Annotated in this window: 56 protein-coding genes (1 of these 56 cut by a window edge); 25 read left to right on the top strand and 31 right to left on the bottom strand. The window is 72.9% G+C overall.

All coding sequences use genetic code 11. From position 1 onward, the window contains the following. Nucleotides 1–652: the beginning of an alkaline phosphatase D family protein gene (locus ACIA8F_RS26850; protein ID WP_399382478.1), read on the bottom strand. Its footprint begins 947 nt before the window's first position; 652 of the gene's 1,599 nt are visible here — the first part of the coding sequence; it begins with the start codon at nt 650–652; its stop codon lies beyond the left edge, outside the window. A gap of 137 nt (nt 653–789) precedes the next feature. After that, the gene (locus tag ACIA8F_RS26845) at nt 790–1,695 is read right to left on the bottom strand and encodes an alpha/beta fold hydrolase (protein ID WP_399382477.1); all 906 of its coding nucleotides are present in this window, start codon (nt 1,693–1,695) and stop codon (nt 790–792) included. A gap of 399 nt (nt 1,696–2,094) precedes the next feature. Here ACIA8F_RS26845 and ACIA8F_RS26840 point away from each other — a divergent pair, with 399 nt between their 5' ends. Further along, nucleotides 2,095–2,856 (top strand): GntR family transcriptional regulator, encoded by a 762-nt coding sequence (locus ACIA8F_RS26840; protein ID WP_399382476.1) that lies wholly within the window; start codon nt 2,095–2,097, stop codon nt 2,854–2,856. A 539-nt stretch (nt 2,857–3,395) separates the two neighbouring features. Here ACIA8F_RS26840 and ACIA8F_RS26835 read toward each other — a convergent pair. The 3 genes from ACIA8F_RS26835 to ACIA8F_RS26825 all read right to left on the bottom strand — a co-directional run bounded on the left by ACIA8F_RS26835 (nt 3,396) and on the right by ACIA8F_RS26825 (nt 6,517). Then, nucleotides 3,396–4,553, bottom strand: a complete 1,158-nt coding sequence (locus tag ACIA8F_RS26835; protein WP_399382474.1) for an ROK family transcriptional regulator — start codon at nt 4,551–4,553, stop codon at nt 3,396–3,398. A 115-nt stretch (nt 4,554–4,668) separates the two neighbouring features. Beyond that, entirely contained in the window at nt 4,669–5,319 is a 651-nt protein-coding gene (locus ACIA8F_RS26830) for a response regulator (RefSeq protein ID WP_399382473.1), read from the bottom strand. Nucleotides 5,320–5,323: 4 nt separating this feature from the next. Further along, entirely contained in the window at nt 5,324–6,517 is a 1,194-nt protein-coding gene (locus ACIA8F_RS26825) for a sensor histidine kinase (protein ID WP_399382471.1), read from the bottom strand. Nucleotides 6,518–6,625: 108 nt separating this feature from the next. On the opposite strand from ACIA8F_RS26825, the gene ACIA8F_RS26820 reads away from it, so the two are divergent. After that, nucleotides 6,626–7,537, top strand: coding sequence for an ABC transporter ATP-binding protein (locus tag ACIA8F_RS26820; RefSeq protein WP_399382469.1), 912 nt, complete (start codon nt 6,626–6,628; stop codon nt 7,535–7,537). 26 nt (nt 7,538–7,563) lie between these two features. Further along, nucleotides 7,564–8,313 (top strand): ABC transporter permease, encoded by a 750-nt coding sequence (locus tag ACIA8F_RS26815; protein ID WP_399382468.1) that lies wholly within the window; start codon nt 7,564–7,566, stop codon nt 8,311–8,313. Between the two features lie 152 nt (nt 8,314–8,465). Here the strand turns inward: ACIA8F_RS26815 and ACIA8F_RS26810 are convergent, their stop codons facing one another. Next, a complete protein-coding gene (locus ACIA8F_RS26810; protein WP_399382466.1) occupies nt 8,466–9,119 on the bottom strand; it encodes an HAD family hydrolase in 654 nt (217 codons plus the stop codon). A 160-nt stretch (nt 9,120–9,279) separates the two neighbouring features. After that, nucleotides 9,280–9,792: a MarR family winged helix-turn-helix transcriptional regulator gene (locus ACIA8F_RS26805; RefSeq protein ID WP_399382585.1), complete on the bottom strand. Its 513-nt coding sequence runs from the start codon at nt 9,790–9,792 to the stop codon at nt 9,280–9,282. 108 nt (nt 9,793–9,900) lie between these two features. Here ACIA8F_RS26805 and ACIA8F_RS26800 point away from each other — a divergent pair, with 108 nt between their 5' ends. Continuing rightward, entirely contained in the window at nt 9,901–11,418 is a 1,518-nt protein-coding gene (locus tag ACIA8F_RS26800) for an MFS transporter (protein ID WP_399382465.1), read from the top strand. Nucleotides 11,419–11,454: 36 nt separating this feature from the next. Here ACIA8F_RS26800 and mug read toward each other — a convergent pair whose 3' ends face one another. From mug to ACIA8F_RS26775, 5 genes are all read right to left on the bottom strand, one after another. Beyond that, on the bottom strand, nt 11,455–12,015 hold the full coding sequence (gene mug, locus ACIA8F_RS26795; RefSeq protein WP_399382583.1) for a G/U mismatch-specific DNA glycosylase: 561 nt from the start codon (nt 12,013–12,015) through the stop codon (nt 11,455–11,457). After that, nucleotides 12,012–13,445, bottom strand: coding sequence for an adenylosuccinate lyase (gene purB, locus ACIA8F_RS26790; RefSeq protein WP_399382464.1), 1,434 nt, complete (start codon nt 13,443–13,445; stop codon nt 12,012–12,014). Before purB ends, mug begins: the two co-directional genes overlap by 4 nt. 173 nt (nt 13,446–13,618) lie before the next feature. Further along, the gene (locus ACIA8F_RS26785) at nt 13,619–14,410 is read right to left on the bottom strand and encodes an SGNH/GDSL hydrolase family protein (RefSeq protein WP_399382462.1); all 792 of its coding nucleotides are present in this window, start codon (nt 14,408–14,410) and stop codon (nt 13,619–13,621) included. 83 nt (nt 14,411–14,493) lie between these two features. Beyond that, complete coding sequence (locus tag ACIA8F_RS26780) at nt 14,494–15,513, bottom strand: hemolysin family protein (RefSeq protein WP_399382461.1); 1,020 nt, start codon at nt 15,511–15,513, stop codon at nt 14,494–14,496. After that, entirely contained in the window at nt 15,510–16,850 is a 1,341-nt protein-coding gene (locus tag ACIA8F_RS26775) for a hemolysin family protein (protein ID WP_399382459.1), read from the bottom strand. The genes ACIA8F_RS26780 and ACIA8F_RS26775 overlap by 4 nt, the downstream gene beginning before the upstream one ends. Before the next feature lie 346 nt (nt 16,851–17,196). Between ACIA8F_RS26775 and ACIA8F_RS26770 the strand changes: the two genes are divergently transcribed. Continuing rightward, a complete protein-coding gene (locus ACIA8F_RS26770; RefSeq protein ID WP_399382457.1) occupies nt 17,197–17,628 on the top strand; it encodes a GNAT family N-acetyltransferase in 432 nt (143 codons plus the stop codon). Further along, nucleotides 17,625–18,269: a hypothetical protein gene (locus ACIA8F_RS26765; RefSeq protein ID WP_399382456.1), complete on the top strand. Its 645-nt coding sequence runs from the start codon at nt 17,625–17,627 to the stop codon at nt 18,267–18,269. Before ACIA8F_RS26770 ends, ACIA8F_RS26765 begins: the two co-directional genes overlap by 4 nt. 34 nt (nt 18,270–18,303) lie before the next feature. On the opposite strand, the gene ACIA8F_RS26760 is transcribed toward ACIA8F_RS26765, so the two are convergent. From ACIA8F_RS26760 to bioB, 4 genes are all read right to left on the bottom strand, one after another. Next, entirely contained in the window at nt 18,304–19,170 is an 867-nt protein-coding gene (locus ACIA8F_RS26760; protein ID WP_399382454.1) for a DMT family transporter, read from the bottom strand. A 152-nt stretch (nt 19,171–19,322) separates the two neighbouring features. Beyond that, complete coding sequence (bioD, locus tag ACIA8F_RS26755; RefSeq protein ID WP_399382453.1) at nt 19,323–20,024, bottom strand: dethiobiotin synthase; 702 nt, start codon at nt 20,022–20,024, stop codon at nt 19,323–19,325. Between the two features lies 1 nt (nt 20,025). Beyond that, nucleotides 20,026–21,348 carry an adenosylmethionine--8-amino-7-oxononanoate transaminase gene (locus ACIA8F_RS26750; protein WP_399382451.1) on the bottom strand — a complete coding sequence of 441 codons (1,323 nt, stop codon included), beginning with the start codon at nt 21,346–21,348 and terminating at the stop codon, nt 20,026–20,028. Continuing rightward, entirely contained in the window at nt 21,341–22,630 is a 1,290-nt protein-coding gene (gene bioB, locus ACIA8F_RS26745; RefSeq protein ID WP_399382450.1) for a biotin synthase BioB, read from the bottom strand. The genes ACIA8F_RS26750 and bioB overlap by 8 nt, the downstream gene beginning before the upstream one ends. 157 nt (nt 22,631–22,787) lie before the next feature. Here bioB and ACIA8F_RS26740 point away from each other — a divergent pair, with 157 nt between their 5' ends. Further along, a complete protein-coding gene (locus tag ACIA8F_RS26740; protein WP_399382449.1) occupies nt 22,788–23,963 on the top strand; it encodes an 8-amino-7-oxononanoate synthase in 1,176 nt (391 codons plus the stop codon). Nucleotides 23,964–24,007: 44 nt separating this feature from the next. Here ACIA8F_RS26740 and ACIA8F_RS26735 read toward each other — a convergent pair whose 3' ends face one another. Together ACIA8F_RS26735 and ACIA8F_RS26730 are read right to left on the bottom strand one after the other, a co-directional pair. Further along, on the bottom strand, nt 24,008–24,229 hold the full coding sequence (locus ACIA8F_RS26735) for a DUF397 domain-containing protein (RefSeq protein ID WP_399382447.1): 222 nt from the start codon (nt 24,227–24,229) through the stop codon (nt 24,008–24,010). A gap of 12 nt (nt 24,230–24,241) precedes the next feature. Continuing rightward, complete coding sequence (locus ACIA8F_RS26730) at nt 24,242–25,129, bottom strand: helix-turn-helix domain-containing protein (RefSeq protein WP_399382445.1); 888 nt, start codon at nt 25,127–25,129, stop codon at nt 24,242–24,244. A 197-nt stretch (nt 25,130–25,326) separates the two neighbouring features. Between ACIA8F_RS26730 and ACIA8F_RS26725 the strand changes: the two genes are divergently transcribed. Beyond that, the gene (locus tag ACIA8F_RS26725; protein ID WP_399382444.1) at nt 25,327–25,779 is read left to right on the top strand and encodes an ATP-binding protein; all 453 of its coding nucleotides are present in this window, start codon (nt 25,327–25,329) and stop codon (nt 25,777–25,779) included. Between the two features lie 42 nt (nt 25,780–25,821). On the opposite strand, the gene ACIA8F_RS26720 is transcribed toward ACIA8F_RS26725, so the two are convergent. After that, on the bottom strand, nt 25,822–26,205 hold the full coding sequence (locus ACIA8F_RS26720) for a VOC family protein (RefSeq protein WP_399382443.1): 384 nt from the start codon (nt 26,203–26,205) through the stop codon (nt 25,822–25,824). Between the two features lie 304 nt (nt 26,206–26,509). Between ACIA8F_RS26720 and ACIA8F_RS26715 the strand changes: the two genes are divergently transcribed. The 7 genes from ACIA8F_RS26715 to ACIA8F_RS26685 all read left to right on the top strand — a co-directional run bounded on the left by ACIA8F_RS26715 (nt 26,510) and on the right by ACIA8F_RS26685 (nt 33,075). Then, nucleotides 26,510–26,812 carry an urease subunit gamma gene (locus ACIA8F_RS26715; RefSeq protein ID WP_383942231.1) on the top strand — a complete coding sequence of 101 codons (303 nt, stop codon included), beginning with the start codon at nt 26,510–26,512 and terminating at the stop codon, nt 26,810–26,812. Nucleotides 26,813–26,826: 14 nt separating this feature from the next. Then, nucleotides 26,827–27,138 carry an urease subunit beta gene (locus ACIA8F_RS26710; protein WP_399382442.1) on the top strand — a complete coding sequence of 104 codons (312 nt, stop codon included), beginning with the start codon at nt 26,827–26,829 and terminating at the stop codon, nt 27,136–27,138. Then, on the top strand, nt 27,131–28,852 hold the full coding sequence (locus ACIA8F_RS26705) for an urease subunit alpha (protein WP_399382441.1): 1,722 nt from the start codon (nt 27,131–27,133) through the stop codon (nt 28,850–28,852). Before ACIA8F_RS26710 ends, ACIA8F_RS26705 begins: the two co-directional genes overlap by 8 nt. A gap of 15 nt (nt 28,853–28,867) precedes the next feature. After that, nucleotides 28,868–29,542, top strand: coding sequence for an urease accessory protein UreF (locus ACIA8F_RS26700; protein ID WP_399382439.1), 675 nt, complete (start codon nt 28,868–28,870; stop codon nt 29,540–29,542). 115 nt (nt 29,543–29,657) lie between these two features. Beyond that, complete coding sequence (gene ureG / locus ACIA8F_RS26695) at nt 29,658–30,353, top strand: urease accessory protein UreG (RefSeq protein ID WP_399382437.1); 696 nt, start codon at nt 29,658–29,660, stop codon at nt 30,351–30,353. Beyond that, a complete protein-coding gene (locus tag ACIA8F_RS26690) occupies nt 30,350–31,165 on the top strand; it encodes an urease accessory protein UreD (RefSeq protein ID WP_399382435.1) in 816 nt (271 codons plus the stop codon). Before ureG ends, ACIA8F_RS26690 begins: the two co-directional genes overlap by 4 nt. A 221-nt stretch (nt 31,166–31,386) precedes the next feature. Next, nucleotides 31,387–33,075, top strand: a complete 1,689-nt coding sequence (locus ACIA8F_RS26685; protein WP_399382434.1) for an alpha/beta hydrolase — start codon at nt 31,387–31,389, stop codon at nt 33,073–33,075. 45 nt (nt 33,076–33,120) lie between these two features. Here the strand turns inward: ACIA8F_RS26685 and ACIA8F_RS26680 are convergent, their stop codons facing one another. The 6 genes from ACIA8F_RS26680 to ACIA8F_RS26655 all read right to left on the bottom strand — a co-directional run bounded on the left by ACIA8F_RS26680 (nt 33,121) and on the right by ACIA8F_RS26655 (nt 38,393). Continuing rightward, nucleotides 33,121–33,831: a lysophospholipid acyltransferase family protein gene (locus ACIA8F_RS26680; RefSeq protein ID WP_399382432.1), complete on the bottom strand. Its 711-nt coding sequence runs from the start codon at nt 33,829–33,831 to the stop codon at nt 33,121–33,123. A gap of 88 nt (nt 33,832–33,919) precedes the next feature. Beyond that, nucleotides 33,920–34,078: a hypothetical protein gene (locus ACIA8F_RS26675; RefSeq protein WP_250740168.1), complete on the bottom strand. Its 159-nt coding sequence runs from the start codon at nt 34,076–34,078 to the stop codon at nt 33,920–33,922. A gap of 32 nt (nt 34,079–34,110) precedes the next feature. Further along, complete coding sequence (locus tag ACIA8F_RS26670; RefSeq protein WP_399382581.1) at nt 34,111–35,055, bottom strand: cytochrome c oxidase assembly protein; 945 nt, start codon at nt 35,053–35,055, stop codon at nt 34,111–34,113. 132 nt (nt 35,056–35,187) lie between these two features. Beyond that, complete coding sequence (locus tag ACIA8F_RS26665; protein ID WP_399382430.1) at nt 35,188–36,216, bottom strand: 6-phosphofructokinase; 1,029 nt, start codon at nt 36,214–36,216, stop codon at nt 35,188–35,190. A 190-nt stretch (nt 36,217–36,406) separates the two neighbouring features. After that, nucleotides 36,407–37,135: a type 1 glutamine amidotransferase gene (locus ACIA8F_RS26660; protein ID WP_399382429.1), complete on the bottom strand. Its 729-nt coding sequence runs from the start codon at nt 37,133–37,135 to the stop codon at nt 36,407–36,409. 19 nt (nt 37,136–37,154) lie between these two features. Further along, nucleotides 37,155–38,393 (bottom strand): MurT ligase domain-containing protein, encoded by a 1,239-nt coding sequence (locus tag ACIA8F_RS26655; protein WP_266876101.1) that lies wholly within the window; start codon nt 38,391–38,393, stop codon nt 37,155–37,157. 123 nt (nt 38,394–38,516) lie between these two features. Between ACIA8F_RS26655 and def the strand changes: the two genes are divergently transcribed. Beyond that, the gene (def, locus tag ACIA8F_RS26650) at nt 38,517–39,080 is read left to right on the top strand and encodes a peptide deformylase (RefSeq protein WP_399382428.1); all 564 of its coding nucleotides are present in this window, start codon (nt 38,517–38,519) and stop codon (nt 39,078–39,080) included. Between the two features lie 111 nt (nt 39,081–39,191). Here the strand turns inward: def and ACIA8F_RS26645 are convergent, their stop codons facing one another. Continuing rightward, complete coding sequence (locus ACIA8F_RS26645) at nt 39,192–39,836, bottom strand: TetR family transcriptional regulator (RefSeq protein WP_399382427.1); 645 nt, start codon at nt 39,834–39,836, stop codon at nt 39,192–39,194. 209 nt (nt 39,837–40,045) lie between these two features. Between ACIA8F_RS26645 and ACIA8F_RS26640 the strand changes: the two genes are divergently transcribed. Continuing rightward, nucleotides 40,046–41,275, top strand: a complete 1,230-nt coding sequence (locus tag ACIA8F_RS26640; RefSeq protein WP_399382426.1) for an acyl-CoA dehydrogenase family protein — start codon at nt 40,046–40,048, stop codon at nt 41,273–41,275. Between the two features lie 91 nt (nt 41,276–41,366). On the opposite strand, the gene ACIA8F_RS26635 is transcribed toward ACIA8F_RS26640, so the two are convergent. Next, a complete protein-coding gene (locus tag ACIA8F_RS26635) occupies nt 41,367–42,191 on the bottom strand; it encodes a hypothetical protein (RefSeq protein ID WP_399382424.1) in 825 nt (274 codons plus the stop codon). A 65-nt stretch (nt 42,192–42,256) separates the two neighbouring features. After that, complete coding sequence (locus ACIA8F_RS26630) at nt 42,257–42,694, bottom strand: SRPBCC family protein (protein WP_399382423.1); 438 nt, start codon at nt 42,692–42,694, stop codon at nt 42,257–42,259. A 155-nt stretch (nt 42,695–42,849) separates the two neighbouring features. Between ACIA8F_RS26630 and ACIA8F_RS26625 the strand changes: the two genes are divergently transcribed. Then, the gene (locus tag ACIA8F_RS26625) at nt 42,850–43,035 is read left to right on the top strand and encodes a DUF5999 family protein (protein ID WP_250740159.1); all 186 of its coding nucleotides are present in this window, start codon (nt 42,850–42,852) and stop codon (nt 43,033–43,035) included. A 158-nt stretch (nt 43,036–43,193) separates the two neighbouring features. Here the strand turns inward: ACIA8F_RS26625 and ACIA8F_RS26620 are convergent, their stop codons facing one another. Continuing rightward, nucleotides 43,194–45,218 (bottom strand): ATP-binding protein, encoded by a 2,025-nt coding sequence (locus ACIA8F_RS26620; protein WP_399382422.1) that lies wholly within the window; start codon nt 45,216–45,218, stop codon nt 43,194–43,196. Nucleotides 45,219–45,405: 187 nt separating this feature from the next. After that, the gene (locus ACIA8F_RS26615; protein ID WP_399382420.1) at nt 45,406–46,422 is read right to left on the bottom strand and encodes a fibronectin type III domain-containing protein; all 1,017 of its coding nucleotides are present in this window, start codon (nt 46,420–46,422) and stop codon (nt 45,406–45,408) included. Nucleotides 46,423–46,598: 176 nt separating this feature from the next. Here ACIA8F_RS26615 and ACIA8F_RS26610 point away from each other — a divergent pair, with 176 nt between their 5' ends. The 7 genes from ACIA8F_RS26610 (at nt 46,599) to ACIA8F_RS26580 (ending at nt 53,909) form a co-directional block, all read left to right on the top strand. Further along, the gene (locus ACIA8F_RS26610; RefSeq protein ID WP_399382419.1) at nt 46,599–48,230 is read left to right on the top strand and encodes an ABC transporter substrate-binding protein; all 1,632 of its coding nucleotides are present in this window, start codon (nt 46,599–46,601) and stop codon (nt 48,228–48,230) included. A gap of 56 nt (nt 48,231–48,286) precedes the next feature. Continuing rightward, nucleotides 48,287–49,252, top strand: coding sequence for an ABC transporter permease (locus ACIA8F_RS26605; protein ID WP_399382417.1), 966 nt, complete (start codon nt 48,287–48,289; stop codon nt 49,250–49,252). Continuing rightward, on the top strand, nt 49,245–50,174 hold the full coding sequence (locus tag ACIA8F_RS26600) for an ABC transporter permease (RefSeq protein ID WP_399382416.1): 930 nt from the start codon (nt 49,245–49,247) through the stop codon (nt 50,172–50,174). The genes ACIA8F_RS26605 and ACIA8F_RS26600 overlap by 8 nt, the downstream gene beginning before the upstream one ends. A gap of 188 nt (nt 50,175–50,362) precedes the next feature. Beyond that, a complete protein-coding gene (locus ACIA8F_RS26595; RefSeq protein ID WP_399382579.1) occupies nt 50,363–51,253 on the top strand; it encodes an ABC transporter ATP-binding protein in 891 nt (296 codons plus the stop codon). Continuing rightward, nucleotides 51,246–51,905, top strand: coding sequence for an ABC transporter ATP-binding protein (locus tag ACIA8F_RS26590; RefSeq protein ID WP_399382414.1), 660 nt, complete (start codon nt 51,246–51,248; stop codon nt 51,903–51,905). Before ACIA8F_RS26595 ends, ACIA8F_RS26590 begins: the two co-directional genes overlap by 8 nt. Before the next feature lie 100 nt (nt 51,906–52,005). Then, a complete protein-coding gene (locus ACIA8F_RS26585) occupies nt 52,006–52,200 on the top strand; it encodes a hypothetical protein (RefSeq protein WP_383954243.1) in 195 nt (64 codons plus the stop codon). Nucleotides 52,201–52,340: 140 nt separating this feature from the next. Next, on the top strand, nt 52,341–53,909 hold the full coding sequence (locus tag ACIA8F_RS26580; RefSeq protein ID WP_399382413.1) for a hypothetical protein: 1,569 nt from the start codon (nt 52,341–52,343) through the stop codon (nt 53,907–53,909). Nucleotides 53,910–53,967: 58 nt separating this feature from the next. On the opposite strand, the gene ACIA8F_RS26575 is transcribed toward ACIA8F_RS26580, so the two are convergent. Further along, nucleotides 53,968–55,107: a PP2C family protein-serine/threonine phosphatase gene (locus ACIA8F_RS26575; RefSeq protein ID WP_399382412.1), complete on the bottom strand. Its 1,140-nt coding sequence runs from the start codon at nt 55,105–55,107 to the stop codon at nt 53,968–53,970. Between the last annotated feature and the right edge of the window lie 133 nt (nt 55,108–55,240).

Below are 55,240 nucleotides of genomic sequence, written 5' to 3'. Positions count from 1 at the left end.
CGTTGTGCCACAGGGTTCCGTCGCGCAGGGGCACGGAGGCCTGGATCGGCCCGTCGGCGTAGATGGTGTCCCCGCTGAAGAGGAAGAAGTCGGGGTCCCGCAGCCGCATTTCGTCGAAGACGCGGTAGCCGCCGAGCTCCGGGTTGATGCCCCAGCCCTGACCGGCGAGGTCCCCGGACCACAGGAAGCGCACGTCCCGGCGGCGGGAGGCGGGGGTGGTCCGGAAGGTGCCGTGGACCGGCTCGCCGGTGCGGCGCGGATCCTCCGGGTCGCTGAGGAGCACCCGGTAGTGGATCTGCTGTCCGGGCGGGAGCTCGCGCAGGGTGGTGGTGCCGGTGAAGTCGGTGTCCGGGCCGAGCAGCGGACCGCGGTGGCGGCGGACGGCGTAGCGGAACGACTCGCTCGGGGAGGTCTCGACGTACATCCGCGCGGGGCGGTCGGAACGCGTCCAGACGGTGGCCGAGTGGGCGGTGATCTCGCCGGACTGGACCCCCCAGAAGGCGTTCGGGCGGCCCGAGCGGGCGAAGGCGGGGGCCGCCGCGTGGGCGGGAGTGCTCAGGGCGCCCGTGAGGGTGCTGGACAGGGCGAGCCCCACCGGAACGGCGAGGGAACCGCCGAGCAGGGAGCGTCGGGTGTGCGGCAGAGGTGCCATCGGTGCGTCTCCAGAGGCCGGCGGGGACGGGCCGGACCAGTGTGCCGCCGTACACCGGCGGCGCACCGGACCGCCCACGTCGTGCACGCGAACCATGAGTGAACAGTGGTGCGCGCGGCTGACGCCCCGTCAACGCCTCATCGCGAGGGCGTGGTTGTGTTCCGCTTGGCGTGCTCGACGTGCTCGACGTGCTCGGCGGTGTCCGGTGTGGCGAGCGCGGCCGTGTCCAGGATGACGCGGGCCACCAGGGCCGGGTCGTCGTTCATGGGGACGTGACCGCAGCCGGGGAGCCGTACGAGGCGTGCGCCGGGGATGGTGTGCTTGGCGCGGACCCCCTGGCGGCGCAGGAGCAGCCGGTCGTGGCTGCCCCAGGCGATGGTGACGGGCAGACCGGGCACGTCCGCGGTGAACCGCACGGAGCCGCCCGCGGCCAGGGTCTGCTCAAAACCGGCCGCCTCGCGCAGGGCCACCGTCTCCGCGACGACGGAGCCGGGCGAACGCCGCCCCGGCCGCGCGTAGATGCTGCCGGTGAGCGCCGCGCGTCCGGCGGCGCTGCGGGAGAGCCGTTCCACGGCGGAGCGGGGCAGCGCGCCGGCGCCGGCCCGCATCGCGCGCAGGGCGGTGAAGGCGTAGCGCCGCTCCGCCTCCGACCAGAACCCGGCGGGGGACAGGGCGGTGACCGAGCGCGCCAGGCCGGTGCGCCCCATCTCCAGGGCGAGCAGCCCGCCGAGCGAATTGCCCGCCACGTGCGGCCGCTCCACACCGAGCGCCGCGCAGAGCGCGCCCAGCGCCGGGGCGATGGTGCCCAGGTCGTACGGAACCCCGTGCGGCAGCGGCTCCGAGACGCCGAAGCCGGGCAGGTCGACGGCGATCACGTCGTACTCGGCGGCCAGGACGCCGGTCACCGGGCGCCAGGCCTGGAAGTGGTGACCGATGCCGTGGAGCAGCAGCAGCGGCTCGCCCGCGCCCTCGCGCTCGTAGGCGGCGGTGGTGGTGCGGGGGCCCAGCGGCGAATCGATCGTGAAGGAGACCGTGGCGGTCATGCTGCTCCTCGTCGGGGTCGGGCGGCTTCGGCGGCCGTGTGAGACGGCTTGTCAGTAGTGTCTCGCGGCCGGTTACCGCCCGGTAGCCCCTGGGGGCGATAGATCGGCGGGCGCGGGCGCTTCCGGGGGCGCCGCTGAGTGACTTTCGGAGTGACTCCCGGGGTGACTTTCGGGGTGACTTCCGTGACGTCTTCCGCCCGCGAGGCGCGGTGCTCGCGAACATCCCGTGAACAGCTTGATGCATATGCCCGATGTGCCCGGTAAAGAGCCGAGCATTGGTCTTGACCAAGGGGGTGCGCCGTCCTATCGTCGCAGGCATAGTGCAGGAACCTTTAATAAACAAAGGCGCGGAACTCACGCTGGAACACGGCGAGTGCGGCGATTGCAGGAGGAGTCAGGGTGGGGACCATGCAGCTCGAATCGGTGCCGGAGCCGAAGTACTTGCACCTCAAGACCGTCCTCAGTGAGGCGCTCGACCAGGACTTCGCCGTGGGCGAGATCCTGCCGAACGAGCGCGAGCTCGCCGCCCGCTTCGGCGTCGCCCGGGCCACCCTGCGCCAGGCACTGGAGCAGCTCGAGCTCGAAGGCCGCCTCCAGCGCCGCCGCGGCGTCGGCACCACCGTCGCCCCGCCGCGCGTGGGCGTCGACGTCGGCGGTGCGCAGCACAGCTGGCCCGGCGAGAGCGTCGACGGGTGGGAGCCCGTGGACGCCGCGGAGGAGGCCGTGCTGCCGCCCGCCCTCCTGAAGCTCCTCGGTGCCGCCCCCGGCGAGATGGTGCTCGCGGTGCGCCGCAGCCGCGTCGAGCAGGGCCAGGTCCTCGCCGCCGAGCTGCTCTACGTACCGGCCTCCTCGGTACCGGGACTCTCCGCGATCGACGCCCCGGCCGGTCCGGCGCGAGCCCGCGCCGTCATGCGCGAGCTGCAGAAGCTGGCCCTCGACGGACAGGACCGCTCGGTGGAGCTCGGCTCCGCCCGCGCCGAGGACGCGAAGGAACTGGACCGACTGCCCGGCGCCCCGGTCCTCCTGGTCACCACCCGCTACTTCACGGCGGCAGGCACGGCAGCCGTCTCGGTGGCCACCTACCGCGCGGACACCTGCCGACTCACCTTCGGCGACTCGGGCGACGTCCAGATCACCCACGACACGCGGGTCGCATCCTGATCCGACACTGCCCCCTCACTCGCCGCCGGGCGGCCTCCTGCTTCCAGCGGCCCGGCGTTCCGATACCTGGGGGCCGGGCGCAGCACATCCAGCGGCCCGGTGTTCTCGGCCCGGGGCCCGGGCGCAGCAACTCCAGCCGTCTAGTGTTCGAGGCACTGGGTCTGGGCGCAGCAATTCCAGCCGTCCGGCGTTTGAGGACCTGGGTCTGGGGCGGAGCCCCAGGAGGGGACCGGGCACAGCCCGGCGCACCCCTCTCCCTCAGCCCGCCCGGCGTTTGAGGACCGGGGTCCGGGCAGTGCGCCCGGGGACCCTCCCAGCCCCGCCGGCGCTTGAGGCGCGGGTCCGGGCAGCGCCCGGGGAACGGTGGAAGGGCGGGTAGGGGACTTCGTCCCGCAGGGCCGACCACCCGCGCCCCGGAGCGTGACCGGCCCCGATCCCTGAACTGGGGCACGCACGTCGATCCGCAGCCGGCCCCCCAGGCCCCGGCGGGCGACACGCACCCGCACCCCACCTCACAACCACCCGCCGCCCCGAGCGAATCACAGACGCCGGGCGGTGACCGTCTTCTCCACCGCGAAGAGCTCTTCCTCCACATGGTCCAGCGCCAGCCGCAGCGCTCCCGTGGCCACCGCCGCCTCACCCAGCAGGGACAGCGCCACGCGCGGCGGACGCAGGCAGTAGCGCTCGAGTTCCCGGCGGAGGGGATCCAGTACCCCGTCCAGTCCGGCCGCCCAGCCGCCGACCACGACCAGCTCCGGATCCATCGCCAGGACCAGCGCGGCCACGTCGTGGACCAGCCGCTGGATGAACCGCTCGACGGCGGCCACCGCCCCCACGTCCCCGCGCTTGGCCATCGCGAAGACCTCCGCCACGGCCCGCTCGTCCAGCGGGTGCAGCGGTTCGCCGGTCGTCGACAGCAGCTTCTCGGGCGTGACCTCACGTCCCAGCAGGTGCAGCGCGCCGATCTCCCCGGCCGCCCCGCCGAACCCGCGGTGCAGCCGGCCCCCGATCAGGGAGCCCGCTCCGGGGCTGAGCCCGGCCATCACGAAGACCATGTCGTCCGTATCGGTCGCGGCGCCCTTCCAGTGCTCGGCGACCGCGGCGGCGTTGGCGTCGTTCTCGACCTGCACCGGGCAGCGGAAGGAGCGCCGGAGCCGTTCCCCGAGCGGCAGCCCGGTCCAGCCCGGCAGGGCGGTGCCGAGCCGGACGGTGCCGTCGGCCTCCACGATGCCGGGGCTGCCGACGCCGACCGCCCGCAGGGAGTCCCGGGGGACCCCGGCCCGGCGCAGCAGATCGGCCACCGCACCGCGGACCCGTTCCAGCCGCTCGTCGGCGGAGGCCGTCTCGGTGATCTCTTTGGTGCCGGCGCCGATCACCCGGCCGTCCAGCCCGGACAGCAGCACCGCGATCCGGTGCGCCCCGATCTCCACGCCGAGCAGGTGCCCCGCTTCCGCACGGAAGCGGAACCGTCTGGCCGGGCGCCCCTGGCGCCGCGCACCCTCCTCCGCGCCCGCCTCGACGACGAGGCCCGTCCCGATGAGCCCTTCGACGACCCCCTCGACGGTGGGACGCGAGAGCCCGGTGACCCGGGTGAGGTCAGTGAGCGTCGGCGAATCGGCCGCACGCAGGGCCCGCAGCACCACGGCGGAGTTGATCCTCCGCAGCAGAGAGGGGTCCCCGCCGGTCAGCTGCCCCAACGTGTGTCCTCCCAGCTAGCGAGCTTGTCAGCCGGATCGTACTGCGCACGGGGCGCGGCGGCGAGAAGCGGCCCCCCACCAGCCGGAATCCGGCCTTCCCCTTGGCGCGGGCCGGTCACGCGGGAGCGACGAATCCGGACTCGTACGCGGTGATCACGGCCTGGGTGCGGTCCCGCGCCCCGAGCTTCCCCAGGATCGCGCTGACGTGGGACTTCACCGTCTCCGTGCCCACGATCAGCTCGCGTGCGATCTCGATGTTGGTCAGCCCCTTCGCCATCAGCCGCAGTACGGCCTCCTCGCGCTCGGTCAGCGCCGCCCGCTCCAGTACCGTCCGCGCCTGCCGGTTCCCGTACTCGGCGGCCAGGGAGCGTACCGCCGCGGGGAAGAGCAGCGTCTCGCCCTCCGCCACCAGCCGGACGGCGTGCACGATCTCCGAGGGGCGGGCCCGCTTCAGCAGGAACCCGTCCGCGCCGGCCCGCAGCGCCTGGTAGACGTACTCGTCGTTCTCGAAGGTGGTGACCACGAGGATCTTCGGCGGCGAGTCCACGCTCCGCAGGACCGCGCGGGTCGCCTCGATCCCGTCGAGCAGCGGCATCCGCACGTCCATCGCCACGACATCGGGGCGCAGTTGCCGCACGAGCGGGACCACCGCGGCTCCGTCGGCGGCCTCGCCGATCACCTCGATGTCGGGCTGGGCGTCCAGGACGGCGCGCAGACCCGCGCGCACCAGGGGTTCGTCGTCGACGAGCAGTACGGTAACCGGCATCCGGTCAGCGTATTCGCTCCAGCGGCAGCCGCGTGCGCACCCTCCAACCCCCCTTGTACGGACCGGTCTCGGTCCTCCCGCCGAGCAGCGCGGCGCGCTCCCGCATCCCGCGCAGTCCGGTGCCGCCGCCGGTGATGACGGAGGGCCGGTCCGGCAGTGGATTGGTCACCTCGAGGTCGAGGCGGTCGGCGACCATGCCGATCCGCACCCGTACCGGCACGGGACCGCAGTGCCGCAGCACATTGGTCAGTGCCTCCTGCAGGATCCGGTACCCCTCCTGGCTCACCGGGCCGGGCAACTGATCCAGCGGGCCCAGGAGCTGAGCATCGACAACGGCGCCGGAAGCGCGCGCCGACTCGAAGAGCCGGTCGGCCTCCGCCAGGGTCGGCCGCTGCGACGGACGCTGACCGGACTCGCGCAGCACGCGCAGCACCCGGTCCAAATCCTCCAGCGCGGCCCGGCCCGTCTCCTCGATCGCGCTCAGCGCGCGGTCCGTGAACTCCGGATCGCCCGCCGCCCGGGCGGCCCCCGCCTGGACGACGGCCACGGTCAGCGCGTGACCGATGGAGTCGTGCAGCTCCCGCGCGATGCGGGTGCGCTCCAGCAGCTGCTCGGTGCGCACCTCCAGGGCGGTGAGCCGTTCCGCGGCCGAAGGCCCCAGCAGGCGGCGGGCGATGGCCGTGATCATGTCGCCGAGCAGGACCACGAGGAGGATCAGGAGGACCGGCGGCAGCGGAGCGAGTGCCCAAGCTGCCCAGACCGGGAACCCGGCGGGGATCAGATCGTCGACGGTGACCTTGCTGCCGAGTCCCGTCATGACCAGCTGGACCGTCAGCACCGGCAGCCACACCGTGGCCGTCATCGTGCCGAGCGATACGACGAGCCGTATCTCCAGCCACAGCAAGGTCCGCCAGCGGTCGCTCCACGTCTGGGACGCGACGGTGCTGAAGCTGTTCTCCCCGGCCTCGCCCGCACCCCGGTCGTGGCGCTCGGACGGAGTGAGGAGGAACTGGGCCTGGAGTGCTTCGGCCACCCGCATCCAGGGCAGCAGGCCCAGCGGTATGACGAGGACGAGCGGTACCCACGGAGCTGCGGGCTCTATGAACATCCAGACGGCCAACATCAGGATGGGCACGCACAGATGCACCCAGCGCGAGTAGGTCACGGGGCGCAGCGCGGCGCGGAACAGTCGGTGCATCCCATCATCGTCGCAGTTCGGAGCGGTGCGGCTCCTCCCCCGCGTGGGGGAGAAGGAACCCTCGCTTGGGGGAGGAAGAGGGGTGGGGGCGGAGGTGAACCTTGAGACATGAACAGCATCGAGATCCGAGAACTGACCAAGGAATTCGGCCGGACCCGGGCCGTCGACCACCTCACCTTCGATGTCATGCCCGGCCGTGTCACCGGTTTCCTCGGACCCAACGGGGCCGGGAAATCCACGACGATGAGGCTGCTGCTGGGCCTGGACCGGATCACCTCCGGGACGGCCACCATAGGCGGCCGGCGGTTCACCGAACTGAGCGCTCCCCTCCACCAGGTGGGGGCCCTGCTGGACGCGCAGTCGGCGCACGGCGGCCGCACGGCCCGGGACCACCTGCGCTTCCTCGCCGCGTCCAACCGCATCCCGATGAACCGGGTGGAGGCCGTCCTCGAGCAGTCCGGGATCGCCTCGGCGGCCAAGCGGAGGATCAAGACCTTCTCACTGGGCATGCGCCAGCGCCTCGGCATAGCCGCCGCATTGCTCGGAGACCCGGACGTGCTGCTCCTGGACGAGCCCACCAACGGCCTCGACCCCGAGGGCATCATCTGGATCCGCGAACTCATGCGCGGTCTGGCCGCCGAGGGGCGTACGGTCCTCGTTTCCAGCCACCTGATGACCGAGACCGCGGCCCTCGCAGACCACCTGATCGTGCTCGGCCAGGGCAGGCTGCTGGCCGACACCTCCATCGAGGACTTCATCGACTCCCGCAGCACCCCGAGGGTGCGGCTGCGGACCACGGACCCCGTCCGGCTCCGGGCGGCACTGGCCCGCGACGACTTCGAGCTGGTCACCGCCGAGGACGGGCGCTGGACCGTGGACGGCATACAGGCCGAGCAGCTCGGTGTCATCGCCGCCCGCGAAGCCATCCCCGTGCTGGAACTGATCGACGAGCGGGCCTCCCTGGAGCAGGCCTACCTCGATCTCACCGCGGACAGCGCCCAGTTCGCCGCCACCCGCTGACCCACCCCTTACAAGGAGGCTTCCCCATGAGCACCGCTCTGCCCACCGTCCCCGTCCTGCACTCGGAATGGATCAAGATACGGTCCCTGCGCGGCACTTTCGGAGCGCTGATAGCCCTCTTCGCCGCCACGGTGGGCATCCAGGTACTGGCCGCCTCCCTCATCGGTGACGCAGAGGCCGGCAGCATGGGGGACGACCCGCTCCTCGCAGCCTTCTACAGCCTCAACTTCGGCCAGGTCGCCGCCTTCGCCTTCGGTGCGACCGCGCTGTCGTCCGAGTTCCACAACGGAGCCCTGCGCACATCACTCGCGGCGGTACCGAACCGGGCGCGGCTCTATTTCTCGAAGATGGCCATGGTGGGCGGGCTCGCCTTCGTCGTGGGTCAGGCCGCCGCCCTGGCGACCTTCCTCGGCGGTCAGAAGTTCATGGGCCCCTACACCCTGGAACTGGGGAGCGAGGGCACCTACCGTGCCATCTTCGGCTGCGGCGCGTACCTCGCGCTGATGGCGCTGCTGTCGGCCGGCCTGACGGCGGTGCTGCGCAGTGCCACGGCCGTCCTGAGCCTGCTCATACCCTTCACGCTGATCGTGTCGTTCGTCCTCGCCGCGCAGGCCGGGGGCCTCGCCCAGTACCTTCCGGACCGTGCGGGCCAGATGATGATGCGGCTGGACACCTCTGTGGGCCTCGCCCCCTGGGCGGGGCTCGGGGTCATGGCCCTGTGGGCGCTGGCGGCGGTGGGCGGCGGCTGGCTGGCGATGCGGCGCCGGGACGCCTGACCCCGGACCGACCGGGATCCCTGCCTGACCGGGCCGACCGGCCGGTCAGGCTGCCGGCCGGCCCGCCGGACCGGCCGGCTCCGGCGGCGGGGCGAGCTCCCCTCCGGCCCGGTTCGGGCGGGCGGTCGCGGACGCTCCGCCGCTGGGCGGAGTCAGTGGCCGGCGAGGAGGGCGGGGAGTTGGCGCATGTCGTCGAAGACGACGGTCCCCGGACCTTCGAGCTGCTCGGCGGGGGTGAGGCCGCCGGCGTAGCCGAAGGCACGCATCCCGGCGGCGCGGGCCGCCTGGATACCGGGCCTGCTGTCCTCGACGACCGCGCAGGCGGCGGGGTCCACACCCATCCGCCGTGCGGCGTACAGGAACAGGTCGGGGGCGGGCTTGCCGCGGGAGACCTCGGTGGCGCTGTGGATACGGCCTGCGAACCGTTCGTAGAGACCGGTGTGGCCGAGGGTGTGCCGCATCTTCTCGTGGGAGCCGCTGGACGCGACACAGGTCGGGAGCGTGATCGCGTCGAGCGCCTCGGGCAGTCCCTCGACGGGGGAGAGCCCGAGGTCCACCGCCTCCCGGTGGCGTTCCTCGAACAGTCCCCACCACAGGTCGGCGGTCTGCGGACCGAGCCGTTCGGTGATCTGCTCGCGGATGGAGGCGGAGGAGCGCCCGATGAACCGCTGGACGACCTCGGTCTCGGTGAGGGGCCAGCCGAGCTCCGATCCGAGGGAGACCTGCACACGGGCGGCTATCCGTTCGCTGTCGACGAGAACTCCGTCGCAGTCGAATATCACTAGCTCTATCGGCCTGATGATCATGCTCGGAGAATAGACGTCCCGATGTGTGAGGCGGGCCTGGTGATCATCCGTCCCCGGGGTGGGCACGGTGGGGTGGGGCGACGTGGGTGACGGAGTCCGAGGACGCGTGGGCCCCGCACCGCTGACGGCGAGCCGTGCGGGACACCCGGGGTGATCGTCTCTAGCTCCTGTGGTCCCCGACGGTGTCGGGGGGGAGCGGGGGCGCCGGGTTCGGCTCGGCGAGGTGGGTGTCCATGGTGGCGTTCAGATCGGTCACGAACCGCTCGAACTGTTCCAGGAGCTGCGGCGGGTAGGGGGACATCGCGGCGTCCAGACGGTCGGCGAGCGGGCCGAAGAACTCGTCCGCCCGCTCCTGGATGTGCGGGCCACCGCGCAGGGTGACGATGCGCCGGTCGGAGTGCTCACGAGTGCGGGTGATGTGCCCGGCCGCTTCGAGGCGGTTCAGGAGCGCGGTGGTGGCGCCCGTGGACAGGGAGATGCGCTCGCTCAGCCGGGCCGGTGACAGCGGGGTCCCGCGTTCCTCGGCGGCGGCGATCTCCAGCACGGCGGTCGCGTCGGTGGAGTGCAGGCCCAGCCAGGCCGCGAAGCGCCGGCTGAGCTCGGCGTAGTGGCCGCCGTAGATCCGCAAGCCTTCCATCAGCCGCTCGCGCCGCGCCGCGACCTCGTCGCCCATCGCTTCCTCCACCGGGCCTGCCACCTCTTCTCTCCTGCGGGGCGTCCAGGTGGGGGCCCACGTTGACAACCTACCTCCACCATTTTACCTTCATCATGGAATTACTTCATGATGGAGGTACCTAGCGTGCGTGACCCGTCCCCCACCCCTGACGAGACGACCGAGCCCTACCGGTGGCGGTGGCTGATCCTGGTGGTGATGATCGTCGCGGAGATCATGGATCTCCTGGACGCATCGATCGTCAACGTCGCCGGGCCGGCCCTGGAGGAGTCCCTCGGCGCCGGTTCCGTTGGACTGCAGTGGGTGATCGGCGGCTACGCCCTCACCCTGGGCGCCGGGCTCGTGCTCGGCGGGCGGCTCGGCGACCGCTACGGCCGGCGCCGGATGTTCCTGATCGGCCTGGCGGGCTTCACCGCGAGTTCGCTGCTGTGCGCGCTCGCGCCGAGCATCGAGTCGCTGATCGCCTTCCGCCTGCTCCAGGGGACCGCCGGAGCGATGCTGCTGCCCCAGGGGCTGGGCCTGCTGCGGGAGAACTTCTCCGGCCCCGAACTCACCAAGGTGTTCGCGATCTTCGGCCCCGTCCTCGGCCTGGGCGGCATCATCGGCCCGGTGCTGGGAGGCTTCCTCATCGAAGGCGACTTCTTCGGCCTGGGCTGGCGGTCGGTCTTCCTGGTCAACCTGCCGATCGGCATCGCGGCGCTGGTCGTCGCCGCGAAGTTCGTGCCCAGGAAGGCGGGTGACCGTACGGTACGGGTCGACATGACCGGCGCCGCCCTGGTCATGGCGTCCTGCGCCCTGTTGGTGCTGCCGCTCAACCAGGGGCAGGAGAACGGCTGGCCGCTGTGGACGTGGCTCTCCATGGCCGCCTCGGCGATCGGGTTCGCCCTCTTCGCCCTCCAGCAGCGCCGCACGGCCGCCGCGGGCCGTGAGCCGCTGGTGACCCCGGGCCTGCTCCGCAAGCCGGCCTTCACCGTCGGCCTCGGTGGCATCGCCCTGTTCTTCGGCGGACTGATCGGAAGCCAGCTCGTCCTGACCCTGTTTCTCCAGATCGGCCGGCACTTCACCGCCGGTGAGGCGGGACTGGGCAACCTGCCCCTCGCCGTGGGAACCGCGATCGGCGGCGCCGTCAGCGGAGCCTTCCTCGCCGACAGGATCGGCCGCAGGGTGCTGCAGATCGGACCGCTGGTCCAGCTGGCCGGCGCGGCCGTGCTCTGGTTCGAACTCGACGGCCTCGACGCCGCCTCGTTCTCGATCTGGGACATCGTTCCGGGAGTCGCGGTGGCGGGCATCGGCGCCGGCATGGTGATCGCCGCGCTGTTCAGCTTCCTCCTCGCCGCGGTCGACGACGACGAGATTGGTTCCGCCTCGGGCGTCCTGTCGGCCGTGCAGGCCGTCGGCGGCTCCATCGGAGTCGCCGTCTTCGGCTCGGTGTTCTTCGCCGCGGCCGAGACCGGTGACTTCACCGGCGGATTCCACCGTGCGCTGATCGTCCAGGCCTGCCTGCTGGTGGTGTTCCTCGCGATCACCTTCCTGCTGCCGGAGAAGGGCCGCCCCGACGAGGAGCAGCACGGCACGGCCGCCGAGCCCGCCACCGGCTCCGACACGAAGCAGCACCTCGCCGTGTGAAACACGGCCGGAGTGCGGGACGGCCCTTGAGGCGCCTCAGGGCCCGGCGTCGGCCTGGCCGGGGTCCTCGGCGGCCGTGCGCAGGCGGGCGTATTCCTCGGTCATCGCGGCGGTGGTCCAGCCGGCGTTGAGGCCGCTGGGGTTGGGCAGGGCCCAGATGCGGGTGGCGCCGATGGTCCGGTCCTGCGGACCGATGCGGGCCTTCCGGTCGCCGAATGCGGTGCGGTAAGCGGTGACTCCGACCACGGCAAGCCACTGGGGGCGCAGGAGTTCCACCTTGGCCGTCAGGATGCGGCCTCCCTCGCGGAACTCCTCGGCGCTCAGCTCGTCGGCGCGGGCCGTGGCGCGGGCCACGACGTTCGTGATGCCGAGGCCGTAGGCCGGCAACTCCTCCTGTTCCGCGGGGGAGAGGAGGCGCGGGGTGAAGCCCGACCGGTGGAGGACCGGCCAGAAGCGGTTGCCCGGGCGGGCGAAGTGGTGACCCGTCGCGGCGGAGAGGAGGCCCGGGTTGATGCCGCAGAAGAGGACACGAAGACCGCCCGCGACCACGTCCGGGAGGACGCGGTCGCGGGCGGCGTTCAGCTCTTCGGGGGTCAGAGGATCGACCCGGGGGTGTAGCCCGCGGCCGCGGGGTGCTCCTTGGTGATCTCCTCGATGCGCGAGACCACCGCGGCGACCTGGTCGCCCGCCGCGCCGGTGAAGGAGAGCTTGTCGGCCATCAGGGCGTCCAGCTGGGCCCGGTCCAGCGGCATGCGCTCGTCGGCGGCCAGCTTCTCCAGCAGCTCGTTGCGCTCGGCGCCCTGCTCGCGCATGGCGAGCGCGGAGGCCACCGCGTGCTCCTTGATGACCTCGTGGGCGGACTCGCGGCCCACCCCGGCCCGCACGGCGCCCATCAGGACCTTGGTGGTGGCGAGGAAGGGGAGGTAGCGGTCCAGCTCGCGGGCCACGACGGCGGGGAAGGCGCCGAACTCGTCGAGGACCGTCAGGAAGGTCTCCATCAGGCCGTCGAGAGCGAAGAACGCGTCGGGCAGCGCGACCCGGCGGACCACGGAGCAGGAGACGTCGCCCTCGTTCCACTGGTCGCCGGCCAGCTCGCCCGTCATCGACGCGTAGCCGCGCAGGATGACCATCAGGCCGTTCACGCGCTCGCAGGAGCGGGTGTTCATCTTGTGCGGCATCGCCGAGGAGCCGACCTGGCCGGGCTTGAAGCCCTCGGTCACCAGTTCGTGGCCGGCCATCAGGCGGATCGTCTTGGCGATCGAGGAGGGGGCGGCGGCCAGCTGCACCAGGGCGGTGACCACGTCGTAGTCGAGCGAGCGCGGGTAGACCTGGCCGACCGAGGTGAAGGCCTGGCCGAAGCCGAGGTGGGCCGCGATCCGCTGCTCCAGGTCGGCCAGCTTCGCGGCGTCGCCGCCGAGGAGGTCCAGCATGTCCTGGGAGGTGCCGACCGGGCCCTTGATGCCGCGCAGCGGGTAGCGGGTCAGCAGGTCCTCGAGGCGGCCGTACGCGACCAGCAGCTCGTCGGCCGCGGTGGCGAAGCGCTTGCCCAGGGTGGTCGCCTGCGCGGCGACGTTGTGGGAGCGGCCGGCCATGACCAGCTCGGCGTGCTCGCCGGCCAGCTTGCCGAGGCGGGCGAGGACGGCGACCGTGCGGTCCCGGACCAGTTCCAGCGAGAGCCGGATCTGGAGCTGCTCGACGTTCTCGGTGAGGTCGCGGGAGGTCATGCCCTTGTGGACGTGCTCGTGGCCGGCGAGGGCGTTGAACTCCTCGATGCGGGCCTTCACGTCGTGCCGGGTGACCTTCTCGCGCTCGGCGATGGAGGCGAGGTCGACGGTCTCCAGGACGCGCTCGTAGTCGGCGAGGGCCTCGTCGGGGACCTCGATGCCGAGATCCTTCTGGGCGCGGAGCACGGCGAGCCACAGCCGCCGCTCCAGCGTCACCTTGTACTCGGGGGACCACAGGACGGCGAGCTCCGCGGAGGCGTAGCGGCCGGCCAGGACATTGGGGATGCGGGGCTTGGCAGTCACGTGGATGGATTCTACTTGGGCCCCGGCTGTGCGTTTACGCAGGTAGGGGACCCGGCCGGGATTGTGCCTTGCTACGAGAGCGAGCGGGGGCGGGCGAAAGCTGGTGCGGGCGGGCCGGGGTGGCCGCAACCCGCCCCCGTGAGGCCCGCCCCCGGTGGCGGGCAAGACGCCCCCTAGATGAGCCGGTCGCCCGCCGGAGCCTCGTACGGCAGCAGTTCCGGGCGCTTGGCCGGCCGTCCGTCCCCGCTGGAGCGGCCCGTCAGGCGCCGGCCGACCCAGGGGAGCAGGTGCTGCCGGGCGAAGCTGAGGTCCTGGGAGCGGCGCGCGGTCCAGCCGGGGGGCACGGCGGGCGGCAGGTCGGCGTTCCAGTCGGCCTCGGACGGCAGGCCCAGGGTCTGCCAGACGGCCTCGGCGACCCTGCGGTGGCCTTCGGCCGTCAGGTGCAGCCGGTCCACGTCCCACATCCGCTGATCCCCGAGCGCGGGGGACCCGTACAGGTCGACCACGAGGGCGCCGTGCCGCGCGGCGAGCTCCTCGATGATGACGAAGAGCTCCTCCATGCGCGGGCGGAAACGTTCCATCACGGGGCCGTTGCGGCCCGGCGAGCGCATCAGGACCAGCGTCCCGCAGGAGGGCGCCAGCAGGCCGACGGCCTCTTCCAGGTGCCCGCGCACCCGGCCCATGTCCACCTTGGGGCGCAGGGTGTCGTTGAGTCCGCCGACCAGGGTCACCAGATCGGCGCCCATCTCGGCGGCCGCGGGCGCCTGCTCCCCGGCGATCTGGCCGATCAGCTTGCCGCGGACCGCGAGGTTCGCGTAGCGGAAGCCCGGCTCGCGGGCGGCGAGGCGGTCGGCGAGCAGATCGGCCCAGCCCCGGTAGGAGCCGTCGGGGAGCAGGTCCGACATGCCCTCGGTGAAGGAGTCGCCGACCGCGACGAAACTGGTGTACCGCGCATTCATCTCCATGGCGGGAGCGATGCTACCGCGCGGTACCCCCGTCCCGCCCGCGGGCCCGGGGGTACCGCGCGCACCGCGGCGCGCTCAGCCGGTCACGCCGAAGCGGGCCGGCCGAACAGCTCCCGCAGCACGTCCTCCATCGTGACCAGGCCCGTCATGACCCCGTCCGGACCGAGCACCGCCGCCAGGTGCGTACGGCTGCGCCGCATCGCGGTCAGCACGTCGTCCAGCGGGGTCTCCGCACGGACCTGCGCGATCGGCCGCAGCGCGGTGACCGGGAAGGGCTCGTCCCGCTCGATCGCGTCCAGCGTGTCCTTGACGTGCAGGTATCCCAGGATCCGGCCCTGGACGTCGATCATCGGGAACCGGGAGTACCCCGACTCGGCCGACAAGCGCTCCAGCCCGGCCGGCGTGATGCCCTCGCGGGCCGGAACCACCCGGTCCGCCGGCAGCACCACATCGGTCACCGGCCGCCGCCCCAGTTCCAGGGCGTCGTGCAGCCGCTCGCTGGCGCGGTCGTCGATGAGTCCCGCGTCGCTGGAGTCCTTCACGATCCGGGCCAGCTCGTCGTCCGAGAAGGTCGCCGCGACCTCGTCCTTGACCTCCACCCGCAGCAGCCGCAGCAGGGTGTTGGCGAAGGCGTTGATCGCGAAGATCACCGGCTTCAGCCCCCGGGTGAGGGCCACCAGCGGCGGGCCCAGCAGCAGGGCGGTCCGCACCGGCTCGGCCAGCGCGACGTTCTTCGGCAGCATCTCGCCGAAGAGCATGTGCAGGTACGTGGCCAGGGCCAGTGCCACCACGAAGGAGATCGCGTGGGTCAGCCCGGACGGCACCCCGAAGAAATCGAACGCCGGGGTCAGCAGGTGGGCGATGGCCGGCTCGGCCACCACGCCCAGCACCAGGGTGCACAGCGTGATGCCCAGCTGGGCCGCCGCCATGAGCGCCGACACGTGCTCCAGGCCCCACAGCACGGCGCGCGCCCTGCGGTCGCCCTGCTCGGCGTACGGTTCGATCTGGCTGCGCCGCACGGAGATCATGGCGAATTCCGCGCCGACGAAGAAGGCGTTGACGACCAGGGTCGCCAGGCCGATCAGCAACTGGACGGCGGTCATCGTGCCTCCTCCACACCATCGGCGGGGGTCGGTTCGGCCGGCGCGTGCAACAGCACCCGCGCGGCCCGCCGCCCGCTCGCGTCCACCACGTCCAGCCGCCATCCGGCCAGCTCGAGGCTGTCGCCGGCCAGCGGGATCCGCCCCAGTTCGGTCGCTATCAGACCGGCCAGGGTCTCGTACGGGCCGTCCGGCACGCGCAGTCCGATCCGCTGGAGCTGGTCGGTGCGCGCGGCGCCGTCGGCCTCGAACAGGGCGCGCCCGGAGCCGTCCTCCCCGGCCGGGGCCAGGTCGGGGGTCTCGTGCGGATCGTGCTCGTCGCGCACCTCGCCGACGACCTCCTCGACGATGTCCTCCAGCGTGGCGACACCGGCCGTGCCGCCGTACTCGTCGATGACCACGGCCATCGTCTGCTTCCCGGACAGCCGGTCCAGCAGCCGGTCCACGGTGAGCGACTCCGGTACGAGGAGGGGTTCGCGCAGCAGCTGCGAGACCGGGGTGCGGTGCCGGTCCTCGGCCGGTAGGGCCAGTACGTCCTTGATGTGGACGGTGCCGACGACGCTGTCGAGGCTGCCCCGGTAGACCGGGAACCGGGAGAGGCCGGTGGCGAGCGTCGCGTTCGCCACGTCCTCGGCGGTGGTCTGCAGGTCGAGGGCGGTGACCTGGACCCGCGGGGTCATGACGTTCTCCGCGGTCAGGTCGGCGAGGTTCAAGGTCCGCATGAAGAGTTCGGCGGTGTCCTTCTCCAGGGCGCCGGCCCGCGCGGAGTGCCGGGCCAGGGCCGCCAGCTCCTGCGGGGTGCGCGCCGAGGCGAGTTCCTCGGCGGGCTCCATGCCGAACCGGCGGACCATGTGGTTCGCCGTGGTGTTCAGATGGCTGATCAGGGGCCTGAAGGCACGGCTGAAGATCCGCTGGAAGGTGGCCACCCGCCGGGCGACGGCCAGCGGGGAGGAGATCGCCCAGTTCTTGGGGACGAGCTCGCCCACGACCATCAGGACGACGGTCGACAGCACGGTGCCGAGGATCAGGGCGGTGGAGGACGCGGCGCCCGCGGACAGTCCCATGGCCTCGAAGGGGCCCTTGAGGAGGGCGGCGATCGAGGGCTTGGAGATCATGCCGATGACCAGACCGGTCACGGTGATGCCGAGCTGGGCGCCGGAGAGCTGGAACGTCAGGCTGCGGACGGCGGCCAGGGCGCTGTCGGCGCCGCGCTCGCCGCGCTCGACGGCCCGCTCCAGTTCGCTGCGCTCGATGGTGGTCAGCGAGAACTCGGCCGCGACGAAGACTCCGCAGGCAAGGCAGAGCAGCAGCGCCACGACGAGCAGGAGCACTTCGGTCATCGGTCCTTCACCTCCGTCCCATGATCAGCCAGGAGGAGGGGTGTCGCGCGCTGTCGCGGACGGGAAGGGAGGGGACTGGGAGGCTCGCCCATGGACGGACGCTCACACCTTTCATCAGGGGGAGGGGAGGAACAGCTGTCCCCATGGTAAAGGAAGGGCAAAGCGTGCGGATCATTCCTTCGGTGGACCCCGGACCCCGAGGGGCCGGACGTGATCGATCCTCGCATCCCCTCCGCTTCGGCGTACGCGAGACGGGCGGGCGTGCACCGGCTGGTGCGCGCCGAGGACGTCTCGGCAGGCGGAAGTCGCTGGCGGGCCACCGGCCGGTCGTGCTTGGCTCCGGGACATGACCGATCTGCAGATACGGGCCGCCGTGGCGGCCGACGCCGGGACCGTGCTCGCCTTCTGGAAGGAAGCGGCGGAGGGCACGTCGATCACGGACGACGCGGACGGTGTGATCCGGCTCGTCACCCGTGATCCGGACGCGCTGCTCCTCGCGGAGAGCGACGGGGTCCTCGTCGGGTCCGTGATCGCCGGCTGGGACGGCTGGCGGGCGTCGCTGTACCGGCTGGCCGTACTGCCGTCCCGGCGCCGTCAGGGGATCGCGACGGCGCTCCTGGACGCGGCCGAGCAGCGCTTCGTCGCCCTCGGGGGCCGCCGCGGCGACGCGATGGTCCTCGAAGCGAACGAGAGCGCGCAGCGGGCCTGGGCCGCGGCCGGATACCACCGGGAGGATCACTGGCGGCGCTGGGTCAAGCCGCTGGCGGAGACGGCGTGACCACCCGCACCCGCACGCGCCCCGGCATCCGGACCCGGGCCGGCGCCCTGCTGCTCGCCGCCGGAGCGGTCGCGCTGACCGGCTGCGGCACGCGGACCGCGGGGGCCGGGGACTCGCCGGAGCCCGCTGCGCCGTCCGTGGCCCCGTCCGTGGACCACGCGGCCCGGGCGGCCGAGGCGGTCGCGCGCCACGACGCGCTGTTCCCCGCGATCGCGGCGCGGTGCGCGGACGCCGCCACGGCCGCCGCGAGCCCCGGGGCCGCGGCGGGAGGGTCGCCCGCGGATCCCGAGGCGGGCAAGTACGCGGAGAACCACGCCTACAAGCAGCAGGCCCGGCTCACTCCCGGGGCCCGCTGCCGGGGCGACGCGCACGCCGCACGGATCAGGGCGGCGATGGCCGGCGGCTCCGGCGGGAAGGGTGCGCCGCACACCGTGGACGAGGTCCGCGCGCTGCTGACCGGGCTGGGCTACGGGTTCGACGCCGGCGGCGTGTACGGAACCGGGGCCGTGAACGTCTCCTTCGTCCTGTCGGTCCCCGAGAGCGGCCCGTGCGTGACGGGCCGGCTGGGCCCGCCGCTGACCGTGGAGGCGCACGGGGTGTACGCCGAGGGCGGCTGCCCGGAGCCCCGCGGAGGCCACTGAGGCGGGCGGGGTCCCGGGTGCCGGAGGGCTCGGCTCAGGTCGCGCCGGCATCGGCCCCCGAGCCGTCCCTGGCCAGGGCGAGCACTCCGGCGCAGATCAGGGACAGGCCCAGCAGCTGCGGAAGCAGCCACCAGTGGGTCCGGAGGTGTTCCTCGTACAGGAGCACGCCCAGTGCCACGCTGACCCCCGCGTCCCCGAGCGTCAGCGCGGGCTGCGAGGCGACCAGCGGGCCGCCCTGCATGGCGTGTTCGAGGAGCAGGAGGGCGCAGATGCCGGTCGCGCCGAAGGCGTAGGTCTCCCAGGAGCGCAGGAAGGCGCCGATGCCGTCCCGGTCAAGCACGTGCATCGCCGATTTCATCAGTGCGGCGGTCAGGGCGTAGCAGACGGCGGTGGCCGCGCCGAGGCATCCGGCCCGGATCCGGCCGGGCCGCCGCCGCAGGCCGATCGCGGACAGCACCGCCACCGCCACCGCGCACGCGGCCAGGGCCAGCACCCACCGGTCGGCGGGAACGTCCGTACGGTTCCCCGCCGGTGAGGCGGCCACCAGGACGATCCCGAGTCCGGCGACCACTCCTCCCACGGCGAGCCACAGCGGCCACGGCATCCGGGTCCGGGTCACCAGCGAGGCGATCAGCAGGGCGAGCGGCAGCTCCAGGACGAACAGCGGCTGTACGAGGGACAGCGCGCCCGTGGCCAGCGCGACGGCCTGCCCGGCGCCGGCCGCGATCACGGCCAGGATCCCGCCGATCCACAGCGGCTGGCGCAGCAGGTCGAGGACCAGGCCGAAGCGGAACCCGTCGCTCTGCGGCACGATGAGCGCCGCCCGCCGCTGGAGCACGGTCGCGAGGGCGTTGCTGAGCGCCGCGAACAGCGCGAAGAGGACCGGTACGAGGAAGCCCACGCCCCGATCCTCATCCGCCCCGCCGCGACTCCCCACCGCGACACCGCCGGGGGAGCGTGCGGCGGGGCCCGTTCCCCCGTCCGGCCCCAACGGGCCGGGCGGCGGGTCGCCGTACGGAGTCCCGTCGCCCGGGGCCCGCGCGTGGAGGCGGGTCAGCCGGAGGGCGCCGACCAGGTGCCGTGGAGGGGCGCGGCGAGCCAGCCGGGCGCCGAGGCGCGGAAGTCGGCCGGGGGGAGAGTGCCCGCGCCGGCCGGGACCATGCCCAGCAGGGGGAGCGCGGAGACCGAGGGCAGGTCGGCCAGATTGCAGCGGGACGCCAGGTCCGGTTCGGCCGGCCAGCTGCCGATCACCACGCCCGGGGAGGTCAGGCCGCGGGCCCGGAGGGCTTCGGCCGTCAGGGCGGTGGAGTTGAGGGTGCCGAGGCCGGCCGGAGCCACGATCAGCACCGGGGCGCCGAGCAGGCGGGCCGCGTCCGCCAGGGTGTGCCCCTCCTTGTCGAAGCGGACCAGGAGGCCGCCCGCGCCCTCGACCAGGACCAGGTCGTGGGAGAGGGCGAGCCCGCGGGCCGCCTCGGCGATCCGCTCCGGGGAGACCGTCGGGAGGCCCGAGCGCCGGGCCGCCGTGTCCGGGGCCAGGGGCTCCGGATAGCGGGCCAGCTCGGCCGTGGTGACGCCGGAGCCCGCCAGCCGGCGGACCTCCGCGGCGTCTCCGGGCTCGTCCGGGGCGACGCCCGTCTGGGCCGGCTTCAGTACGGCCACCGAGAGGCCCGCCGCGAGCGCGGCCGCGGCGACGGCCGAGGTGACGACCGTCTTGCCGATCTCGGTCCCGGTCCCGGAGACCACGAGTACCGCCATGTCAGGCCTCCTTCGCGGCCGCGACCACGGCCCGGCAGATGCGGGCCACGTCGGTGTCGGCCGTCACGTACGGCGGCATGGTGTAGATCAGGTCCCGGAACGGGCGCAGCCAGACGCCCTCCCTGACGGCCGCCGCGGTGGCGCGGGCCATGTCGACCGGGTGGTCGAGCTGGACGACGCCGATGGCGCCCAGGACCCGTACCTCCTGGACGCCCGGCAGCTCCGCGGCCGGGGCCAGGCCCTCCAGCAGGCCCGCCTCGATGCGCTTGACCTCGCCCTGCCAGTCCTGGCCGAGCAGCAGGTCGATGGAGGCCAGGGCCACCGCGCTGGCCAGCGGGTTGCCCATGAAGGTCGGCCCGTGGGCCAGGACCGGCACCTCGCCCCGCGAGATGCCGTCCGCGACCCGTTCCGTGCACAGGGTGGCCGCGAGGGTGAGGTAGCCGCCGGTCAGTGCCTTGCCCAGGCACATCACGTCCGGGGTGATCCCGGCGTGGCCGGCCGCGAACAGCGCGCCCGTGCGGCCGAAGCCCGTGGCGATCTCGTCGAGGATCAGCAGCACGTCGAACTCGTCGCACAGCTCCCGCAGCACCCGCAGGTAGCCCGGGTTGTGGAAGCGCATGCCGCCCGCGCCCTGGACCACGGGCTCCACGATCACGGCTGCCAGCTCCTGCGCGTGCGCGGAGAACAGGGAGCGCAGGTGGGCGACGTAGGCCTCGTCCACGGGAGCGGAGAAACCGCTCGGCGGGACGTCCGCGAACAGCTGGCGCGGGAGGATGCCCGACCACAGCTCGTGCATGCCGCCCTCGGGATCGCAGACGGCCATCGGCTGCCAGGTGTCCCCGTGGTAGCCGCCCCGCCAGGTGAGCAGGCGGGTCTTCCCGGGGCGCCCCACCGAACGCCAGTACTGCAGGCACATCTTGACCGCGACCTCGACCGAGACCGAGCCGGAGTCGGCGAGGAAGACGTGCTCCAGGCCGGCCGGGGTGAGCTCGACGAGCTTGGCGGCCAGCCGGACGGCGGGCTCGTGGGTGAGCCCGCCGAACATCACGTGCGACATCCGGCCGAGCTGGCCGGTGACGGCCTCGTTCAGCACCGGGTGGTTGTACCCGTGGATCGCCGACCACCAGGAGGCCATGCCGTCGACCAGCTCGTCCTGCCCCTGCGAGGGCTCGGCCAGCCGCAGCCGGACCCCCGAGGCGGAGGCGACGACGAGCGGCTCCTGCCGCCCGGGCATCGGGCCGTACGGGTGCCAGACGTGCTGCCGGTCCAGCGCGAGCAGTTCGGCGGCCGGCAGCGCGTCGGGCGAGTGGCGCTGATCAGGCATTGGGAGCGAGATCCGTTCCCGCGCCGCGGCGGCGCACCGCCACCAGGTCGGAGCGGACCTCGCCCGCCTCCGCCTGAGCCGGTACGGGTGCTTCGGCCGGAGCGGCCACGGACGCCGCCACGGAAGCCGCCACGGGGGCCTCGTGCTCGGCGTGCCCCGAGCAGCCGCCGCACGCCGAACCGCAGCCGGCCTCGTCCGCCGTGGCGGAGGAGCCGCAGACCGGGGCGCCCGCGCCCTTCGAACCGCAGCCGCCGGTGGTGGCCGCCGCCGCGACGTCGGAGCGGTGCGCGGGAAGGGTCGTCGTACCGGCGCCCTCCACCTCGAAACCGGCGTCCGCGATCATGTCGAGGTCGGCCTGTCCGGCCTGGCCCTCACTGGTCAGGTAGTCGCCCAGGAAGATCGAGTTCGCGATGTGCAGCGCCAGCGGCTGCAGGGTGCGCAGGTGCACCTCGCGGCCGCCCGCGATGCGCACCTCGACGTCGGGGCAGACGAAGCGGACCATCGCGAGGATGCGCAGGGCGCGCTGCGGGGTGAGGTTCCACTCCTTGGCCAGCGGGGTGCCCTCGAAGGGGATCAGGAAGTTGACCGGGACCGAGTCGCTGTCGAGCTCGCGCAGCGCGTAGACGACGTCGACGAGGTCCTCGTCGCTCTCGCCCATGCCCGCGATCAGGCCCGAGCAGGCCGACAGGCCGGCGGCGTGCGCCTTCTGCACCGTGTCGACCCGGTCCGCGTAGGTGTGGGTCTTGGTGATCTGGCCGTACGTGGCCTCGGAGGTGTTGAGGTTGTGGTTGTAGGCGTCCGCGCCCGCATCCTTCAGGCGTTCGGCCTGGCCGTCGGAGAGCAGACCGAGGCAGGCGCACACCTCGACGCCCTCGTTCTGCTCCTTGATGGCCGCGATCGTCTTGCCGACACGGTCCACGTCACGGTCCGTCGGACCCCGGCCGCTCGCCACCAGGCACACCCGCTTGGCCCCGCCGGCGACGCCGGCGGCCGCGGCCTGGGAGGCCTCGTCGGGCTTCAGCCACGTGTACTTGAGGATCTCGGCCTTCGATCCCAGCCGCTGGGAACAGTACGAGCAGTCCTCGGGGCAGAGCCCCGACTTCAGGTTGACCAGGTAGTTCAGCTTGACCCGGCGCCCGAACCACTGCCGGCGCACCTTGCCGGCCGCGGCCACCACGTCGAGCAGTTCGTCGTCAGAGGTCGCCAGCACGGCGAGTGCCTCTTCGCGGGTCGGCAGCTCACGCCGCAGCCCCTTGTCCACGAGGGTGTTCAGCAGGTCCATGATGCCGATCCTGTCCCACCCGGGCACTCCCGGCCAAGGAGAGATCGAACAACATGGCCGGAAGAGAGTGTGTGTATCGCCACACCTGACGCAGGGGTCACGGGCGGTTAGGGTCGGGCAGGTCTGTGGACTGCCGACAAAAACCCGAGGACCGTCGATGCCGCACCAGCACACCCCCGCCCCCGTGGACGTCTTCTCCTGGATCGACGACGCGGAGCGGGCCAGGGAGCAGGCCGGACTCGTCCGGACGCTGCGTCCGCGGCCGGCGGACTCCCCGCTCCTCGACCTCGCCAGCAACGACTACCTCGGGCTGTCCCGGCACCCGGAGACCGTACGGGGCGCGCGCGAGGCCGCCGGGCGCTGGGGCGCGGGGGCCACCGGATCGCGGCTCGTCACCGGCACCACCGAACTGCACGACGAGCTGGAACGGGAGCTGGCGGCCTTCTGCGGTTTCGAGGCGGCCCTCGTGCTCTCCTCCGGGTACGCGGCCAACCTGGCCGCCGTCACCGCGCTCAGCGACCGGGGCACCCTGGTGGCCTCGGACGCGGGCAACCACGCCTCGATCGTGGACGGTTGCCGGCTGTCGCGCGCCGAGACCGCCGTCGTGCCGCACTGCGACCCGGACGCCGCCCGCAAGACGCTCGCCGCCCACCGGGGGCGGGCGCTGCTGGTCACCGACTCGGTGTTCTCGGTCGACGGGGACGCCGCCCCGCTCGCGGCCCACGCCGAGGCCTGCCGGGCCGAGGGCGCGGCCCTGCTGGTGGACGATGCGCACGGCCTCGGGGTGCTGGGCGAGGGGGGCCGCGGTGCGCTGCACGCGGCCGGGCTCGCGGGGGCTCCCGGGGTGGTCGCGACGCTCACCCTCTCGAAGTCCCTGGGCAGCCAGGGCGGTGCGGTGCTCGGCCCGGCCAAGGTGATCCGGCACCTGGTCAACACGGCGCGGACCTTCATCTTCGACACCGGGCTGGCCCCGGCCGCGACGGGCGCCGCACTGGCCGCCCTGCGCCTGCTGGAGCGGGAACCGGAGCGCGCGGACCGCGCCCGCGCGGTGGCCGCCGAACTGTACGGGCGGCTCACCGCGTCCGGCCTGACCGCGGCCCGGCCGGACGCGGCCGTGGTGTCGGTACGGGCCCCGTCGGCTTCGGCGGCACTGCGCTGGGCCGCCGACTGCCGCGAGGCAGGTCTGTCCGTGGGGTGCTTCCGGCCGCCGTCGGTACCGGACGGCATCTCCCGGCTGCGACTGACCGCGCGGGCGGATCTCACGGGGGAGGAGATCAGCCGTGCGGTGGGGACGATCCTGAGGACCGCTCCGGCCGGAGCCACGGACCGCTGAACGGAGCCGCTACGGGCGCTCCGGTGTTCCGGGGGCCCGCGTTCCTACGTCCCGAGATCCGCACGGACGGTGACGAGGAAGCCGTGCCAGGCCGGCCCGGTGAAGAGCACGGCCGGGCCGTCCGTCCGCTTGGAGTCGCGGACGGCGAGCAGGCCGCCGCCGAGGGCGGCCGTTTCCACACAGTTGTTCATCCCGGTGCTGCGGCTGCTTCGCCGCCACCGCGCGCTGTTCAGAAGTCCGCCTGTGGATAAGGGGGTTGCGGACACGGAGGTGCCTCCTTACGCGTCGTCAGCGAGGGCGCTGATGAGATCCGACGAATCGCGGGGCGGGAGGGCGTGCGCCTGGATGGTGCGGAACGCGGCGCTGTACGCCTCAAGGTCTTCCTTCCGCTCCAGATAGAGGCTACTCGTCAAATGGTCGAGTACCACCACATCCAGATCGGCGATGTTCGGAAATGAGAAGATGACGAACGGTCCGGTGAGGCCGAGATGTCCCCCTACGCTGAACGGCAGTACCTGGAGCCGCACTTGGGGCAAACGCGACACCTCCACCAGGTGCCTCAGCTGTTCCTCCATCACCCCCGCCCCGCCGATCGCCCGCCGCAGCACCGCCTCGTCCAGGACGGCGCTCAGCTCCAGCGGCGGATCCGCCCGCAGGACCGACTGGCGCGCCAGGCGCACGTCGACCAGCGCCTCCACCTTCGGCTCCGGCAGCCCGCCCAGCGCGGCCCGGGTCACGGCCCGCGCGTACTGCGGGGTCTGCAGCAGACCCGGCACCACCGACAGTTCGACGGTGCGGGCCGACCGCGCGCCCGCCTCCAGGCTGATGAAGTCCCGGTACTCCTGCGGCAGCAGCCCCCGGTAGTCGTGCCACCACTGGCGCCCGCGGCCGGTGTCCTCGTCCGGGGCGGGGCCCGCCGCCGAGGCCGAGAGGGCCTCCAGCAGGGCGCGCTGCTGCGCGCTCACGACGTCCTCCCCGTAGACGTCGAGCAGGATCCGGATGTCCTCCACCTTGACGCCGCTGCGCCCCGTCTCGATGCGGCTGATCTTCGACTGGTGCCATCCCGCGAGCCGGGCCGCCTCACCGCTGGTGAGTCCGGACCGGTCGCGTAGGGCACGCAGCTCCTCGCCGAGCTTGCGCCGGCGCACCGCGGGACCGTGCTGCACATCCGCCTCCTTCCACCGGCACAGGTCGCACCAGTCTGCCGTCCAAATACGCTCTTCCGTAGCAGAGTTCACCGCATTGAGCGACAGATATATGCATATCTTGAGGGATCGGCGGAAACGGCGGGACGATGGGTGGCACTCTGGCGTCCAGCACAGATCCGGGGCGGCTTCGCCCCGGTGGGAAAGGGACCGTCGCCATGGCAGATCACCAGGAAGCATCCGTCACTCTGCCGAGCGATCCCGCCTCGGTCGCGGCCGCCCGCCGCTACGTGGCGGAGGTGCTGGGCGAGTGGGGACTGTCCGAGGGGACCGAAGCCGCCGACAGCATCCGGCTCATCGTCTCGGAACTGGCCACCAACTCCGTGCAGCACACCTTCGGCCAGTCGCCGACCTTCACCGTGGACATCCGCCTGGAGCGCGAGGAGTGGCTCCGCATCGGGGTCACCGACAGCCACCCGCGCTGGCCCAAGCGGCTCCCGGCCGCCGTCCAGCAGGACAACGGCCGGGGAATGGTCATCATCCGCTGGCTCGCCGCGGAGGCGGGCGGGCGCCTCTCGGTCAGCCCGACGGAGGACGGCGGCAAGACCGTCTGGATCGCCCTGCCCTGGACGGCCGCCGGCGCACCGGCGGGAACGCGCACCGGCTGCTGAGGCCGGTCACCCCTAAGGGTGATCCGATCGGCGGGACACTCCCTAAGCGCGCTCGGACACGCTGCGCTCGATGCACAGTTCGTTGCCCTCGGGGTCGGTCAGGGTGACCCAGCCCGTCCCGTCCTCGCGGCGGTGGTCGGCCCGCACCTTCGCGCCGAGCCCGATGAGCCGCTCGACGTTCTCGTCGCGGGTCCCGGTCACGGGCTGGATGTCCAGGTGGACCCGGTTCTTCGCGGACTTCCCCTCGGGCACCCGGACGAAGAGCACCCCGGGCACGCCCGGCTGACCCGGGACCAGCAGGATCTCGTCGTCGTCCGGCCGGTCGTCGGGGTGGAGGGGGAAACCGGTCACGGCGGACCAGAACTGCGCCAGCCGGTAAGGCTCCTGCGCGTCGAAGGTGATGTGGCGGACGGGGTTGACGAACATGCGGCTCCTCGTGGACGGCTCCGTATACGGAACCGGGCCGTGCGATGCCCGGAGTTGAACCGGGTACCTGCCCGAAACGTGGGTTAACTCGGCGGAAAAGTGCGGCCCCTAGCGTGGCGGCCACGTTCCTTCCGTCAATGGTCACCCATGAGCCGGCAAAGCGCGGGTGGGCGGGACGGAAAGCCTTTCCCTGCGTTGGGCAAGACATGCTTGGCTCGGATATGCGCAGGTCAACAAAGTGTTGAAGGCTCATAGGGTCGGACCGGCGCGATGTTGATCATGTCCCGGAAGCTTGGTGATAGCTGTGCAGCTGACCCCCCACGAGCAGGAGAGACTGCTCATCCACGTCGCCGCGGACGTGGCCGAGAGACGCCGGGCGCGGGGTGTGCTCCTCAACCACCCCGAGGTCATCGCCCTGATCACAGCGCACATCCTCGAAGGAGCCCGCGACGGGCGGACGGTGGCCGAGCTGATGGCCTCCGGGCGGACCGTGCTCTCCCGCGAGGAGGTCATGGAGGGGATACCCGAGATGATCCACGACGTCCAGGTCGAGGCGACCTTCCCGGACGGCACCAAGCTCGTCACCGTCCACGACCCCATCGTCTGAGAGCGAGTACCCGCATGATCCCCGGCGAAATCGCCTACGGGGACGGCCCGGTGCGCCTCAACGAAGGCCGGCCCGTCACCCGACTCACCGTGCTCAACTCCGCCGACCGGCCCGTCCAGGTCGGCTCGCACTACCACTTCGCCGAGGCCAACCCCGGCCTCGACTTCGACCGCGGGGCCGCCCGCGGACAGCGCCTCGACATCGCCGCCGGCACCGCGGTCCGCTTCGAGCCGGGCATCCCGGTCGCCGTGGCCCTCGTACCGCTGGCCGGACTGCGCACCGTTCCCGGACTGCGCGGGGAGACCGGAGGGCCGCTCGATGGCTGAGATATCGCGCCAGGTCTACGCCGACCTCTTCGGCCCCACCACGGGCGACCGCATCCGCCTCGCCGACACCGACCTCTTCGTCGAGATCGAGCAGGACCTCGCCGGCGGGCCCGGCCTGGCCGGTGACGAGGCCGTCTTCGGCGGCGGCAAGGTCATCCGCGAATCCATGGGACAGGCGCGCACCACCCGCGCCGAAGGAGCCGCGGACACCGTCATCACCGGAGTGGTGATCCTCGACCACTGGGGCATCGTCAAGGCGGACGTGGGCATCCGCGACGGCCGGATCTGCGGCATCGGCAAGGCGGGCAACCCCGACACCATGGACGGCGTCGACCGGGCGCTGGTGATCGGCCCGGAGACCGAGATCATCGCCGGCAACGGGAAGATCCTCACCGCCGGAGCCGTCGACGCCCACGTGCACTTCATCTCCCCGACCGTGATCGAGGAGGCCCTCTCCTCCGGCATCACCACCCTCGTCGGCGGCGGCACCGGCCCCGCCGAGGGCACCAAGGCCACCACCGTGACCCCCGGCCCCTGGCACCTGGCCCGGATGTTCGCCGCGCTGGAGGCCTACCCCGTCAACATCGGCCTGCTCGGCAAGGGCAACACCATGTCCCGCGAGGGCATGTACTCCCAACTGCGCGGCGGAGCACTCGGCTTCAAGCTCCACGAGGACTGGGGATCCACCCCCGCCGTCATCGACGCCTGCCTCACCGTCTGCGAGGAGACCGGCGCCCAGGCCGCGATCCACACCGACACCCTCAACGAGGCCGGATTCGTCGCCGACACCCTCGCCGCCATCGGCGGCCGGACCATCCACTCGTACCACACCGAAGGCGCCGGCGGCGGGCACGCCCCCGACATCATCACCGTGGTCTCCGAGCCCAACATCCTGCCCAGCTCCACCAATCCGACCCGGCCGCACACCGTCAACACCGTCGAGGAACACCTCGACATGCTCATGGTCTGCCACCACCTCAACCCGGCCGTCCCCGAGGACCTGGCCTTCGCCGAGTCCCGGATCCGGCCCTCCACCATCGCCGCCGAGGACGTCCTGCACGACCTCGGAGCCATCTCGATCATCTCCTCCGACGCCCAGGCCATGGGCCGCGTCGGCGAGGTGATCCTGCGCACCTGGCAGACCGCCCACGTGATGAAGAAGCGGCGCGGCTCCCTGCCCGGCGACGGCCCCGCCGACAACCACCGCGCCCGCCGCTACGTCGCCAAGTATACGATCAACCCGGCCGTGGCCCAGGGCCTGGCCCGCGACATCGGCTCCGTCGAAACCGGCAAGCTCGCCGACCTGGTGCTGTGGAAGCCCGCCTTCTTCGGAGTCAAGCCCGAACTGGTCATCAAGGGGGGCCAGATCGCCTACGCGCAGATGGGCGATGCCAACGCCTCCATCCCCACCCCGCAGCCGGTCCTGCCGCGCCCGATGTTCGGAGCGTACGGGCGGGCCCCCGGGCTCAACTCGGTGAACTTCACCGCCCAGGCCGCCCTCGACGACGGACTGCCCGAACGGCTCGGACTCGGCAAGGAGTTCGTCGCCATCGAGAGCACCCGCAAGGTGACCAAGGCGGACATGCGCAACAACGACGCCATGCCGAGGGTGGAGGTCGACGCCGACACCTTTACCGTCACCATCGACGGCGAGGTGGTGGAACCGGCCCCCGCGGCGGAACTCCCCATGGCCCAACGCTATTTCCTCTTCTGAGAACGGGGCCTTGCAATGAGCCTCGCCACCCTCCTCGTCCTCGCGGACGGCCGCTTCCCTGCCGGAGGGCACGCCCACTCCGGCGGGGCCGAGGCCGCCTGCAAGGCGGGCCGGATCCACGACGCCGCCACCCTGGCGGAGTTCTGCCGGGGACGGCTGCACACCGCCGGGCTCGTCGCGGCCGCACTCGCCGCGGCGGCCGCCCTCGGGATCGACCCGGCGGCCCTCGACGAAGCCGCCGACGCCCGGACCCCGTCGCCCGCGCTGCGCACGGCCGGGCGGCGGCTCGGGCGCCAGCTGATGCGGGCCGCCCGCGCCACCTGGCCCGGCGCGGAACTCGACGCCCTGGCGGCCGCGTACCCGCGCGGGGCGCACCAGCCCGTGGTGCTCGGCGTCACGGCCCGGTCGGCGGGGCTCGGGCCGCTCGACGCCGCGCACGTGGCGGCGTACGAGAGCGTGAGCGGGCCGGCCACCGCCACCGTGCGCCTGCTCGGCCTGGACCCCTTCGAGGCGACCCGGGTCCTGGCCGGGCTCGCCCCCGACCTGGACTCCGTGTCCCGGCTGGCCGAGCGGGCCGCGCTGCGGGCCCGCGCCGACGGCACGCACACCCTGCCCGCGGCCTCCTCGCCGCTGCTGGACATCGCGGCGCAGGCCCATGCCGACTGGCCGGTACGGCTGTTCGCCTCCTGATCCGGCGTACGCCCCGCCCCGCCTCCTGTACGCCCGGCCCGTACGCCTCACCCCGTACCCCGGCCCGTACGCCCCACCCCCGCACCCCTGCCCGCTTCAGCACAAGGAGCCAGCCATGCACCTCGACCACGCGGTGACCTTCCCGCACCGCCATACCCACGGCGCCGAGCCGCTCCGGGCCGACGGGACCCGCCGGGCCCTGCGCATCGGCCTCGGCGGGCCCGTCGGCTCCGGCAAGACCGCCACCGTCGCCGCCCTCTGCCGGGCCCTGCGCGCGGAGCTGTCCATGGCCGTGGTCACCAACGACATCTACACCCGCGAGGACGCGGAGTTCCTGCTCCGCGAAGCCGTCCTGCCGCCCGAGCGGATCAGCGCCGTGGAGACCGGCGCCTGCCCGCACACCGCCATCCGCGACGACATCTCCGCCAACCTGGAGGCCGTCGAGGAACTGGAGGAGGCCTTCCACGGGCTCGGACGGCTCGACCTGATCCTCGTGGAGTCCGGCGGGGACAACCTCACCGCCACGTTCTCCCGGGGCCTCGTCGACGCCCAGATCTTCGTCATCGACGTGGCCGGCGGCGACGACATCCCGCGCAAGGGCGGCCCCGGCGTCACCACCGCCGACCTGCTCGTCGTGAACAAGACCGACCTCGCCCCGTACGTCGGCTCCGACCTGGGCCGGATGGCCAGCGATGCCGCCGAGCAGCGCGGTGAACTGCCCGTCGCCTTCCAGTCCTTGCGCAGCGAGGAAGGGGTGGCCCCGGTGGCCGCCTGGGTGCGCGAGCGGATCGCCGCCTGGACCAGCCGGTGAGCCCTGCCGCGAGCCCTACGGTGATCCCCGCGGCCATCCCGGAAGGGACGACCCCTCCGGCCGGCCTGCGGGCCACCGCCAGGATCGGCGCCGTGGCCGACGGCCGGGGCTCCACCGCCCTGCCGCTGCTGGCCGGTGAGGGGCCGCTCGCCCTGCGCCGCACCCGGGGCGGGCCCGGCGAGGCCGGCGTCATGCTGGTCGGCGCCATGAGCGCCCCCCTGGGCGGCGATCAACTCAGGGTCGAGGCAACCGCCGGGCCGGGCGCGCGGATGGTGCTCCGGTCGGCGGCCGCCACCCTGGCCCTGCCCGGCCGGCACGGGGAACCCGCGCGGTACGACGTACGGCTGCGGCTCGCGGACGGCGCCGCGGTGCGCTGGCTGCCGGAGCCCCTCGTCTCGGTGCGCGGCAGCGACCTGCGGGTCTCCACCCGGGCCGAACTGGCGCCCACCGCCCGGCTCCTGCTGCGCGAGGAGCAGGTGCTCGGCCGCACCGGGGAGGCCCCGGGCCTGCTGCGGTCCCGGCTCACCGTGACCCGGGACGGGAAGCCGCTGCTGGACCAGGAGCTGGCCTGCGGACCCGGCGCGCCCGGCGGCTGGGACGGTCCGGCGGGACTCGCGGGCCACCGCGCGCTGGGCCAGCTGATCGTGGTGGACCCGGAGTTCGCGAAGTCCCCGCCGCAGGCCGGGATGCTGGGGGAGTGCGCGGCGCTCACCCCGCTGGCGGGCCCCGCCGTCCTGGTCACGGCCCTGGCCCCGGACGCCCTGCGGCTCCGCGAACTCCTCGACTCCGCCTGCGCCGACCACGGTTGGTGAGCCCGGGCGGCGGCCCCGGCCGGGAGCCGGCGAACCCGGGACGAACCCGACACCGCTCAGCGGTACACGCATTTCCGGATATCGGGTTGGCAAAGAACCGCCCCGTGCTCTGTCGCCCGCTCCCGGTCAGGCGGAAGTATCCCCTGCACATGCCGACGCACATCCACACCGGCACGAACCACGCCGCCCACGGCGGCAGATGACGCAGGGGGAACAACCACGTGATACGCAACGCGGCGCTGGGGAGCGCCGCCACTCTGATCACCGGCACGCTGGCGGCGAGCCTGCTGCTCGCTCCGTCGGCGTCGGCCACCCAGATCTCCGAGTCCGGGTCCTACGGCCGCGACAGCCAGATCGCCGAGACGATCGGCACCTCGATCGCCGCCGCCCGCGCAGCGCGCACCGGGATCGACTGGAAGGACTGTCCGGCCGACTGGGGCTTCGAGAAGCCCATCCAGTGCGGCTACGTGAAGGTCCCGCTGGACTACAGCAAGCCGTTCGGCAAGACGATCGACCTCGCGGTCGACCGCGCCGTCAGCACCGGCACCAAGGACGAGCGCCAGGGCGCGCTCCTGTACAACCCCGGCGGTCCCGGCGGTTCGGGCATGCGCTTCCCCCGGCGCGTCACCACCAAGAGCCCGCTGTGGGTCAACACCTCCAAGGCCTACGACTTCGTCGGCTTCGACCCGCGCGGCGTCGGCCACTCCGCGCCGATCTCCTGCATCGACCCGCAGGAGTACGTCAAGGCCCCCAAGGCCGACCCGGTTCCGGACAGCAAGGCCGACAAGAACGCCCAGCGCAAGCTCGCCGAGGAGTACGCGGACGGCTGCAAGGAGCGCAGCGGCGAGATGCTGCCGTTCATGACCACGCCGAACATCGCGCGTGACCTGGACGTCATCCGTGCCGCCCTCGGCGAGAAGAAGCTGAACTTCATCGGCGTCTCCTACGGCACCTACATCGGCGGGGTCTACGCGACCCTGTTCCCGAGCCACGTGCGCCGCATGATCGTGGACAGCGTCGTCGACCCGGACCGCGACAACATCTGGTACGAGGCCAACCTCGGTCAGGACATCGCCTTCCAGACGCGCTGGAACGACTGGGAGGACTGGGTCGCCAAGAACGACGCCTCCTTCCACCTCGGCACCACCCGCGCCGCGGTCGAGGCCAAGTGGCTGACGCTGCGCGCCAAGGCCAAGGCCAACCCGCTCGGCGGGATCGTCGGACCGGCCGAGCTCATCGGCTTCTTCCAGAGCGCCCCGTACTACGACTCCTCCTGGGTGCCCGTCGCCCAGACCTGGGCCGCGTACGAGGCCGGCGACACGCAGGCGCTGATCGACGCCATCGCCCCCGACATGAGCGACACCGCGGGCAACGCCTCGGCGGAGAACGGCAACGCCGTCTACACCGCCGTGGAGTGCGCCGACGCCAAGTGGCCCACCAGCTGGTCCAAGTGGGACCGGGACAACACCAAGCTGCACGCCCAGTACCCCTTCATGACCTGGGCCAACGCGTGGATGAACCTGCCCTGCGCCACCTGGAAGTCCAAGCAGCACAACGCGATCGAGGTCGGCGCGGGCAAGCACAGCGGCCTGCCGCCGGTGCTGATCGTGCAGTCCGAGCGTGACGCCGCCACGCCGTACAAGGGCGGGGTCTCCCTGCACAACCGGCTGGCCGGCTCGCGTCTGATCACCGAGCAGAACGCCGGCTCGCACGGGGTCACCGGCCTGGTGAACCCCTGCATCAACACCCGGGTGGACACCTACCTGCTCACCGGCCAGGTCGACGCGCAGGACGTCAAGTGCGCCCCGCACGCCACCCCGGTGGCCCCGGCCCCCGTCGCCGCCAAGCTGATCGCGCCGGCCCCGGCCGCCGACCAGCGGGTGATCGACGAGCTCCCGGCCATCCGCTAGCCGGACCGGGCGGCACCCGCTCGGCAGCACCGCACGGGAGAAGGCTCAGCGCGTCCTGCGCCGGGCCTTCTTCCGTGCTTCCTCTTCCTCCGCCTTGACCTCGGCGGCGTACCGGTCCACGTACTCCTGGCCGGACAGCGCGAGGACCTCGTACATGATCTCGTCGGTGACGGCCCGCAGCACGGCGCGCTCGCCCTCCATCCCCTCGTACCGGGAGAAGTCCAGCGGCCGCCCGAAGCGGATCGTGACCCGGCGGATCTTGGGGATCTTCTGTCCGGGCGGCTGGATCTCGAAGGTCCCGACCATCGCGCACGGGACCACGGGCACCCCGGCGCCCAGCGCCATCGCCGCCACGCCCACCTTGCCCTTGTACAGCCGCCCGTCGTGCGAGCGGGTGCCCTCCGGGTAGATGCCGAGCAGTTCGCCCTTGGACAGCACCCCCAGTCCCTCGCGGAGCGCCGCCTGACCGGCGTCCTTGCCGGAACGGTCGACGGGGATCTGGCCGGCGCTGCGGAAGAAGGCGGCCGTGAGCCGTCCCTTCACTCCCGGTCCGGTGAAGTACTCGGCCTTCGCGAGGAAGGTGATGCGGCGCTTGAGGATCGCGGGCATCAGGAAGTGGTCCGAGAAGGAGAGGTGGTTGCCCGCGATGATCGCGGCCCCGTCCTCCGGGATGTTCTCCAGTCCTTCGATGCGGGGCCGGAACAGGAGCCGCAGCAGCGGCCCCAGGATCACGTGCTTGAGCAAGTGGTAGAACACCAGGCGGCTCCCGTCGACGTCCCTCGGTCACGGACATCCTACGGACGGCCCGCCGGGGGGTGGAGGGCGCTGGTACTCAGGTAGCTGCTCAGGTACCGCCCGAGGCAGCCATTCCCGCGGTGAGGAGCCCCAGCACGACCCAGCCGAACCACAGCCAGCCGTTGCTTCCCAGGGCCACGGAATACGTGGCGATCGCCACCAGAGAGGCGAAGGTCATCACTGCCATCGCCTTCACGGATCCGGTCATGCCCCATGGTGGCGCCTCAGGGTGCTCCGGCGCTACTGGCCACGCGCTTGGAGCGAAGCGAGATAGGAGTTGTAGGCCGCCAGCTCCTGGTCCCCGTTGCGGTCCTCGGAGCGGTCGGAGCGCTTCGCCGCCCGCTGTTCCGAGTGGTACCACTGGTAGACCAGCGCGATCAGCACCAGCACCGAGGGCACCTCGCTGAAGGCCCAGGCGATGCCGCCGCCCCACTGCTGGTCGAGCAGCGGGTCGATGCCCAGGGACGCGGGCGGGTTCGCGTACGTCTTGATCATCGGCTCGCTCGCCATCATCAGCGCGATGCCGAAGAAGGCGTGGAAGGGCATTCCGGCGAACAGCTCCAGCATCCGCATCACGTAGCCGGGGCGGTGCGGGCCCGGGTCCACGCCCATGATCGGCCAGAAGAAGACGAGGCCGACGGCGAGGAAGTGCACCATCATCGCGATGTGACCGGTCTTCGACCCCATCAGGAAGTCGAAGAGCGGGGTGAAGTACAGGCCGTAGAGGCTGGCGATGAACATCGGGATGGTGAACACCGGATGGGTGATCACCTTCATGTACCGGCTGTGCAGGAGCATCAGGAGCAGCTCGCGCGGACCCTTGTGACCGCGGGCCGCCGGCGCCAGCGCGCGCAGCGCCAGCGTCACGGGCGCGCCCAGCAGCAGCAGGATCGGGCTGAGCATGCTGATCACCATGTGCTGGACCATGTGCACGCTGAACATGACCATGCCGTAGTCGTTCAGCTTGGTGCACATCACCAGGGCCACGCTCAGCACGCCGATGGTGAAGGAGACCGTCCGGCCGACCGGCCAGGCATCCCCGCGGCGGCGCAGCCGCACCACGCCCCACCCGTACAGCGCGAGGCCGAGGACCGAGCCGATCAGGAAGAAGGCGTCGAAGGAGAACTCCAGCCCGCGCCCGAGAGTGAAGGGCGGCAGGTCCATGTCCATGTGGTCCATGTCCATGGCGCCGTGCGCGAGGTAACTCAATCTCTTCACTCCCTTGACCCGTGGTGCCCCACCACAGTAATGCCGCCCCCGGACGGGAATCGTCCGGGGGCGGCCCTTACGGGAGTGACGCGGAGAAAGGGGGAAAGATCACAGAACGTTCTGCGCCTCGTCGTAGCGCTCGGACGGGACCGTCTTCAGGGTCTGCACGGCCTCGTCGAGGGGCACCATCACGATGTCCGTGCCGCGCAGCGCCGTGAGCATCCCGAACTCGCCCCGGTGGGCCGCCTCCACCGCGTGCCAGCCGAAGCGGGTCGCCAGCACCCGGTCGTACGCGGTGGGCGTGCCGCCGCGCTGGACGTGGCCCAGGATGACCGGGCGGGCCTCCTTGCCGAGACGCTCCTCCAGCTCGACGGCGAGACGGTTGCCGATGCCGGCGAAGCGCTCGTGGCCGTACATGTCGGTGCCGCCGCTCTCCAGGGCCATCGAGCTGCCCCCGGCGGGCTTGGCGCCCTCGGCGACCACGACGATCGCGAAGCGCTTGCCCTGCTGGAAGCGTTCGCCGACGATCGCCGTCAGCCGCTCGATGTCGAAGGGGCGCTCCGGTACGACGATGGCGTGCGCGCCGGCCGCCATGCCCGAGTGCAGGGCGATCCAGCCGGTGTGGCGGCCCATGACCTCCACGACCATCACGCGCTGGTGGGACTCCGCGGTGGTCTTCAGCCGGTCCAGGGCCTCGGTGGCGACCCCGACGGCGGTGTCGAAGCCGAAGGTGACGTCGGTGGAGGCGATGTCGTTGTCGATGGTCTTCGGGACCCCGACGATCGGCAGACCGCCCTGCGAGAGCAGGTTCGCGGCCTTCAGGGTGCCCTCGCCGCCGATCGGGATGATCGCGTCCAGGCCGAGGTCGGCGACGTGGCCGCGGGCCCGCTCCACGCCGTCGCGCAGATGGGCGGGCTGGACCCGGGAGGAGCCCAGAATCGTTCCGCCACGGGCCAGGATGCCGCTCACGGCGTCCAGGTCGAGCTTGCGGTAGTCGCACTCCAGCAGGCCGCGCCAGCCGTCGTGGAAACCGATGACCTCGTCCCCGTGGTCGACGACGGCGCGGTGCACGACGGAGCGGATGACGGCATTGAGCCCGGGGCAGTCGCCTCCGGAAGTGAGCACACCAATGCGCATGGCAGGAGGACCTTTGCAACGTGGGCCGACGACCGGACCACGTCGTCCGGTTGGAACTACCCAGCACCCTACAAGCGGATCGAGGGTGGACTGAACCATCCTCCACATGCTGGTCAGATCCGTCGTACGAAAACACGTCGGCCCGGACCCCAGCAGGGGAATCCGGGCCGGACGGCGGGTACGGCGAGGGCTACGCGGGCTGCGTGGCCGCCGCGATCCGCTCGGCGCGCAGCGCCTCGTACCAGCGGTCGTCGATGGGCGGCAGCGCGTTCACGTCGAGGGCCAGCTTCAGCAGCAGGTCCGCGATCAGCGGGTTGCGCGCCAGCACGGGACCGTGCATGTACGTGCCGAACACCGTGTCGTTGTACGCGCCTTCGGTGCCGTCACCGGTGCCGTTGCCCCGGCCCATCGTGACCCGCGCGAAGGGCTTGGCCGTCGGGCCGAGGTGGGTGACGCCCTGGTGGTTCTCGAAGCCGGTCAGCTGCGGCAGCCCGAGCCGCGGGTCGATGTCGCCGAGCACGTCGCCGACGCACCGCTCGCCCTCGCCGCGCACGGTCACCACGTCCAGCAGGCCGAGGCCCTCCTGGCGCTGGCCGACGTCGTTGACGAACTCCTGCCCCAGGATCTGGTACCCGGCGCAGACGGAGAAGACGATCGCCCCGTTCGAGACGGCCCGCTCCAGACCGCCGTCGCGCAGCAGCCGCTCGGCGGCCAGCCGCTGCGGCCGGTCCTCACCGCCGCCGATCAGGTAGATGTCGCCCGAGGTCGGGATCGGCTGGTCGCTGCGCACGTCCACGCGCTGCACGTCCAGGCCGCGCCGGCGGGCCCGGCGCTCGACGACCAGGGCGTTGCCCTGGTCTCCGTACGTGCTGAGCAGGTCGGGGTAGACCCACACCAGACGCAGGCTGTTGTCGCTCATGCTCTTGTCCTTATGGGTACTAGTTGCCGACGCGGCGGCGCACGTCCTGGAAGGCGGTGTAGTTGGCGATCAGCTCGATCTGTCCGGGCGGCGCGAGCTGCACGGCCTCGTCGAGGGTCTCGCACACCCGGAAGTCCAGGCCCGCGACCTCCAGGCGGACCGCCAGGTCCAGCTTGCGGTCGCCGATCACGAAGATCGGGTGGCCGGCGAGCCGCGGGTAGTCCACGTCCCACAGCCACGAGGTGTCCGTACCGTCCGCACCGCGCGCGTTGACCGACAGGATCACCGGGGTCGGCGGCGGGTCGATGAGGGAGAACGTCTCCAGCCAGCCGGCCGGGTTCTTCGCGAGCAGCAGCCGCAGTTCGCGGCCCTGGAAGCTCACCACGTCGTAGCGTCCGGCGACGGCCTGCACCTGGTACATCCGCTCCAGCGCCACCTGCGGGGGGACGCCGAAGACGGCTGCCACGGCGGCCGAGGTGGCCGCGTTCGCCTTGTTGGCGCGGCCCGGCAGCTGGAGGCTGATCGGCCAGGCGCTGCCGTGCGGGTCGAGCACGTGGTCACCGGAGAGCACCCAACTCGGGGTGGGACGCCGGAAACCGCACTCGCCGCAGAACCAGTCGTCGCCCGGACGCTGCATGACGCCACCGCAGGAGGGGCACGACCAGGCGTCGTCCTTCCACTCCTGGCCGGCCGCGACCCACACCACGTTCTGCGAGGAGGAGGCGGCCCACACGATGAGCGGGTCGTCCGCGTTCGCGACGACGACCGCCTTGGAGCCCGAGAGGCCCTCGCGCCACTTCTCCGCGAGCATGCGGGTCTCGGCGGCGCGGTCCAGCTGGTCGCGGGAGAGGTTCAGCAGGGCGATCACCTTGGGGGTGACGTCCCGGGCCACTCCGGCCAGGTACTTCTCGTCCACCTCGATGACGCCGTAGCGGGCGTCCGAACCGCCCGCCAGGGCGGAGGTGATGCCCGCGGGCATGTTCGCGCCCAGAGCGTTGGAGACGACCGGACCGCTGGCCCGCAGGGCCTCCGCGATGAGCCGGGTCGTCGTGGTCTTGCCGTTCGTCGCCGAGACGAGGACGACGTCGAGATGCTGCGCCAGCGCGCCGAGGAGATCGGGGTCGAGCTTGAGCGCGACCTTGCCTCCGATCACCGATCCGCTTCCGCGTCCCGCGGCCCGCGACACCGCCGCCGCGGCCTTGCCCGCCGTCACGGCCAGCTTGGCCCGCGGCGAAAGCGGCTCCGTGTTGCCTGCCATCGTCCCTTGTCCTCCTTGCGTCGGTCGCCCCCAGCCTATCCATGACCTGCCCGCGCCCTGACCGCGGCGCCCCCGGTCTGCCGAAGATCTCCTCATATAGTCGCCCGTCGTACCCTTACGGCCATGCGACAGCGTCCCCTCCCCGGCACCTCCGGCATCGTCCGCACCATGAGCCTGCTGGGCGACCCGGTGCTCCATTCCGCTTGCGCGGAGGTCACCGAGTTCGGCCCGGCCCTCGACCGGCTCATCGAGGACATGTTCGCCACGATGTACGCCGCGCAGGGCGTCGGTCTCGCCGCGAACCAGATCGGTGTCGGGCAGCGGGTGTTCGTATACGACTGCCCCGACGACGAGGACGTCCGCCACGTCGGGCACATCGTCAACCCGCGCCTGGTGTCCGCGGACGGGGACGAGTTCATCGGACCCGAGGGCTGTCTGTCCCTGCCGGGGCTGGAGGCGGGGACGCTCCGCTACGACAGCGCGGTGGTGGAGGGCGTGACCTCGGACGGGGCGGCCGTGCGGGTGGCGGGGACGGGGTTCTTCGCGCGGTGCCTGCAGCACGAGTGCGATCACCTGGCCGGTGGGGTGTACGCGGACCGGGTGACCGGGCTGCGTGCCCGTCGTCTGCGGCGGGCCATCCGCAAGACGGACTGGGGTCTCGCGGGGCTGCGCGCGCTGGGGGAGTGAGCCCGGCGGGGCCGGGGTTCCCGGGGCTCCGCCCCGGACCCCGCGCCTCGAACGCCGGCGGGGCTGGATTCGGCCCAGGCGGGGCCGGATGCGTCCGCGGCGGCGGGCGGGCTAGAAGCCCGGGCCGTCCGCTCGGTTGCCGGCCGTGGCCAGGCGGCCCCAGAGGAGGTCGGTGAGGGCGCTGACGAGTTCGGCGCGGTCGCAGGGGCGTTCGCCGAGCCACCAGTCGCCCGCGGCGTGCATCATGCCGACGATGCCGTGGCCCCAGACCCGGGCCAGGCGTTCGCCGCCGGGGCCGAGGTCCACGCGTTCGCCGATCACCTGGGCCAGCTCCTCGCCGAGGCGGCGCAGCAGCGGGGCCGAGTGCAGGCCGACGTCGAAGCCGCGTTCCGGGGTCTGCGAGTCCTCGGCCGGGTGCATGAGGAAGCGGTAGACCTGGGGGCGTGCCTCGATCGCGGCGAGATAGGTGTCGAGGGTGGCCTCCACCCGCCTGCGCCGTTCGGCCGGGGCGTCCAGGGCCGCGCGCAGCGAGTCGAGCAGGGCGTCCGTGTGCCGGACGGCCAGGGCCTGGTAGAGGCCGGCCTTGTCGCCGAAGTGGCGGTAGAGGATGGGCTTGGTGATCCCGGCCTCCGCCGCGATGGCGTTCATGGACGCCTTGGGCCCGTCCCTGAGGACGACCCGGTCGGCGGCCTCCAGCAGCTCCCGCCGCCGGCGCTCGGCCGCTCCCGGCTCGCCGGCCTGCCGTGTGGTCTCCATGCCGTGTCACTCCCCGCCCTTGCGATGTCCTGAGGCCCACGCAACGTAACACCCCGCACACCCTGGTGATCTCATCGGCGGTCGGTCATCGCTGCTGCTTGACAGTGCTTACCGGCCGGTAACAGACTGGAGTCGGAGTAGGGGTTACCGTTGGTAACATCTCCTCGGCAACCGGCTGTACGGCAGGCGAGACGAAAGATGGAGGGGACATGGCGGAGTTCACCATGGATCTGAACGACGACCAGAAGCAGGTCCGGGACTGGATCCACGGCTTCGCCGCCGACGTGATCCGCCCCGCGGCCGCGGAATGGGACGAGCGCGAAGAGACTCCGTGGCCCGTCATCCAGGAGGCCGCCAAGGTCGGCATCTACTCCCTCGACTTCTACGCCCAGCAGTTCTTCGACCCCACCGGCCTCGGCATCCCGATGGCCATGGAGGAGCTGTTCTGGGGCGACGCGGGCATCGCCCTGTCGATCGTCGGCACCGGACTCGCCGCGATCGGCGTCGTCGCCAACGGCACCGAGGAGCAGATCGGGACCTGGATCCCGCAGATGTACGGCACCCCCGACGACGTGAAGGTCGCCGCCTTCTGCTCCTCCGAGCCCGACGCCGGCTCCGACGTCGGCGCGATGCGCACGCGCGCCGTGTACGACCAGGCCACCGACGAGTGGGTGCTCAACGGCACCAAGACCTGGGCGACCAACGGCGGCATCGCCAACGTCCACATCGTGGTGGCGGTCGTCGACCCGGAGCTGGGCACCAAGGGGCACGCCTCCTTCATCGTGCCGCCGAACACCCGGGGCCTGTCCCAGGGGCAGAAGTTCAAGAAGCACGGCATCCGCGCCTCGCACACCGCCGAGGTGGTGCTGGAGGACGTACGGATCCCCGGCTCCTGCCTGCTCGGCGGCAAGGAGAAGCTGGACGAGCGGCTCGCGCGGGCCCACGAGCGGGCCAGGGCGGGCGGCGGGGAGCGCGTGAAGAACGCGGCCATGGCCACCTTCGAGGCCTCCCGCCCCGCCGTCGGCGCCATGGCGGTCGGTACGGCGCGCGCCGCCTACGAGGTGGCGCTGGACTATGCGAAGACCCGTACGCAGTTCGGCCGGCCCATCATCGACAACCAGGGCGTCGCCTTCCAGCTCGCGGACATGCGGACCTCCATCGACGCGGCCCGGCTGCTGGTGTGGCGGGCCTCCTGGATGGCGGTCGCGGGCAAGCCCTTCACCTCGGCCGAGGGCTCGATGTCCAAGCTGTTCGCGAGCGAGACCGCCAAGAAGGTGACCGCCCAGGCGGTCCAGATCCTCGGCGGCAACGGCTTCACCCGCGAGTACCCGGTGGAGCGCATGCACCGCGACAGCGCGATCTACACCATCTTCGAGGGGACGAGCGAGATCCAGCGGCTGGTCATCGCCCGCACCCTCTCGGGCATGCCGATCCGCTAGCGCGGGACTCCGACGGAAGGGCCCCCGGCGCCACGAGGCGCCGGGGGCCCTTCCGTTGCCCGTTGCCCGCTGCCCGTTGCCCGCTGCCCGGTCAGCGCAGCGGCGTCAGGCAGTACAGGACGGTGCCCTCGGGGCTGTAGGCCGGCAGGGCCAGGAAGTCGCCGGGGGCGCAGGTCCCGCCCGGGGCCTGCGAGGGGCGGGTGGCGCGGTACTGGGCGTCCGGCGCGGCGCAGTCGGTGACGCGGAGGTTCTGGTGGCTCCAGTCGCCCTCGTTGCGGACGCACTGGCCCGACACCAGCGGGTGCGGGGTGTCGTCGCCGGCCAGCACGCCGATCAGGATCAGGGTGGGGACCGCCAGGAGGAGGAACAGGGCCGGTACGAGGAAGAGCAGTGCGGCCGGCCGGCGGCGCAGCGGCCTGCCCGGGTCGAGCGGGGGCCGGTGGCCGCCCGTCGGGGGAGCGAGCCGGCGGAAGGCCGCGCGCGGGCCGAGGTTCAGCAGCAGGGTGACCGGCGTGGCGAACAGCGACAGGGGACCCCACCAGCCCTGCCACAGGGTGTCCGCGGACATGCGGCGGTAGGTGGCGAGCCCGCAGTCCCGGCAGAACGGGCCCCGCAGGCTCAGGAACCGCATCAGCACGACCATCCCCTGATGGCCGCGCACGGTCGCCTCGGCGGCCGGACCGGCCCCGCAGAGCCGGCAGCCGTACGAGGGCCGCGGCGCGGACCAGGAGCCGTACGGCCCCGGCTGCGGCGGCACCTGCGCCGCGTGCGGCGCCTGCGGCCCGTAGGCCGCCTGAGGGCCGTAGGGGCCCGCGGACTGCGGCGGGGCGTACGGGCCCGCCGGTCCTGGCTGCTGCGGCTGCCGGGCCGCGTACGGGCCGTACGGGCCTGCCTGCGGAGGTGGCGGGGTGGCCACGGAGATCCCCCTCGGTCGCGCGGTGATCACCGGGTGCGGTGACGGGGGAACCCTAGCCGTGCTCCTCAGGGCCGCAGCAGGCGGTCCAGGGCGCGGGAGAAGAACAGCCGGGCCGCCGCCGCGACCAGCGGGTCGAAGGGGCGGCCCAGGCCGCGCACGGACAGTTCCTCGCGCCATTCGGCCTCGCAGCCGCCCCCGGGCGAGGCGCGCAGTGCGATCTCGGCCCGGCCCCGCACCACGCTGCCGTGCTTGACGAGCCGGACCAGCCCCGCCGAGCCCTCCCGCGGGGGCTGCCAGAGGGTGACTTCCATGGGGTCGTCGAAGGTGATGCTCCCCACGCCCGTACGCATGGTGAAACGGGTCCCGGTGTGCGTGGGAGGCGGTGTCTCGATGATCGCCCGGGTGAGCGGGACGGCGGCGCCGTGGCGTTCCCAGTCCGTCAGCCTGCTCCATGCCTCCTCGAGGCCGAGAAGTGTGTGGCGAATGATCCGGATAGCGGGCATGAGCGCATCGTAAGCGGGCATACACACCCTGAACTGTGCGGCGAATATGGGTTCCGCACGGGGGTGGCGATCAGCAATACTCACCGCCACCGTGGATCGCGGATTCGACCGGGTGACCACCGGCCCTCCCGCCCCACACTGCGAGGAGGTGCGCCATGTGCTCCCACCAGCCCCCCTGCCCGTCCGCCGACAGCGTCGACCACGACGCCGCCCGCACCGTGGCCTTCCACCCCGAACAGGGCTGGAATCTGCTCTGCAACGGCGCCGTGGTCTTCGACGACACAGGCGAACTGCTCCCCGACGGCCGCACGGTGGAACCCCGCCGCCCGGCCCTTGTCTGAGCGAGGAGACAGCATGCGCCAGCAGCTGATCCGCAAGCCCGTTCCGAAGCCCGCCCCCCGAGACCTGGATCTGCGTACCCCGTCGGGCAGACCCCTCCCGTACTGACGGGAGCCCCGGAGTCGCGCCACGGCGCCACCGGCCCGGCCCCTGGGGGGCCTCAGCCGGTGGACGCCGCCGCGCCGCCCAGGAAGGCGTGCTCGTACGCCTCGTCGCCGATCGCCGCCCGGGCCTGCCGTTCGCCCTGGTCGCGCACGGCCGTGAGCGACGGGGAGCCCCCCATCTGCGGCCGGCCCACCGTGCGCCACCAGGCGTGCCCCGTGCCCAGCAGCCGGGCCGCCAGCTCGCCGTCTCCCAGGGCCGCCACCGCCGCGGCCAGCAGGTCGAGGCCGAGCGCGATCCCGAAGCGGTCGCCCAGCAGCCGTTTGCCCGACAGCATCGCCCGCGCGTGCCGGGCCGCCTCCCCGTGGTGGCCGAGCCCGAACGCTGCCATGGCCAGGATGTAGTCCGCGTACGCCCGCAGCCAGCGCTCGCCCAGCTCCGCGCAGGCCTCGCGCAGGCCCCGGGCCTCCCGCTCGGCCTCCTCGAAGCGGCCGAGGTCGCACAGGGCGTAGCCGGTGGCCAGCCGGCACAGCAGCCAGCCCACGCCGCTGGTCCGCCCGCCGTGGCCCCCGCGCGCCCGGGGCCCGGCGAGCGCGAGGGCCCGTACGGGATCGCCCGGCATCAGCACCGACACCGCGTGCAGGTACGCGGCGCGCAGCTCCGGCTCGGGATCGGCCAGCGTGGCCGCGGCGGCGGTGCACGCCCTGCCGAGCTCCTGGGCCGTGGCCATGTCGCCCTGGAGCATGGTGGTGAGCCCCAGGGCCCAGACGGCCTGGACGTAGGCGGCCCCCGAGCGCGGGCCGCGGCTCAGGGCCCGTTCCAGGAAGGACCGGCCCTCGTCGACGTGGCCGCACGAGAACCAGAAGAACCAGAGCGCGCCCGCCGTCTCCAGGGCCGCCGTCGGATCCGAGCGCAGCAGGTGTTCCAGGGCGGTGCGCAGCTGCGCGTGCTCGGCGGTCATCCTGCGGTACCAGTCCACCTGGCCGGGCCCCATCCAGCCCGGGTCGGCGGCCTTCGAGAGGGCCGCGTACCAGTGGGCGTGCCGGTCGGCGACGACCCGTTCCTCCCCCAGTTCCGCCAGCCAGTCCTGTCCGTACTCGCGGATCGTGTCCAGCAGCCGGTAGCGGGCCCCCGCGCCCCGCTCCCGGGTGCACCGGACCACCGACTTGGCCACCAGGTCCGCGAGCACCCGCTCCACCCGCGAGGCGGCCAGGGGGCCGCCCGAGCACACCGCGCGCGCCGCGGCCGCGTCGAAGTCCCCGGTGAACACCGAGAGCCGGGCCCACAGCAGCCGCTCGACCGGCGCGCACAGCTCGTGGCTCCAGCCGATGGCGGTGCGCATCGTCTGGTGCCGGGGGAGGCGGGCGGTGGTGGTGCCGGCGAGCAGGTCGAAGCGGCCTTCGAGGCGCTGCGCCACCTGTTCCAGGGTCCAGAGCCGCATCCGGGCGCCGGCCAGTTCGAGGGCGAGGGGGATTCCGTCCAGGCGGCGGCAGATGTCCGCGGCGAGGGCCGCCCGGTCCGGGTCGGCGAAGGCGGCCGCGGCGTGCGGGGTGGCGGCGAGGGCGCGGGCCCGGAACAGGGCGAGGGCGTCGCTGTCGGGTCCGTCGCTGGGCAGCGGGCTGACCTCGACGAGGTCCTCCCCGGGGGTGCGCAGCGGCTCGCGGCTGGTGATGAGCACCGTCAGGCCCGGTGCGGACTGCAGGAGTTCGCCGACCAGGTGGCGGCAGGCGGCCACCAGGTGCTCACAGGTGTCGAGGACGATCAGCAGTTCCTTGTCGGCCATCCACGCGCACAGTTCCTCGTCCAGGGGGCGCGGGGACTGGTGGGCGAGGCCGATGGCGTGCGCGACGGTGGTGGTGAGCAGATCGGCGTCGCGCAGCGGGGAGAGCTCCACCCACCAGACCCCGTCGCGCCGGCGCTGGCGGGGGTCGGAGGCGGCCCGCAGGGCCAGCCTGGACTTGCCGACGCCGCCGACGCCCGTGAGCGTCACGAGCCGGCGCCCGTGCAGCAGGTCGGACAGGAGGCCGAGTTCACGCTCACGGCCCACGAAGCTCGCCGTCTCCGGCGGGAGGTTTCCCGGCACGGCGCCAGAGTCTGGCGCAGGGTCGCCGTCCGCGGAATCTGCCTGATTGTTGTTGACCGAGTACTCACCGAACACGGGAGTATTCTGCGCGATCTTCTTTGCCCGTAGTGCCGTTAGGGCCAGATCGGAGGAACAGCTTGTCGGGAACGGTCCGGCCGCACGGGGTTCAGGAGGCGCCGCACGTGGTTCAGGAGGCCAGGACGAGCCGCCGTTCCGCGGAGAACGCCCCCCAGGTGCCGTCGGGCAGCCGAGCCCGGAGCTTCACCGTCCATACGGTTCCCGGCGGTTCGGCGACCGTGAGGCGGTGCTCCGCCCGGCCCGTCGGGACGGCGCCCGCGCCGAACTGGATGACCGTGGTGGGGCGGCCGTTGACGTAGAGCTCGTACTCGCTGGTCTCCCGGCCGGTCGCCGGGGGCGTCCAGGAGAGGGTGACCGCACCCGGCGAGGCGGTCGCGGTGAAATCCTCCGGCGCGGTGCCGGTCCGCTGCCCGGGCCCGGGCGGGGTGGTCACGTCGGCGGCGGGGCCGGCGGGGGAGGAGTTGTCGGCGCCGTCGCGGGCCTTGACGGTGAAGGTGTACACGCTGTCGGGGCGCAGGCCCTCCAGGACGGTCGAGGTGACGCCGGGGCCGACCGTGTGGATCCGGGCGTCGCCCTGGTAGACGTCGTAGCCGGTGACCCCGGTGTCATCGGTGGCCGCCGCCCAGGTCAGCCGGGCGGAGGTGGGGCCCAGGGGCTGCCCCTCGGTACGGGCCGGGGCGGTCGGGGGCAGCCGGTCCTCGGGTTTGGCCGCGGGGGTCGTGGCCGAGGCGGCCGGGCCGGCGGGGGAGGTGTTCCCGGCGGCGTCCCGGGCGCGGACCGTGAACGCGTAGGCCGTCTGCGGGGTGAGGCCGGTGATGTCGGTCATCGTCTTGTCGGCGGGCAGTTCGCGCACCAGCCGGTCCGCCTGGAAGACCAGGAAGGAGGTCACGCCGTCGGAGGGCGCGGGCGACTGCCACATCACGTGCACGGTGGTGGCGCTGCCGGCCTGGGCGGTGAGTCCGGCCGGGGTTGCCGGGGCCTTGGTGTCGGAGGTTCCGCAGGCCGTCAGCGCTGCCGCAAGGACCAGGGCCAGTACGGGCGTTGTCCCCCGTGCGGACGGCCGCCGGGGGCGGCTCGGGGGGTGGCGCCGGGGATGCCGTGCGGTGCTGGGTGCGGGGTCGTGCACGGCGGACGCCCTCTTCTTCCGGCTCCTCGGAAAGGTCTAGACATATATGGCATGCTCCCCGGCGGCCCGGCAAGACCCCTGCGCGGTCCCTTCCGCCCGCGGCGCCCGGTTCGTGGGCACCCGTCCCCGTCTGGCATTATTGCGAGCTCTTTGCAATAACGAAGGAAGTGCACCAGATGAAGGCCCGGACCGTACGGGGAATGGCCGGGGCGACCGCGGCCGCGGTGATCGTCGCGGGCGCGGCGGCCTGCTCGAACCCCGCAGGAGGCGCCGCGGCGGGCGCCGGGGCACCCGACTCCGCCGTGGTCGGCATAGCCACCGAGCCCGACAGCCTCAGCCCGCTGCTGGGCTACGGCAAGGACGGCAACTCGAAGATCTTCGACGGACTGCTGGCGCACGACGCCGACATGAAGCTGAAGCCCGCGCTGGCCGAAGCCCTCCCGCAGGTCTCCGCGGACGGCCTCACCTACACCTACGCGCTCCGCCGGGGCGTCCGCTTCAGCGACGGCCGGCCCTTCGGTGCCAAGGACGTCGTCTTCACCTACCGGACCATCCTCGACGCGAAGACGAACAACGCGTCCAAGTCCGAGCTCGACGCGATCGCCGACGTCACGGCGACGGGTGACGAGACCGTCGTCTTCACCCTGAAGTACCCCTACGCCCCCTTCGCCGAGCGGACCGTCCTGCCCATCGCCCCCGAGCACCTCGCGGGCGGACAGGACGTGAACAGCGGCGAGTTCACCACCAGGCCCGTCGGCACCGGACCGTACGTGCTGACCTCCTGGTCCAAGGGCGAGAAGCTGAGCTTCAAGGCCAACCCGTCCTACTGGGGCGGCGAGCCCGCGGTGAAGAAGTTCACCATGGCGGTGATCAAGGACGACGACGTGCGCGCCACCCGGCTGCGCTCCGGCGAACTGGACGGGGCCGTACTGCCGCCGAACCTGGCCAAGGGCTTCGCGGCCGACCAGGCCGGCGGCGCGGCGGGCCGGGCCGGCACGTCCTGGAAGACCTACGCCGCCAAGAGCTTCGACTACCGCAACGTCACCCTGCCGACCGAGCACCCCGTCACCGGCGACACGGCCGTCCGCCGGGCCCTGGACATCGCGGTGGACCGCGGCGCGCTGGTCGACAAGCTCCTGGAAGGCGCGGGCAAGGCCGCCTACGGGCCCGTCCCGACCGGCAGCCCGTGGTTCGCCGCCGGCACGGAGCGCACGCACGACCTGGCCCGGGCCGAGAAGATCCTCGACGAGGCCGGCTGGATCCGCGGCGCCGACGGGATCCGCGCCAGGAACGGGGTCCGCGCGGCCTTCCCGCTCTGGTACACCACCGGGGACAAGCTCCGCCAGGACCACGCCCTCGCCTTCGCCTCCGACGCCAAGAAGGCCGGGATCCAGGTCACCACAGAGTCCGGCAGCTGGGAGGTCATCGAGCCCCGGATGCGGACCGACGCCGTCCTCGCGGGCGGCGGCTCCCCGGCCGACCCGGACTTCGACCAGTACCTGACGCTGAACTCCGCGCTCGCGGGCGACGGCTTCAACAACATGGCCCGGTACGACAACCCGGCCGTCGACCAGGCCCTGCTCGACGGCCGCCGGAGTGCGGACCCGGCCGTGCGCAAGGCCGCGTACGACACGGTCCAGCGGGAGCTGGCCAAGGACCCGGGCTACGTCTACCTCACCCACATCGACCACCTCTACGTCGTGAGCGACCGGTGGGACGGACCCTCCACCCAGACCGAGCCCCACGACCACGGACTCGGGACCGGCCCCTGGTGGAACGTCGAGAGCTGGAAGCCGAAGCAGAAGTGAGCCGTCCCCGCCTCCCGGACCGCCTCCACCTGCCGCACCGCCTTCCGTGGGGGCCGATGGCGCGCATGGCGGGCCGGCGGATGCTGTTCGCCGGGCCGGTCCTGCTCGTCGTCACCTTCGGGGTCTTCGCGGTCGCCGCCCTGTCCCCCTTCGACCCCGTCAAGGCCTACGCCGGCACCGCCGGCCTCACCGCCTCGCAGGCCGGGCTCGACCAGCTGCGGGCCAACCTCGGCGTGGACCAGCCCCTGCTCGCGCGCTGGTGGGAGTGGCTCACCTCGGCGCTGACCGGCGACCTCGGCACCTCCGCCGTCATGCGCCAGCCCGTCTCCGACGTCATCGCGCAGCGGCTCGGCTGGTCGGCGCTGCTCGCACTGTGCGCCTTCGCCGTCGCCGTCCTGCTCGGCACCGCACTCGGCGTGCTGGCCGCACGCCGGCAGGGCGGGCGCCTGGACCGGGCCGTCTCCGGGCTCGCGTACACCCTCGAAGCCGCCCCGGCCTTCTGGCTGGGCCTGCTCGCCGTCTGGTTCTTCTCGGTGCGCTTGGGCGTGCTGCCGTCCGGCGGTCTCACCGACGCGGGCAGCGACGTGGTCACCGCCGGGCAGGTGGCCCGCCACCTGGTGCTGCCCGCGCTGGTCCTGGGCATCTCCCAACTGCCCTGGTTCTTCCTGTACGTCAGGCAGGGCGTTGCCGACGCACTGGAAGAGGACCCCGTACGGGGCGCCCGCGCGCGGGGCCTGGGGGAGCGGCGGGTGCTGCTCGGCCACGGGCTGCGCTCCGGCATGCTTCCGATGCTGACCCTGATCGGGTCGCGGGTGCCGGAGCTGATCACCGGCGCGCTGCTCGTGGAGACCGTCTTCAGCTGGCCCGGCATCGCCGCGGCCACCGTGCAGGCCGCGACCTCGGTGGACTTCCCGCTGCTGGCCGCGCTGACCGTGCTGGCCACGGCCGCCGTGCTGGCCGGGAACCTGCTGTCCGACCTGCTCTACGGACTGGCCGACCCGAGGGTGGGCTTCGATGGCTGACCCGATCACGACACCGATCACGACGCTGACCACGACACCGATCACGACACCGCTCGCGGCGCCGCGGCTCTGGCGCTCCCGCGGCCGCGACCGGAGCTCCACGCGGAACCTGCGGGTGCGGACCTCGGCGGCGACCGTCGTCCTGATCGTGCTGGCCGTGCTGCTCGTGCCGCCGCTGGTCCAACTGGACCAGCAGGCGGTCGACTTGTCGGCAAAACTGCTACCGCCCTCCTGGGCCCATCCCTTCGGCACCGACGACGTCGGCCGCGACCTGCTGCTGCGCTGCGTGTACGGGCTGCGGGTCTCGCTGCTGGTCGGGCTGGTGGCGGCGCTGGTCGCCACCGTCCTCGGCACGGCGGTCGGCGCGCTCGCCGGAGCGCTCGGCGGGTGGCCGGACCGGTTCCTCATGCGCGTGGTGGACGCCCTGTCCTCGATCCCGCACCTGCTGCTCGGCATCTTCATCGTCGCCATGTTCCGGCCGGGGGTGTGGCCGGTGGTCGTCTCCGTGGCCCTGACCCACTGGCTGTCCACGGCCCGCATCGTCCGCGCGGAGGTGCTCTCGCTGCGCTCCCGCCCCTATCTGGACGCGGCCGTCTCGGGCGGCGCCTCGCGGTGGCGGGTGACCGTGCGCCACCTCGTGCCCGGGGTCCTGCCGCAGGCCGGGCTCGCCGCCGTCCTGATGGTCCCGCACGCCATGTGGCACGAGTCCGCCCTGTCGTTCCTGGGGCTCGGCCTGCCCGCGCACCAGGCGAGCCTGGGCAATCTGGTCCAGTCGGCCCGCGGTTCGCTGCTCGCCGGAGACTGGTGGCCCACGCTCTTCCCCGGGCTCCTGCTGATCGTCCCGACCCTGGCCATCGCCGGGCTCGCGGGCGCCTGGCGCGAGCGCCTCAACCCCCGCCGCCGCTCGGAGCTGAGCCTGTGAAGACCCCTGTCCCGTCGGAGCCGGAGTCGGAGTCGGAGCCGGAGTCGGAGCCGGCATCGGTTTCGGTGTCCGGGCCGGAGCCGGCGCCGGCGTCGGTGCTCACGCCCGAACCGGAGTCCGTGGCCGTGTCCGCGCCGGGCTCGGTCCGGCCCGTGCTCGCGCTGGACCGGCTCTCCGTGCGCTTCCGCATGCGCGGCGGCCGGTACGTGGCAGCCGTCACCGACGCCACCCTCGCCCTGGCCCCCGGCGCATGCCTCGCCCTCGTCGGCGAGAGCGGCTGCGGCAAGTCCGTGCTCGCCTCCGCCCTCCTCGGCCTGCTCCCGGGCAACGCCGAGACCGCCGGCGCGGCCCGGCTCGCCGACGGGACCGACCTGCTCGCCCTCGACGAGCGCACCCTCGCCCGGAGCATCCGGGGCCGCCGCGTCGCACTGGTCCCGCAGAGCCCCGCCGCGCACCTCACGCCGGTCCGCACCATCCGCTCCCACCTGGAGGAGACGGTCCGCGAACTGACCGGGGCCGCCCGGGCGGAACTGCGGGAGGCCGCCGAAGCGGCGGCCCGCCGGGCCTCCTTCCCCGCCACCCACCTCGACCGGTACCCCCACGAGCTCTCGGGCGGGCTCGCCCAGCGCGCCGCCACCGCGCTCGCGCTGATCGGCGACGCGCCCGTGCTGCTCGCCGACGAGCCGACCACCGGCCTCGACCGGGACCTCGTCCACCGCACGGTCGACGAACTGCGCGCCCACACCCGGGACGCCGGCCGGGCGCTGCTGATGATCACGCACGACCTCGCGGCGGCCCACCGCATCGCCGACACCGTCGCCGTCATGTACGCGGGCCGCATCGTGGAAACGGCCCCCGCCGCAGCCTTCTTCGGCGCTCCCGGCCCCCGCCACCCCTACGCGCGCGGACTCCTCGACGCCCTCCCCGAGCGGGCCTTCACGCCCATCCCGGGAGCCCCGCCCGAACTCGGCGCGCTCCCGCCCGGCTGCGCCTTCGCCGCCCGCTGTCCGCGGGCCGACGCCCGCTGCCGGGCCGAGCGGCCCGCGCTCACCGAAGGGGTGGCCTGCCACCATGCTTGAGCTCACCGGCATCACCGCCGGCTACGACCGCCGGGTTCCCGTGGTGCGCGGGGCGCACCTGAGCCTCGCCCCGGGTGCCTCCCTCGGGCTGCTCGGCCCCAGCGGCTGCGGCAAGTCCACCCTGGCCAGGGTCGCGGCGCTGCTGCACCGGCCCGACCGGGGGACCGTGGCCTTCGACGGCCGCACCGCGGCCAGCTTCCGGCACCGGGCGCCGCGCGCCCTGCGCACCTCGGTCGGCATGGTGTTCCAGCAGCCCCGGCTGGCGGCGGACCCCCGGCTCACGCTGCGCGAGCTCGTCGCCGAGCCGCTCCGGGCCACTGGACGTCGTAGCGAAGTCGATGCGGTCGTACCCGCGTTGGCGGACCGGGTCGGCCTGGGCGGGGATCTGCTCGGGCGCCGTCCCCACGAGGTCAGCGACGGCCAGCTGCAACGGGCCTGTGTGGCACGGGCCCTGGTGCTGCGGCCGCGCTGGCTGGTGTGCGACGAGATGACCGCCATGCTCGACGCGTCGACCACCGCCGCGCTGGTCGGCGTGGTGGAGGAGTACCGGGCGGAGTCCGGCGCGGGCCTGCTGGCGGTGGGACACGATGCGGTGCTGCTCGGGCGCTGGTGCGGGCGGACGGTCCGCTGGGACGAGATCGTCAAGGACTGAAGGCCGGTCACGGACCGTCAACACCCGTTTGGCGGACACGGGTTTCGCCCGAAGAGCCCCTCTGCTGCGCCACCATGACGGCGCGTAAGGAGGTGTTCCGATGGTGATCTCCCTCTCCGTCCTCGTCCTGCTCCTCGTCCTCGCGTGGATCTTCCTGCGTGGTGGCGGCCTCAAGTTCTCGCACGCGCTCGTGTGCGTCCTGCTCGGCTTCTACCTCGCGAGCAGCAGCCTCGCGCAGACCATCCACAACGGGGTTTCGGCCACCGCGAACGTGGTCGGCGGATTCAAGCCCTGAAAGGGAGTTGATCGACTGTTGCGCCTTCGTGAATCATCCGGTTCTTCCATGGACTCCTCAGGCAGTGCGATCTAGCGTCTGGCCCCGGCGCGATGTCAGACGCAATGTCAACAAGACTGAGGACAAGGGAGGAAGTCCGGATGTTCCGAAGAGCGCTGAACTGCGCCGTGGCACCCGCTCTCGCCGCATGTGCGGTGTTGTACGGGGTCTCGCCGGCCGCCGCCGACGAGATACCCCTGGCCCCGGGCCACCGCCTGGTCAGCCATTACGAGGGCGTCCCGGCCGCGGCGGCGCCGCTGCCCGGCGAAGCGCCGCCGCAGCATCCCTTCCTCGCGCCCAACGGCCGCAGCGGCATGCACTCCGACGCGGCCGGCAGCGCCACCTCGCCCTGGTCCGGACCGCTCGGCAAGAACCCGAAGGTGACCAGCGAGAAGATCGCCGCCCTCGGCGGCGAATGCGCCACCGCCACCTTCGACTCGGGCGGCCGGCTGGTCACGGTGTGCGGCACCTTCGGCGGCTTCAAGGTCAAGCTGCTGGATCCCCGCACCCTCGCCACGCTCGCGGAGCACCAGCTCCCGCAGCGTTCTTCGACGGTCCAGGCGATCACCTCGCTCGACTTCTCGAAGATCTTCAAGGACACCTCGGGCGGCGCCTACTTCTACCTGGACAACCAGGACCGGGCGGTGCTGGCCGACTCCCGCCAGCACGTCCTGCGCCTCTCGCACGCCCAGAAGCCCGACGGAAGCTGGCAGTTCACGGTCGACGACGACTGGGACCTCACCGGCCAGGTCCCGCACGACTGCGTCGACTGGACCAACCTGTGGCCCACCGGCACCTGTGACCCGGTCACCTCGGTGATGCCCGACTGGAACGGCCGCATCTGGTGGGTCACCCGCCAGGGCCGGGTCGGCACCGTGGACCCGGCGACCTCGGTGATCCGCTCGATCCGGCTGGCGGGGGAGGAGATCCAGAACTCCTTCTCGGTCGGCGAGGACGGCGTCTCCATCGTCACCGACCACGCGCTGTACAGCTTCGCCGCCTCGGCCGACGGCACCCCCGCCGTGCAGTGGCGCGAGACCTACGACCGGGGCACGGGAACCAAGCCCGGCTCGGTCAACCAGGGTTCGGGCACCACCCCGGACCTCTTCGGCAACGGCTACGTCGCGATCACCGACAACGCCGACGACCGGATGAACGTCCTGGTCTTCAAGCGGGGCCCGGACGTGCCCGCCGGGCAGCGCCTGGTGTGCAAGGTCCCGGTCTTCGGCCCGGGCGCCTCCACCACCGACAACTCCCTGATCACCTGGGGCAACAGCATCGTGGTCGAGAACAACTACGGCTACGAGAACGTCACCTCGCTGGTCCTCGGCAAGTCGGTGGTCGGCGGCGTCAGCCGCATCGACGTGCGCGCCGACGGCAGCGGCTGCGACACGGTCTGGCAGAGCGCGATCCGCTCGCCCTCCGTGGTCCCCAAGCTCTCCACCGCGAACGGGCTGCTCTACTTCTACGAGAAGGAGCCGAACGCCTGGGGGATCGACGCCTGGTACTTCACGGCCGTCGACTTCCGCACCGGCGAGCGCCGCTGGCGCCGGCTGACGGGCACCGGTCCGCTGTACGACAACAACTGGGCCCCGATCACCCTGGGCCCCGACGGAACGGCCTACGTCGGCGTCTTCAACGGCATCGTCGCGGTCCGCGACGGCGGCTGATGACGGCGGGGGCCCGTCCACCGGGCGGGCCCCGCTCAGCCCCCGCGGGCCACGCGGCTCAGGCCCCGTGGCCCAGGCGCTCGATGGCCACCATCGCCGCGTCGTCGCCGAGGTAGCCGTCCGGGGTGTGGGCGAGGAGGTCCGCGCACAGGTGGCGCAGGAGGGCCTCCGGGCCGTCTCCCGGCCAGTCCGCGGCCCGCTCCGGCAGCGGGTAGAAGGCGCCCGAGGCGTCCCGGGCCTCGATGACGCCGTCCGTGTACAGCAGCACCACGTCCCCCGGCTCGAAGGCGAAGGACTGCGTGGTGAAGCCGGTGTCCACGAATTCGGAGAGGCCCAGCGGCGGCGCCGGATGGTCCACCTGGAGGGGGACGACGCTGCCCCCGCGCAGCAGCAGCGGCGGCGGGTGCCCGCAGCTGACCAGCCGGAGCGCGGGCTCCTCGTCGGGGATGTCGAGCACCGCCGCCGTGGTGAACCCCTCCTCCGGCCGTCCCGGGCCCCCGTTGCCGTCCGCGCCCCGGTCCGGGTCGGCGGCCACGGCGGCCTCCAGATAGCCGACCAGGCCCGGCAGGTCGGCCTCCAGATGGGCGGCGGCCCGGAAGGCGCCGAGGACGATCGCGGCCTCGCCGACGGCCTCCAGGCCCTTGCCGCGGACGTCGCCGATGAGCAGCCGGGTGCCGTCGGCGGTGCGGGCGGCCGCGTACAGGTCGCCGCCGATCTGCGCCTCGGCCTCGGCCGACAGGTACACCGAGGCGATCCGCAGCGGGCCCATCCGGTCGCGCAGCGGTCGTAGGACCACCTGCTGGGCGGCGACGGCCACGGAGCGCAACCGGGTGAGCTGCCTCTCGTGATCCTCGCGCAGGTGCGCGAAGAAGGTGACGAAGGCCGAGATCAGGACCAGGGCGATGATCTGGAAGGTGTGGTTGAGGTCCGTCAGGGAGGTGCGTGCGATCGCCACCCCCACCTGGGCGAGGACCGCCACGGCGCCGACGAACCCGGTCGTGCGCGGCCCGGCGAAGGAGGCGGTGACGGCCGGGGCGGCCACCAGGAAGGGACCCAGGTGCACGTCCGGCGGCGCCAGCACGTCGACCACCGTGACCAGGGCGATCAGTGCGAAGGGGACCGCCAGCAGCACCGCGCGCGATTCCCGGAACCTGCTGGAGCGGGGGTGCGCCGACGGGTGCGCCGCGAAGGGGTCCATGCCTCCTGCATACACCGCACACGGCCGGGGGGGGGGGGGGGGGCCGGGCGGGGGGGGGGGGGGGGGGGGGGGGGGGGGGGGGGGGGGGGGGGGGGGGGGGGGGGGGGGGGCGGGGGGGGGGGCGGGGCCCCGC

Source organism: Streptomyces sp. NPDC051563, from assembly GCF_044454225.1.
GTDB lineage: Bacteria > Actinomycetota > Actinomycetes > Streptomycetales > Streptomycetaceae > Streptomyces.
This window is presented reverse-complemented; position numbering and strand designations above follow the sequence as displayed.

Bases quoted from the DNA above. Each gene is read 5' to 3' on its own strand.
- ACIA8F_RS26810 (WP_399382466.1), bottom strand. From the start codon at position 9,119: ATGATCATCAGGCCGATAGAGCTAGTGATATTCGACTGCGACGGAGTT.
- ureG (WP_399382437.1), top strand. From the start codon at position 29,658: ATGCACCTCGACCACGCGGTGACCTTCCCGCACCGCCATACCCACGGC.
- ACIA8F_RS26710 (WP_399382442.1), top strand. From the start codon at position 26,827: ATGATCCCCGGCGAAATCGCCTACGGGGACGGCCCGGTGCGCCTCAAC.
- ACIA8F_RS26645 (WP_399382427.1), bottom strand. From the start codon at position 39,836: ATGGAGACCACACGGCAGGCCGGCGAGCCGGGAGCGGCCGAGCGCCGG.
- ACIA8F_RS26820 (WP_399382469.1), top strand. From the start codon at position 6,626: ATGAACAGCATCGAGATCCGAGAACTGACCAAGGAATTCGGCCGGACC.
- ACIA8F_RS26815 (WP_399382468.1), top strand. From the start codon at position 7,564: ATGAGCACCGCTCTGCCCACCGTCCCCGTCCTGCACTCGGAATGGATC.
- ACIA8F_RS26640 (WP_399382426.1), top strand. From the start codon at position 40,046: ATGGCGGAGTTCACCATGGATCTGAACGACGACCAGAAGCAGGTCCGG.
- ACIA8F_RS26740 (WP_399382449.1), top strand. From the start codon at position 22,788: ATGCCGCACCAGCACACCCCCGCCCCCGTGGACGTCTTCTCCTGGATC.
- ACIA8F_RS26770 (WP_399382457.1), top strand. From the start codon at position 17,197: ATGACCGATCTGCAGATACGGGCCGCCGTGGCGGCCGACGCCGGGACC.
- ACIA8F_RS26675 (WP_250740168.1), bottom strand. From the start codon at position 34,078: ATGACCGGATCCGTGAAGGCGATGGCAGTGATGACCTTCGCCTCTCTG.
- ACIA8F_RS26655 (WP_266876101.1), bottom strand. From the start codon at position 38,393: ATGGCAGGCAACACGGAGCCGCTTTCGCCGCGGGCCAAGCTGGCCGTG.
- ACIA8F_RS26720 (WP_399382443.1), bottom strand. From the start codon at position 26,205: ATGTTCGTCAACCCCGTCCGCCACATCACCTTCGACGCGCAGGAGCCT.
- ACIA8F_RS26600 (WP_399382416.1), top strand. From the start codon at position 49,245: ATGGCTGACCCGATCACGACACCGATCACGACGCTGACCACGACACCG.
- ACIA8F_RS26625 (WP_250740159.1), top strand. From the start codon at position 42,850: ATGTGCTCCCACCAGCCCCCCTGCCCGTCCGCCGACAGCGTCGACCAC.
- ACIA8F_RS26800 (WP_399382465.1), top strand. From the start codon at position 9,901: ATGATGGAGGTACCTAGCGTGCGTGACCCGTCCCCCACCCCTGACGAG.
- ACIA8F_RS26665 (WP_399382430.1), bottom strand. From the start codon at position 36,216: ATGCGCATTGGTGTGCTCACTTCCGGAGGCGACTGCCCCGGGCTCAAT.
- ACIA8F_RS26575 (WP_399382412.1), bottom strand. From the start codon at position 55,107: ATGGACCCCTTCGCGGCGCACCCGTCGGCGCACCCCCGCTCCAGCAGG.
- ACIA8F_RS26830 (WP_399382473.1), bottom strand. From the start codon at position 5,319: ATGCCGGTTACCGTACTGCTCGTCGACGACGAACCCCTGGTGCGCGCG.
- ACIA8F_RS26610 (WP_399382419.1), top strand. From the start codon at position 46,599: ATGAAGGCCCGGACCGTACGGGGAATGGCCGGGGCGACCGCGGCCGCG.
- ACIA8F_RS26670 (WP_399382581.1), bottom strand. From the start codon at position 35,055: ATGGACATGGACCACATGGACATGGACCTGCCGCCCTTCACTCTCGGG.
- ACIA8F_RS26605 (WP_399382417.1), top strand. From the start codon at position 48,287: ATGGCGCGCATGGCGGGCCGGCGGATGCTGTTCGCCGGGCCGGTCCTG.
- ACIA8F_RS26785 (WP_399382462.1), bottom strand. From the start codon at position 14,410: ATGGAGATGAATGCGCGGTACACCAGTTTCGTCGCGGTCGGCGACTCC.
- def (WP_399382428.1), top strand. From the start codon at position 38,517: ATGCGACAGCGTCCCCTCCCCGGCACCTCCGGCATCGTCCGCACCATG.
- bioD (WP_399382453.1), bottom strand. From the start codon at position 20,024: ATGGCGGTACTCGTGGTCTCCGGGACCGGGACCGAGATCGGCAAGACG.
- ACIA8F_RS26805 (WP_399382585.1), bottom strand. From the start codon at position 9,792: ATGGGCGACGAGGTCGCGGCGCGGCGCGAGCGGCTGATGGAAGGCTTG.
- ACIA8F_RS26780 (WP_399382461.1), bottom strand. From the start codon at position 15,513: ATGACCGCCGTCCAGTTGCTGATCGGCCTGGCGACCCTGGTCGTCAAC.
- ACIA8F_RS26585 (WP_383954243.1), top strand. From the start codon at position 52,006: ATGGTGATCTCCCTCTCCGTCCTCGTCCTGCTCCTCGTCCTCGCGTGG.
- ACIA8F_RS26825 (WP_399382471.1), bottom strand. From the start codon at position 6,517: ATGCACCGACTGTTCCGCGCCGCGCTGCGCCCCGTGACCTACTCGCGC.
- ACIA8F_RS26660 (WP_399382429.1), bottom strand. From the start codon at position 37,135: ATGAGCGACAACAGCCTGCGTCTGGTGTGGGTCTACCCCGACCTGCTC.
- ACIA8F_RS26775 (WP_399382459.1), bottom strand. From the start codon at position 16,850: ATGACCGAAGTGCTCCTGCTCGTCGTGGCGCTGCTGCTCTGCCTTGCC.
- bioB (WP_399382450.1), bottom strand. From the start codon at position 22,630: ATGGACCTGCTGAACACCCTCGTGGACAAGGGGCTGCGGCGTGAGCTG.
- ACIA8F_RS26630 (WP_399382423.1), bottom strand. From the start codon at position 42,694: ATGCCCGCTATCCGGATCATTCGCCACACACTTCTCGGCCTCGAGGAG.
- ACIA8F_RS26725 (WP_399382444.1), top strand. From the start codon at position 25,327: ATGGCAGATCACCAGGAAGCATCCGTCACTCTGCCGAGCGATCCCGCC.
- ACIA8F_RS26700 (WP_399382439.1), top strand. From the start codon at position 28,868: ATGAGCCTCGCCACCCTCCTCGTCCTCGCGGACGGCCGCTTCCCTGCC.
- ACIA8F_RS26595 (WP_399382579.1), top strand. From the start codon at position 50,363: ATGCGCGGCGGCCGGTACGTGGCAGCCGTCACCGACGCCACCCTCGCC.
- ACIA8F_RS26590 (WP_399382414.1), top strand. From the start codon at position 51,246: ATGCTTGAGCTCACCGGCATCACCGCCGGCTACGACCGCCGGGTTCCC.
- ACIA8F_RS26750 (WP_399382451.1), bottom strand. From the start codon at position 21,348: ATGCCTGATCAGCGCCACTCGCCCGACGCGCTGCCGGCCGCCGAACTG.
- ACIA8F_RS26580 (WP_399382413.1), top strand. From the start codon at position 52,341: ATGTTCCGAAGAGCGCTGAACTGCGCCGTGGCACCCGCTCTCGCCGCA.
- ACIA8F_RS26845 (WP_399382477.1), bottom strand. From the start codon at position 1,695: ATGACCGCCACGGTCTCCTTCACGATCGATTCGCCGCTGGGCCCCCGC.
- ACIA8F_RS26705 (WP_399382441.1), top strand. From the start codon at position 27,131: ATGGCTGAGATATCGCGCCAGGTCTACGCCGACCTCTTCGGCCCCACC.